Here is a 56,791-nt window from a genome sequence, read left to right as displayed (position 1 = left end):
TCGAGCTGCCGCGTGGCATCGGTCAGCCGGTTGGGTTCGAGGAGCTGCTGGCCGGTGTCGCGCTGGTAGGTGTAGCGCAGGCTCAGGGTGCGGAACGGGCCGGGCGAGTAGCGCGTGCCCACCACCCCGCGCTCCATCTGGCGCGTCTCGTGGCTGTACTGCAGCGTGCCGTCGGCACTCCAGCGGTCGGTGAGCGCGCCCGAGCCCAGCAGCAGCAGGTCCGACAGCCGCTGGGTGTTGGTCTCGCCGTCAACGGCGGTGATGCGCTGGTCCTGGAACAGCACGCGCTGCACCAGGCCGAGGCGGCCGAGCTCGCGCCCGTCCCGGGCATCGAGCAGCCGCGAGGTCGCGCCCGCGGACACCTGGTTGGCGTCGGCGACCCGGTCCACGCCCGAGAACGGGTTCTCCTGGTACATCGAGGTGATGTCCAGGTCGCGGATGGCGGTGTCGAACTTCGGCAGCATCGACTGGTCGCGGTAGGGCGTGCGCACGTACAGCAGCCGCGGCTCCAGCGTCTGGTTGACGGCACGGCCGAACAGCGTGGCCGGGCGCTCGAACACCAGCCCGGTGTCGGCGCTGAAGGTCGGGATCACGCGCGAGGCGCTGCTGCGGCCATCGGCCATCGGCCTGTCCGTGGCGTAGCTCGCGGCGTTGAGGCTGAGCTTGGGCCTGAAGAAACCCCAGCTCGTGGCCCAGGGCCGGCTGACGGCCGCCACGGCATGCAGCCGCGAGCCTTCGTTGAGGGTGGCGTCGGCCGTGGGCGCGAGGCTGAAGCGGTTGAACTCGCTTTGCAGGTCCAGCCGCAGCCCGCCGGCCAGCGGCAGGCCGCCCTGCACGCCGATCTGCGGCAGCCGCTCGTAGGGCGGCGTGATGCGCGTGAGCGTGTCGGCGGTCTGCAGCACCTGCCAGCTCAGCGTGCGGGCATAGGTCGTCCACTGCCCTTCGGGCGCGTCGAAGTGCCCGAACCGGCGCTCGGCGCGCAGGTTCAGCGGCAGCAGCCGCGGCGGCATGGTGCCGCCCAGCGCCGTGCTGGCCCGGGCGTTGAGCTGCGAGCTGAAGCGCGGGAAGTCCTTCCAGTAGGCGTCGTCCGAGACGCGCACGCCCGTGAGGCGGTAGTCGATCCCGCTGCTCGTGCCGGCGTGGTCCAGTCCCAGCGACCAGCGCGAGCGCCTGGCCACCTGGTCGTTGGGCATCAGGTTCAGGTTGAGCTGGCCCTGGTAGTCGCGCTCCAGGTAGCGGTACTCGCTGTTGAGGCCCACGCCGCGGCGCAGCGCCACCACGGGCGCGAGCGTGGCGTCGCGGTTGGGGGCGATGTTCCAGTAGTAGGGCGCCGTGACTTCCAGGCCGCTGCGGCTGTCGATGCTGATGGTCGGCGGCAGCCAGCCCGACTTGCGCGCGTCCGACAGCGGGAAGGTGATGCGCGGCGCGGCCAGGATCGGCACGCCCATGAAGCGCAGCACGCCGCCGCGGGCCACGCCCTCGTTGGCGGCCTGGTCCAGGTCCACCTGATCGGCCGTCAGCAGCCAGGCCGGGGCGCCGGTGCCGTCCAGGCCGCAGCTGGTGTAGCTGCCGTTGACGATGCGCGCGCGGTCGCGGCCGAGGAAATCGACGCGCTCGGCCCGGCCGCCGGCCTCGGTCAGCGCGATGAAGTACTCGGGCTCGCGGATGAAGCCCTCGCGCGTGTCGAGCCTGATCTCCAGCTCGGTGCCCTTGGCACGGTTGCCGCGCTGCTCCAGGCGCACGTTGCCGCGGGCCTGCAGCAGCTGCGTGTCCTGGCGGAAGCTGGCGCGGTCGGCCTGCACGCGCACGTCGCCCTGGCGCACGTCCACGTCGCCCTGCGCTTCCAGGTCCACCTCGGTGCGGCCGGTGATGCGGTCGGCCTCCACGTCCACCGGTTCGTCGGAGCGCTCCGCGCGGGGGCCTGGCGCGGCCCGGCGCGGCTCGGAGGCCGCCGTGGCGGCTGCAGGCGCGGCTGCGGCTGCGGGTGCGGACGCCGCAGGCGGCGGCGCGGTGTCGGACGTGGCGGGCAGGGCCTGCGCCAGCGCCGCCGGCGGCAGGCCGGCCAGCAGTGCCAGCGCCAGCAGCCGCTCGGCGCGCGGGCGCGGCGGCGGGACGGCGGCGGGACGGACGAGGACGGGCAGGGGCAAGGCTGGAGGGACGGCGAGGGCGGCAGGCGGGGCCGGGGTCGGCGCGCACGAGAGCGCCGGGCGCGGTTCGTAAAATCGGGGCGATTATCCATGAGGGTCCGACCGGCCCCTTTCGTGCCCGCTGCCCGCCGCCCATGGCCGGCCCGGCCCTGACCCGCCCCGCTCCGCCCCGACACTCCATGACCGCCTCGACCATTTCCTGGACCGACCCTGCGCGCGCGCAGGCCTTCAACGCCTGGCTCGCGCCGCTGGCCGCGCAGCACGCGCTGCTGCCGCACACGCTGCGCCCGGCCTCCAGCGACGCCAGCTTCCGGCGCTACTTCCGCATCGACGGCGCCGACGGCGGCCCCTCGCGCATCGTCATGGACGCCCCGCCGCCGCAGGAGGACGTGCGTCCCTTCGTGCACGTGGCCGGCCTCATCGAGCGCGCCGGGCTGCACGGCCCGCAGCTGCTGGCCGCGGACGAGGCCCACGGCTTCCTGCTGCTGTCCGACCTGGGGCAGGAGCTCTACCTCGACGCGCTGCGCCAGGCCGACGCGGCGCGCGCCGACGCGCTCATGCGCCAGGCCATCGCCACGCTGGTGCAGTGGCAGGTGCGCGTGGACGCCTCCACGCTGCCCGCCTACGACGGCGCGCTGCTGCAGCGCGAGCTGGCGCTGTTTCCCGAGTGGTGCGTGCAGCGCGAGTTCGGCATCGCCTGGACCGACGCGCAGCAGGCGCAGTGGGAGCGCATCGCCGCGCTGCTGACGGCCAGCGCGCTGGCCCAGCCGCGCGTGGCCGTGCACCGCGACTGGATGCCGCGCAACCTCATGGTCAGCCCCGGCGGCCCGGGCATCCTGGACTTCCAGGACGCGGTGCGCGGCCCCGTCACCTACGACATCGCCTCGCTGCTGCGCGACGCCTTCATCTCCTGGGACGAGGAGCAGGAGATCGACTGGGCCGTGCGCTACTGGCAGGCCGCGCGCGAGGCCGGCGTGCCGCTGGACGGCGGGCTCAAGGAGGACTTCGGCGAGTTCTGGCGCGCGCTGGAATACATGGGCCTGCAGCGCCACCTCAAGGTGCTGGGCATCTTCTGCCGGCTCAAGCACCGTGACGGCAAGGCCGGCTACGCCGCCGACCTGCCGCGCTTCTTCCAGTACGCCACCAAGGTCGCGCTGCGCTACCGCCAGCTGCAGCCGCTGCTGCCGCTGCTGGAGCCGCTGTCGGGCGCCAGCGTGGACGCGGGCTACACCTTCTGACCAGGAAGGCTGGCGGCATCAAGTCGCCGCCGGCCCCTGGAAGAGCAAGGTAAAGCAGCTGCCCTCGCCGGCGCGGCTGCTGACCTCGATGCGCGCGCCCAGCAGCTCGGCCAGCCGCGCGCTCAGGTGCAGCCCCATGCCGGTGCCCTCGGGGCGGCGGCGCGGGTCGCCCACCTGCGTGAAGGCGCCGAAGAGCTTTTGCTGGTCGGCCTCGCTGATGCCCACGCCCGTGTCGCACACCTCCACGCGCGTGGCGCCGCCGGCCTGCTTGAGCACCAGCCGCACCGCGCCGCGCTCGGTGAACTTGATGGCGTTGTTGCTGAGGTTGATGAGGATCTGGCGCATCGCGCGGCGGTCCACCTGCAGCACCAGCGGCTGCGGCGGCAGCGCCAGCTCGAAGGCCAGCGCCTTGGCCTGCGCCAGCGGCATCAGGCTGGCGTGCACCTCGCGCAGCAGCGCGCCCACGTCCACGGCCTCCGGGTTGAGCTGCACCATGCCGGCCTGGATGCGCGCCACGTCGAGCAGGTCGTTGATGAGCGAGAGCAGGTGCTCGGCGCTGCTCTTGACGATGCCCAGCTGCCGCTCCTGCTCGCCGGTGAGCTCGCCGCCCAGGCGCATGAGCAGGATGCCGGTGAAGCCGATGATGGCGTTGAGCGGCGTGCGCAGCTCGTGGCTCATCGTGGCCAGGAAGCGGTCCTTGGCCTGGTTGGCCACCAGCAGCGCGGCGTTCTTCTCCTGCAGCTCGCGCTCGAAGCGCTTGCGCTCGGTGATGTCGCGGATGGCGCTCATCACGAAGCGCCCCTCCTCGGTGTCGAGCGGGCTCAGGCTGATCTCGACCGGGAACTCCTCGCCCCCATCCCCGTCCCCGTCCGCGCCGTCGCCACCGCGCAGCCCGTAGAGCTCCAGCCCCGCGCCCATGTTGCGCATCTGCGGCGCGCCGTGGTAGCGGGTGCGGTGGCCGATGTGCGCATGCCGGTAGCGCGCGGGCAGCAGCGCCTCGATGGAGGCGCCGATGACCTGCTCGCGCCGGCGCCCGAACAGCCGCTCGGCCTGGCTGTTGAAGAGCACGATGCGGCCGCTGTCGTTGACGACGACGATGGCATCGGGCACCGACTCCAGCAGGTTGCGGTAGCGCTGGCCGATCCACTGCGCGTCGCGCGCCACGCGCTGCGCCGTGACGTCGCGGAAGCTGCTGACGAAGCAGCGCACGCCCTCGCCGTCGGGGTCCTGCCGCGGGCCGCCGTGCTCGCGCACCACGCGCTTGAACACGTCCACGTACAGCAGCCGCCCGTCCTGGTGGCGGCGCATGGCCGCGCGCGCCTGCGCCTCGCCCTCGGCGAGCGCGCGCTGGCGCAGCGCGGCCTGCGCGTCGGCGTGGTCCGCGAGCCCGATCAGCTCGTCCAGCGGCCGCCCCAGCGCCTCCTCGGCCGAGTAGCCGAAGGTTTCCTGCGCCATGCGGTTCCACAGCCAGACCTCGCCTTCGGGCGAGGTCACCACCAGCGCCTGCGGCGACTCGTCGATGAGCAGCTGCTCCAGCCCTCTGCGCGGCAACGATTGGTCCACGTGTCTCCTTGATCTTTGTCAGGTTGGCAATCTAGCGCAGTCGAATGACCCGCCCGCCCGAATGCGGGGCTCTCCTACACTGCCGCGCCTTTTCCGAATTGTCTGCCTGCGAGCAGGAGTACCGATGAGTTTGATTCCCCATTGGCGTCGCGTGGACGCCCCCGCCGGCGCCGTGGTCGCCCCCGAAGAGCGCCTGTCCTGGCCGCAGACCGCCGCGCTGGGCGTGCAGCACGTGATCGCCATGTTCGGCGCCACGGTGCTGGCGCCGCTGCTCATGGGCTTCGACCCGAACGTGGCCATCCTCATGAGCGGCGTGGGCACGCTCATCTTCTTCGTGCTCACGGGCGGGCGCGTGCCCAGCTACCTGGGGTCGAGCTTCGCCTTCATCGGCGTGGTCATCGCCGCCACCGGCTACGCCGCGCCGGGCGCCAACGCCAACCTGCCGCTGGCGCTGGGCGGCATCGTGGCCTGCGGCGCGCTGTACGTGCTGCTGGGGCTGCTGGTGCAGGCCGCGGGCACGCGCTGGATCGAGGCGCTCATGCCGCCGGTGGTCACCGGCGCGGTGGTGGCCGTGATCGGCCTGAACCTGGCCTCGGTGCCGGTGAAGAACATGGCGCCCACCGGCTTCGACGCGTGGATGCAGGCGCTGACCTTCACCTGCGTCGCGGTGGTGGCGGTGTTCAGCCGCGGCCTGGCGCAGCGGCTGCTGATCCTGGTGGGCCTGATCCTGGCCTCGCTGCTGTACGCGCTGCTGACCAATGGCCTGGGCCTGGGCACGCCCATCGACCTCTCGAAAGTGGCCGCGGCGCCCTGGTTCGGGCTGCCGAACTTCGCGGCGCCGGTGTTCGACGCCCGCGCCATGCTGCTGATCGCGCCGGTGGCGGTGATCCTGGTGGCGGAGAACCTGGGCCACCTCAAGGCCGTGGCCGCCATGACCGGGCGCGACATGGACCCCTACCTGGGCCGCGCCTTCATCGGCGACGGCCTGGCCACCATGGCCAGCGGCGCCATCGGCGGCACCGGCGTGACCACCTACGCCGAGAACATCGGCGTGATGGCGGCCACGCGCATCTACTCCACGGCCATGTTCGTGGTGGCGGCGCTGGTGGCGCTGGTGCTGGGCTTCAGCCCCAAGTTCGGCGCGCTGATCCAGGCCATCCCGCTGGCGGTGATGGGCGGCGTCTCGATCGTGGTGTTCGGCCTGATCGCGGTGTCGGGCGCGCGCATCTGGGTGCAGAACCGCGTGGACTTCTCCGACAACGCCAACCTCATGGTCGCCGCCGTCACGCTGGTGCTGGGCACCGGCGACTTCACGCTGCGCTTCGGCGACTTCGCGCTGGGCGGCATCGGCACCGCGACCTTCGGGGCGATCCTGCTGAACCTGCTGCTGCGGCGCGGCCGCCGCTGAAAGCGGCGACGTCAGACCCTGATCACCCGCTGCAGCGTCGCCAGCAGCTTGTTGGCGTCAATGGGCTTGGTCAGGAAGTCGTTCATGCCCGCGGCCAGCGCCTCGTCACGCTCCGTGGGCAGCGCCGCGGCGGTCAGCGCCACGATGGGCAGCGTCTCGGCGTCGAAGCGCCGGCGCAGCTCGCGCGTGGCCTCGCGCCCGCCCATGCGCGGCATCTGCATGTCCATCAGCACGGCCTGGAACGGCCGGTTCTCCTGCTGCGCGCGCTCCACCGCCGCCAGCGCCTCCAGCCCGTCGGCCGCGCCCGTGACCTGCGCGCCCCACTGCTGCAGCATGGCCGTGGAGATGGTCATGTTGATGAGGTTGTCCTCGACCATCAGCACGCGCACGCCGGCCAGGGCCTGCGCCGCAGGGGCGGGCGCCGGCGCAGCCTGCGCCACCGGCGCGGCGGCCTCGGCCAGCGGCAGCTCGAACCAGAAGCGGCTGCCTTGGCCCGGCAGGCTGCTCACGCCCACGGCGCCGTCCATGAGCTGCGCCAGCTCGCGGCAGATCGACAGCCCCAGCCCCGTGCCGCCATGGCGCCGCGTCACGGAGTCGTCGGCCTGGATGAAGGGCTGGAACAGCCGCGCCTGCGTGGCCGCGTCCAGCCCTGGGCCGGTGTCCTCGACCTCGAAGCGGATGCGCCCGCCCGACACCGGCCACGCGCTCAGCCGCACCGTGCCCTGCTCGGTGAACTTCAGCGCGTTGCTCAGGTAGTTGCCCAGCACCTGGCGCAGCCGCACCGGGTCGCCGTGAACGCACGCGGGCAGCCCCGGGTGCGGCGTCAGCACCAGCTCCAGCCCGTGCGTGGCGGCGATGGCGGCATAGCCGCGCTGCAGCCGCTGCAGCAGCGCGTGCAGGTCGAAGTCCTGCGGGTGGATGTCGAGCTTGCCGGCTTCGACCTTGGACAGGTCCAGGATGTCTGAGATCACGCCCATGAGTGTGTCCGCGCTGTCGATCATTTGGGCCAGGTACTGCTCGCGCTTGTCCTCGGCCAGGCCGGGGGCGCGCGCCAGCTGCGCCAGGCCCACCAGGGCGTTGAGGGGGGTGCGCAGCTCGTGGCTGGTGTTGGCCAGGAAGGCGCTCTTGGCGCGGCTGGCGGCCTGCGCCTGGTCCAGCGCGAGCTTGAGCTGGCGCTGCGCCTGCTCGCGCGCGGCCTCGGCGCCCGCGGCGGCGCGGCGCGCCACCGTGACGTCGCGCCCCACGCCCCAGTAGCCCAGGAAGCGTCCCTGCGCGTCGAACCTCGGCTGGCCGCTGACGCGCAGCCGGCGCAGCGCGCGCGGCCCGGCCTGCCAGGCCAGGTCGAGTTCGCGCAGCGGCCGGCGCGCCTGCATCTCGGCGCGGTGCGCGCGCAGCGTCACCGGGTCGCCGCGCAGCGCCTCCAGCGCCCAGGGCTGCTGGCCCCAGGAGCCGGGCAGGGGCCCGAAACGCCCGCCGCGCCCGCGCCGCAGCACGCGCGTGAGGCGCCACTGCGCGTCGGTCTCCCAGTAGAAATCGGCCGCCACTGATAGCAGCGCCGAGAAGCGCTGGCCGCGATCCTCGCCCTCGCCCAGGTATTGCGTGAGCACGCCGCGCAACAGCAATCCGCCCGTGGCCGCGGTGAGCAGCACCAGGGCCTGCAGGCCGAACTGCAATGCCAGCGGCTGCTGCGGATGCGGCGGCAGCAGGCCGGCCCACTGGCCCCAGGCCAGCGAGCCCAGCAACGCCGCACCCAGGCCGCCCACCAGCAGCGCGGTGCCGCGCGAAGCCAGCGCCCCGACCAGGCAGACCAGCACGGCCAGGAAGCCGCTGCCCGCACCCTGCATCCCGCCGTCCACCAGCCAGGACGTCAGCCCGATGGGCAGCAAGGCCGCCAGCGCCACGCGGCGCACGGCGGCTTCCAGCGCGCCGCGGCGCCGCCGCAGGGCGTGCAGGCTGACCGCGCACAGCAGCAGCTCGGCCAGCAGCAGCGCCGCGCGCTCGCCGCCGTGCAGCCGCACGCCGGGCAGCGCCAGCAGCACCGCGACGCCGACCGCGGCCGCCGCGGCGGTGGCAAAGAAAAAGCGCGCCACGCGCGGGCGCACGTCCTGCTGCAGCTCCGGCAGCGGACCCGGGTCGGTCAGGGCGCGCATCGGTCCCGGCATGGCGGCTGGCTCCCGGAAGGCGTCAGCCCCCGCGCGCGGCGTTGAGCCCGTCGCGCGTGCGCTGCGCCTCGGCCCGCGCCGCGGCGGCGAAGTCGGCGCCCGCACTGGCATAGAGCACGGCGCGCGAGGAATTCACCATCACGGTGCCGCCCGGGCGCCAGCCCGCGCGGATGGTGGAGGCCGCGTCGCCGCCCTGCGCGCCCACGCCGGGAATCAGCAGCGGCAGCGTCGGCGCCAGCTCGCGCACGCGCTCGATCTCGGCCGGGAAGGTGGCGCCCACCACCAGGCCGAGCTGCCCGCTGCGGTTCCAAGGCCCCGCGGCCAGCCGCGCCACGCGCTCGTACAGCAGCTCGCCGCCCTCCAGGCGCTGCGCCTGCAAATCGCTGCCGCCCGGGTTCGAGGTGCGGCACAGCAGGATCAGCCCCTTGTCGGGGTACGCGTCCATGTAGGGCTCGATCGAGTCCAGGCCCATGAAGGGCGACAGCGTCAGCGCGTCGGCCTGGTAGCGCTCGAAGGCTTCCTTCGCGTACTGCTGCGCCGTGGCGCCGATGTCGCCGCGCTTGGCGTCCAGGATCACCGGCACGCCCGGCGCCACGCGGCGGATGTGGGCGATGAGCCGCTCCAGCTGCTCCTCGGCACGGTGCGCGGCGAAATAGGCGATCTGCGGCTTGAAGCAGCTCACCAGGTCGGCCGTGGCCTCGGCGATGGCGGCGCAGAAGTCGAAGATGCGCGCCGCGTCGCCCTTCCACTCGCCCGGGAACTTCGCGGGCTCCGGGTCCAGGCCCACGCACAGCAGCGAGCCGCTGCGCGCCTCGGCGGCCTGGAGCATGTCGGTGAAGCGCATGGCTCGCTCCCGCCTCAGATGCGCCGGGCCAGCGCCTCGGCGCAGCCGGTGTAGCCGCCGGGCGTGAGCTCCTTCAGCCGCGCGCGCTCGCCTTCGGGCAGCTCGACCAGCGTGTCGATGAAGCCGGCGATGGCCTCGCGCGTGATGGCCTTGCCGCGGGTGAGCTCCTTCAGGCGCTCGTACGGGTTGGGCAGGCCGTAGCGGCGCATGACGGTCTGGATCGGCTCGGCCAGCACTTCCCACGACGCGTCCAGGTCGGCGGCCAGCGCCTCCCGGTTCAGCTCCAGTTTGTCCAGGCCGCGCGACAGCGATTCCAGGCCCAGCACCGCGTAGCCCAGAGCGACACCCATGTTGCGCAGCACCGTGGAGTCCGTGAGATCACGTTGCCAACGGCTGATGGGCAGCTTCTGGGCGAGATGGGTGAGCACCGCGCTGGCCAGGCCGAAGTTGCCTTCGGCGTTCTCGAAGTCGATCGGGTTGACCTTGTGCGGCATGGTGCTGGAGCCGATCTCGCCCGCCTTGGTCTTCTGCTTGAAGTAGCCCAGGCTGATGTAGCCCCAGACGTCGCGCGACCAGTCCACCAGGATGGTGTCGGCGCGGGTGACGGCGTCGAACAGCTCGGCCATGTAGTCGTGCGGCTCGATCTGGATCGTGTAGGGGTTGAAGGTCAGACCCAGCTGCTCCTCGACCACGCGGCGGCTGAAGGCCTCCCAGTCCAGGCCCGGATAGGCCGACAGGTGCGCGTTGTAGTTGCCCACCGCGCCGTTCATCTTGGCCAGCAGCTTGACCTCGGCGATGCGGCCGCGCGCATGGCGCAGGCGGGCCACGACGTTGGCGATCTCCTTGCCCACGGTGGTGGGGCTGGCGGTCTGGCCGTGGGTGCGGCTGAGCATCGGCTCGGCGGCGAACTCGCGCGCCATGCCGGCGAGGCGGTCGATGACGCGGTCCAGCGCCGGCAGCAGCACCTGCTCGCGCGCGGCCTTGAGCATCAGCGCGTGGCTGGTGTTGTTGATGTCCTCGCTGGTGCAGGCGAAGTGCACGAACTCGCCGGCGGCCTGCAGCTCAGGCGCGCCCTCGAAGCGCGACTTGATCCAGTACTCCACGGCCTTGACGTCGTGGTTGGTGGTCTTCTCGATGTCCTTGATGGCCTGCGCGTCGGCCTCGGAGAAGTTCTCCACCAGCCCGCGCAGCAGCGCGCGGGCTTCCTGCGACAGCGGCAGGAACTCGGCCAAGCCGGCGTCGGACAGGGCGATGAACCACTCGACCTCGACCTGCACGCGCCGGTGCATCAGGCCGAACTCGGACAGCAGGGGACGCAGCGCGGCCACCTTGGCGGCGTAGCGGCCGTCCAGGGGCGACAGGGCGGTGAGGGCGGAAAGGTTCATGGCGAGATGGAGCAGGCGGCGCGGCGGCACCAGTGCGCGAAGGCTTCGGAAACGGCCCCGGCAGGCGGCCCGGCGCGCACGGGTGGCGGGATCGGGGGCTGCATTTTAAAAGCCGCCCCGCCATCGCCCTTCCGGGGGAGGCCTCCGCGGCGCAAACTGCCGTGCACGGTCAGCGTATACGCAGGCGGCTCCCGGAGTGGAACAGCTCTTGCGTCAGGCCGTGTACAAGGTTTCACAAACACCCTCAGGAGGGATTGCCCGATGTCCTCGACGCTGTTGACCCGCCGTCCCGTCCTCGGCCTGCTGGCCGCCGCCGCGCTGCTGGCCGGCACTGCCGGACCCGCCCTGGCCCAATCGAAGCTCAAGGTCGCCGCCATCTACACCGTGCCGGTGGAGCAGCAGTGGGTCAGCCGCATCGACAAGGCGCTCAAGGCGGCCGCCGCGCGCGGCGAGATCGAGTACGTGTTCAGCGAGAACGTGGCCAATGCCGACTACGAGCGCGTCATGCGCCAGTACGCGGAAGGGGGCAACGCGCTGGTGGTCGGCGAGTCCTTCGCGGTGGAGGCCGCGGCGCGCAAGGTCGCGAAGGACTATCCGAAGGTCGCCTTCCTGATGGGCAGCTCCGGCAAGCCGCAGGCGCCCAACTTCTCGGTCTTCGACAACTACATCCAGGAGCCGGCCTACCTCACCGGCATGGTCGCCGCCGGCATGAGCAGGAGCGGCAAGATCGGCATGGTCGGCGGCTACCCGATTCCGGAAGTGAACCGGCTCATGAACGCCTTCATCGCCGGCGCGCGCGAGGTCAATCCGAAAGCCGAGTTCAGCATCAGCTTCATCAACAGCTGGTTCGACCCGCCCAAGGCCAAGGAAGCGGCCTTCGCCATGATCGACAAGGGCGCCGACGTGATGTACGCCGAGCGCTTCGGCGTATCCGACGCGGCCAAGGAGCGCAAGGTGCTGGCCATCGGCAACGTCATCGACACGCAGGCCTCCTATCCCGACACCGTCGTGGCCTCGGCGCTGTGGCACATGGAGCCCACCATCGAGCAGGCGCTCAAGAACGTGAAGGCCGGCCGCATCACCGCCGACGACTACGGCGTGTTCTCGACCATGAAGCACAAGGGCGCGTCGCTGGCGCCGCTGGGCACCTTCGAGTCCAAGGTGCCGGCCGAGCTCAAGGCCCGGGTCAGGGCCAAGGAAAAGGCCATCCTCGACGGCAGTTTCGTCGTCAAGGTGGACGACAACGCGCCCAAGGCGAAGTAAGTCCGACAAGGCAGGCCCATGAGCGCTCTGCGATGGCGGCATCACGGCAAGGGCCGTTCATCCTTCGATACCTCAGGACGAACGGGTTTCGTGCGAAGCGCTCGCTTCGTTGGCTTCGTTGGGAATGCCGCATGACCCCCCTGCCGCCCGCTGCTGGAGCGCCCCCGCTGCTGCGCCTGTCGCACGTGAGTAAACGGTTTGGCGCGCTGGTGGCCAACGACGACGTGTCGCTGGAGCTGCACCGCGGCGAGGTGCTGGCGCTGCTGGGCGAGAACGGGGCGGGCAAGAGCACGCTCATGGCCATCCTGTTCGGCCACTACGTGCCGGACAGCGGCCGCGTCGAGGTCGATGGAAAGGCGCTGCCGCCGGGCGACACGCGCGCGGCGCTGGAAGCCGGCATCGGCATGGTCCACCAGCACTTCACGCTGGCCGACAACCTGAGCGTGCTCGACAACGTGATGCTGGGCACCGAGCCGCTGTGGCAGCCCTTCTCGCGCCGGGCCGCGGCGCGCGCGCGGCTGCTGGAGACGGCCGGCCGCTTCGGTCTGAACGTCAATCCGGAAGCCCGCATCGCCGATCTCTCCATGGGCGAGCGCCAGCAGGTGGAGATCCTGAAGGCGCTGGTGCGCGGGGCGCGGGTGCTGATCCTGGACGAGCCCACCGCGGTGCTGACGCCGCAGCAGTCCGAGGCACTGTTCGCGACGCTGCGCGACCTGGTGCGCGAGGGGCTCTCCATCCTGTTCATCAGCCACAAGCTCGACGAGGTGCGGCGCGTGTCGGACCGCGTCGCCGTGCTGCGCGCAGGCAGGCTGGTGGCGCGCTTCGACTCGCTCGACGGCGTGGACAAGGCGGCGCTGGCCGAGGCCATGGTGGGTCACGCGCTCGCACCGGCCGGGCGCGGCGTGCGCCAGCCCGGTGCACTGGTGGCACGGCTGCGCGACGCGCACGTGGCCGGCAAGCCGCGCCCGAAGCTCGACCGCGTCACGCTGGAGCTCTTCGCCAACGACATCCTGGGCATCGCCGGCATCTCGGGCAACGGCCAGCAGGTGCTGGCCGACCTGCTGTGCGGCGTGCAGGCGCTCGATGGCGGCACGCTGGTGTTCGAGGGCCAGCGCCTGCCGCCGGTGCCGCGCGCGTGGCTGCGGGCTGGCGTGGCGCGCATCCCCGAGGACCGGCATGCCGTGGGCGCCGTGGGAGACCTGTCGCTGTGGGAGAACGCGGTGCTGGAGCGCTACGCGGGGCCGAGCTTTTCGCTTTTCGGCTGGCTGAAGCGCCGCCGCGCGCAGGCGCATGCGCAGGCGCTCGTGAAACGCTTCGACGTGCGCGGCACCGAGGCCGGCGGCCTCGCCACGCCGGCGCGGCGGCTGTCCGGGGGCAACCTGCAGAAACTGATCCTCGGCCGCGCGCTGGCCGGCGACCCGGGGGCGCCGGCGCCGAAGCTGATCGTGGCCAACCAGCCGACCTGGGGCCTGGACGTGGGCGCCGTGGCCTACGTGCACGGCCAGCTGCAGCAGGCCTGCGAGCAGGGCGCGGCGCTGCTGCTGATCAGCGACGACCTGGATGAGCTGTTCGCGCTGTGCGACCGCATCGCCGTGATGCACCAGGGCCGGCTCGGCCCCGCGCGCCGGGCGGCCGAGTGGAGCCGTGCCGAGATCGGCCTGGCGATGGCGGGGGCGGCCTCGGCCGTTACCCCCCTGACGAATGCAGCGGAGGTGGCCCATGCGGCTTGAGCGGCGCGCCTCCCCGTCGCGGGCCATGGCGCTGGCCGCGCCGCTGCTGGCCGTGCTGGCGACGCTGGCCCTGAGCGCCGCGCTGGTGGCCTGGGCCGGCGCGCCGGTGGGCCGCGCCTACTGGCTGCTGCTCGAAGGCGGCTTCGGCTCGCGCCTGGCGCTGACCGAGACGCTGACGCGCGCCACGCCGCTGATCCTCACCGGGCTGGCCGCCGCGCTGGCCTTCCGCGCGCGGCTGTGGAACATCGGCGCCGAGGGGCAGCTCTACGCCGGCGCGCTGGCGGCGGTGGCGGTGGCCGGCGCGGGCGGCGGCTTCGCGCTGATGATCGGCGCCGCCCTGGGCGCGGGCGCGCTGCTGCTGCTGGGGCCGGCGCTTCTGAAACGGCTGGGCGTGGACGAGGTCGTGACCACGCTGCTGCTGAACTTCATCGTGCTGCTGTTCGTCTCGGCCCTGCTCGACGGCCCGATGAAGGACCCGATGGCCATGGGCTGGCCGCAGAGCATCGCGCTGCCCGAAGAGCTGCAGATCGCCAACCTGGTGCCGCGCAGCCGGCTGCACCGCGGGCTGCTGGCGGCGCTCGCGCTGGCCCTGCTGTTGTGGGTGCTGCTGCGCCACACCACGCTGGGCTTCGAGATCCGCGCCGTGGGCGCCAACGCGCGTGCCGCCGCCTTTGCCGGCATGCCGGTGCAGCGCGTGACGCTGCTGGTGGCGCTGCTGTCCGGGGCCCTGGCGGGCCTGGCCGGCGCGGTGGAGGTGGCCGGGCGCGCGGGCTACCTGACGCTGGACATGGCGCCGGGCGTGGGCTACGGCGGCATCGTGGTGGCGATGCTGGCCGGGCTGAACCCGCTGGGCGTGGTGGCGGCGGCCACCTTCGTCGCCGGCATCCTGGTCGGCGCCGACGGCATGAGCCGCCAGGTGGGCGTGCCCACCTACATCGCCGACGTGATCGTGGCGCTGGCGCTGATCTCGATGCTGGTGGCGACGCTGCTGGTGAACTGGCGCGTGGCCTGGCGCCGGCCGGCGGCGGGGAGGGCAACGGCATGAGCGACGTGCTGGAGCTACTGGCTGCCGCCCCCTTCTGGGTCGCCGTGCTGCGCATCGCCACGCCGCTGGTGTTCGGCACGCTGGGCGTGCTGCTGTGCGAGCGCGCCGGGGTGCTCAACCTCGGCGTGGAAGGGATCATGGTGGCCGGCGCCTTCGCCGGCTGGCTCACGGTGTACGGCGGGCACGGCCTGTGGAGCGGCGTGCTGGTCGCCGCGCTGGTGGGCGCGCTGCTGGGCCTGGTGCACGCGGGGCTGACGGTGGCGCTGGGCCTGAGCCAGCACGTGGCCGGGCTGGGCCTCACGCTGCTGGCCACGAGCCTGGCCAGCTACGCCTACCGCGTCAGCTTTCCGAAGGTGGAGCGCCCGCCCACCATCACGCCCTTCGAGCCCATGAGCGGCCTGCCGCTGCCTGTCCTCTCCGGGCAGACGCCGCTGACCTTGCTGGCGCTGCTGCTGGTGCCGCTGCTGGCGTACACGCTGCAGCGCACGCCGCTGGGGCTGGCGCTCCGCACGGTGGGCGAGAACCCGGCGGCGGTGGAGGGGCAGGGCCTGTCGGTGCTGAAGCTGCGCACCGGCGCGGTGGTGGCGGGGTCGGCGCTGATGGGCGTAGCCGGGGCCTTCCTGACCCTGTCGGCCTTCAACGCCTTCTACTTCAACATGGTCAATGGCCGCGGCTGGGTGTGCGTGGCGCTGGTCGTGTTCGCCTCGTGGCGGCCGGGCAAGGCGCTGCTGGGCGCGCTGCTGTTCGCCTTCTTCGACGCGCTGCAGTTGCGGCTGCAACAAGCCGGCGATGCCGCCGCGATTCCCTACCAGTTCTATCTCATGCTGCCCTACGCCATGGCCATCGTCGCGCTGGTCGTGATGGCGCGCCGGGCGGCATATCCTCAAGCCTTGATGAAGCCCTATCGCAAGGGCGAGCGCTAGCTGTAGCAGCAGGAAGGAGACCGCGATGAGCACCGAATCGGCCACCTCCAACAAGGGCGGCAGCCATATCCGGCTGACCTCCCATCCCGGCCAGGGCGCCGGGGGCGCGCCCGTCATCCGCTGGGGCGCGGCCGACCCGAAGGAACGCGGCCCGGTGATCGGCACCACCACCAACCGCAGCCAGCGCAACGTCATCGGCACCCACAGCGGCAGCTACGGCGTGTACCGCGCGCTGGCGGTGGCCGCGGGCAACCTGACCAAGGGGCACCGCGCCGACCTCACCAACACCTCGCCCACCGAGCGCATCGGCCCGCATCCGCAGTGGGGTGATGCCGACAAGATCGTCTCCATCGACCCCTGGGGCGCCTCGGTGGCCGAGGTGTTCGCCGAGGAGCTGGCCGCGGGCGTGGACATCCGCCCGACGCTGGCGGTGACGCAGGCGCACATCCATTTGCCCGAGATCCGGCAGGCGCTGGCGTTCCAGCGGCTGCAGGTGGACGGCCAGATCCTGCTGGAGGACTCCTCGGCGGCCGTGACCAAGATCGCCGTCGAGCCGGTGTGGTGGCTGCCGGGCGTGGCCAAGCGCTTCGGCGTGAGCGAGGCGGTGCTGCGCAAGACGCTGTTCGAGGAGACCGGCGGCATGTACCCGGAGCTGGTCACGCGCGGCGACCTGGAGGTGTTCCTGCCGCCCATCGGCGGGCAGACGCTCTACGTCTTCGGCAAGGTGCAGGACCTGGCGAATCCGGAGGTCACGCTCACGGCGCGGGTGCACGACGAGTGCAACGGCTCGGACGTGTTCGGCTCGGACATCTGCACCTGCCGGCCGTACCTGACGCATGCGATCGAGGAATGCATCCGCGGCGCGCAGGCCGGCGGCGTGGGGCTGATCGCCTACAGCCGCAAGGAAGGGCGGGCGCTGGGCGAGGTCACCAAGTTCCTGGTCTACAACGCGCGCAAGCGCCAGGTCGGCGGCGACAGCGCGGACAAGTACTTCCTGCGCACCGAGTGCGTGGCGGGGGTGCAGGACATGCGCTTCCAGGAGCTGATGCCCGACGTGCTGCACTGGCTGGGCATCCGCAAGATCCACCGCCTGGTGAGCATGAGCAACGACAAGTACGACGCGATCACCGGCAGCGGCATCGAGGTCGGCGAGCGCATCAAGATTCCCGACGAGCTGGTGCCGGCGGACGCGCGGGTGGAGATCGAGGCCAAGATCGCCGCGGGCTACTTCACCGACGGCAGCGTGCCGGACGCGGCCCGGCTCGCCGCCACCAAGGGGCGCGACCTTGTCGAATGACCACAACCCCACGCTGACGCCCGGCGACGTGGCCGAGGCGGTGCGGCGGCTGCGCCAGGTCGCCACGGTGCGCGAGCGCTGCTCGAACCTCTTGCAGGCGGTGCGCGAGGGGCGTTCGGAGCATTTCACGCTGGACGAGTCGGGGCTCGACGAGGTGGCGCAGCGCATCGCGGCGCTGACGCGCTCGCGCTTTCCCGACGGTCATGTGCCGCTGCACAGCCGCTGGCGCCATTTCGAGGCCGGCGGCGTGAACCGGCTGGCCGAGGTCGATGCCAGGCTCGCCGGCCACGGCCAGGTGGCCCGGGCGCGGGCGCACGTCGAGCTGGTGTTCATCAGCGTGCTGCTGGACGCCGGCGCCGGGCCGGAGTGGCGCTACGCCGAGGCCGAATCCGGGCAGACCTTCGCGCGCTCCGAAGGGCTGGGAGTCGCCAGCCTGCGCGCCTTCCTGTCCGGGGCCTTTTCCAGCGACCCGGGCGACCCGTGCCGGGTGGACGCCAAGGCGCTGGCGCGCATCGACGTGCCCACGCTCGCCGCGCTGCTGCAGGTGCGCGAGGTGAACCCGCTGCTGGGGCTGGAGGGGCGCGTGGATCTGCTGCACCGCCTGGCGCGGGCGCTGCAGTCGCAGCCCGACACTTTCACCGCCGATGGCCGGCCCGGGCACCTGCTGGACGCGCTCACGCACCACCACCACGCGCCGCGGCTGCACAACCACCACGTGGTACCGGGCAGCACGGCGCTGCGCCACCAGGTGTCGGCGCCGCGGCTGCTGCAGGCGCTGCTGGACGCCTTCAGCGCCATCTGGCCCAGCGGGCAGCAGTTCCTGGGCGTGCCGGTGGGCGACTGCTGGGCGCATCCCCTGGCCGGCGGCACGGGGCCGAGTGCCGGCTGGGTGCCGTTCCACAAGCTCAGCCAGTGGCTGTCGTACTCGCTGGTCGAGCCGTTCCAGCTGGCGGGCGTGCAGGTCACGGAGCTGGACGCGCTCACGGGGCTGCCCGAGTACCGCAACGGCGGGCTGCTGCTCGATGCCGGGGTGATCGTGCCGCGCGACGCCGAGTTCGGCACGCGCGTGCGGGTGCCGGGCGAGCCCTGGGTGATCGAGTGGCGCGCGCTGACCGTGGCGCTGCTCGACGCGCTGCTGCCGCGCGTGCGCACGCTGCTGGGCGACGAGAGCCTGCCGCTGGCCTGCGTGCTGGAGGGCGGCAGCTGGGCGGCGGGGCGGCAGATCGCCGCCGAGAGGCGCCCGGGCGGCGCGCCGCCGGTCGCCATCGACAGCGACGGCACCGTGTTCTGAACCGAGCCATCACACACACACATCGAGATTCATCCACGAGGGAGAAGTGACATGCCCGTCGTCCACGTCATCGACCATCCGCTGGTGCAGCACAAGCTCACGCTCATGCGCGAGAAGGACCGCAGCACCAACAGCTTCCGGCGGCTGATGCACGAGATCAGCATGCTCATGGCCTACGAGGTCACGCGCGACATGCCGACGCAGATGATCGACATCGAGACGCCGATGGAGGCCATGCGCGCGCCGGTGATCGACGGCAAGAAGACCGTCTTCGTCTCGATCATGCGTGCCGGCGCCGGCTTCCTCGACGGCATGCTGGAGATCGTGCCGGGCGCGCGCGTGGGCCACGTCGGCCTGTACCGCGACCCGCGCACGCTGGTGGCCGTCGAGTACTACTTCAAGATGCCCGACCACATGGAGGAGCGCGACGCCATCGTGCTGGACCCGATGCTGGCCACCGGCAACTCGGCCGCGGCGGCGGTGGAGCGGCTCAAGGAGGTGAAGCCGCGCTCGATCCGCTTCGTCAGCCTGCTGGCGGCGCCCGAAGGGCTCCAGAACTTCCACGCCCAGCACCCGGACGTGCCGGTGTACACGGCGGCCATCGACCGCCAGCTCGACGAGCACGGCTACATCCTGCCGGGCCTGGGCGACGCCGGCGACCGGCTGTTCGGCACCAAGTGACGGCGGGCACGACGGGCATGAGCGAGCTGCTGCTGCGCGACGTCACGCTGCCCGACGGCCGCGCCGGCGTGGACGTGCTGGTGCGCGAGGGGCGCATCGCCGCCGTGGGGCCGGCGCTGCCGGCGCCCGAAGGCATCCCGGCCATCGACGGCAGGGGCTGGCTGCTGAGCCCGCCCTTCGTCGATGCGCACTTCCACATGGACTCCACGCTCAGCCACGGCCAGCCGCGGGTGAACGCCAGCGGCACGCTGCTCGAAGGCATCTCCCTGTGGGGCGAGCTGAAGCCGCTGCTGACGCAGGAGGCGCTGGTGGAGCGCGCGCTGCGCTACTGCGACTGGGCCGTGGCGCGCGGGCTGCTGGCGATCCGCTCCCACGTGGACGTGTGCGACCCGCGGCTGCTGGCGGCGGAGGCGCTGCTGCACGTCAAGGAGCGGGTGGCGCCGTACCTGGAGCTGCAGCTGGTGGCCTTTCCGCAGGACGGCGTGCTGCGCAGCCCGGGCGCGCTCGACAACCTCAAGCGCGCACTCGACATGGGCGTGGAGGTGGTGGGCGGCATACCGCACTTCGAGCGCACCATGGCCGACGGCGCCGAGAGCGTGCGGCTGCTGTGCGAGCTGGCGGCGGAGCGGGGCTTGCGCGTGGACATGCACTGCGACGAGAGCGACGACCCGCTGTCACGCCACGTCGAGACGCTGGCGTTCCACGCGCACCGGCTGGGGCTGCACGGGCGGGTGACGGGCTCGCACCTGACGTCCATGCACTCGATGGACAACTACTACGTGTCCAAGCTGCTGCCGCTGATGGCCGAGGCCGGGCTGCACGCGGTGGCGAACCCGCTCATCAACATCATGCTGCAGGGCCGGCACGACACCTACCCGAAGCGCCGCGGCATGACGCGCGTGCCGGAGCTGCTGGCCGCGGGCGTGAACGTGGGCTTCGGGCACGACTGCGTCATGGACCCGTGGTATCCGCTGGGGTCGGGCGACATGCTCGAAGTCGCGGCCATGGGGCTGCACGTGGCGCAGATGGGCTCCGTGGCCGGGCAGCGCGCCTGCTTCGACGCGGTGACGGAGAACAACGCGCGCATCCTGGGGCTGGAGGGCTACGGCCTCGCGCCCGGCTGCCGCGGCGACTTCGTGCTGCTGCAGGCGCGCTCGTGCGAGGAGGCGGTGCGGCTGCGACCGGCGCGGCTGCTGGTGGTACGCGGCGGGCGGGTGCTGGCGCGCGCGCCGGAGCAGGGCGTCGAGCTGGACCTGCCCGGACGGCCGAGCCGGGTGGACTTCACGCTGGCGCCGGGCGCGGGCGCCACGGCGCCGGGCGGGTCGGCGGCGCCCGCCTAAAATCGCCATTCCATGGAACTGTGTCAGGCATGAAGCTCATCGGATCGCTCACCAGCCCCTACGTGCGCAAGGTACGCATCGTGATGGCCGAAAAGAAGCTGGACTGCCAGTTCGTGCAGGAAGACGTCTGGGGCAGCGACGCGATGCTGTCCGTGAACCCGCTGGGCAAGGTGCCGTGCCTGCTGACCGAGGCGGGCGAGCCGGTGTACGACTCGCGCGTGATCGTCGAGTACCTGGACACGCTCTCGCCGGTGGGCCGGCTCATCCCGGCCAGCGGGCGCGAGCGCGCCGAGGTGCGCACGCTCGAAGCGCTGGCCGACGGGCTGCTCGACGCGGCCATCCTGGCGCGGCTGGAGCAGACCTGGGCCGGGCGCAGCGAGTCGCAGCGCAGCCCGGCCTGGATCGACCGCCAGATGCTGCGCGTGCACTCCGCGCTGAAAGGCCTGTCGCAGGCGCTGGGCGACGGCAACTGGTGCGTCAACAACCATTTCTCGCTGGCCGACATCGCCACCGGCTGCGCCGTGGGCTACCTCTCGTTCCGCTTCCCGCACATCGACTGGCGCGGCGACCATCCGAACCTGGCCCGGCTCTCCGACAAGCTCGAAGCGCGTGCGAGCTTCATGGCGACGGCGGCGCCGAAGAGCTGACGCCTTGATCCGCCGCAGCGCCGGCTCGTGGCGCCGCGGCCCGGGAAAGCACGCCGGCTGGCCTATACTTTCCGCTTCAGCGCCGATTTGTTCCGGATTGCGGGCGCTCAACAAATGCAGCTAAAGAGGGACGCCCAGCACCCGGTGTCCGCTTTGCAGCGACGCCGGGTTTTTTGCTTTTGGGGGACGCTTCATCCATGGGTTCGATCGGGCACGTCACGCCGCAGCGCATGCACTTCGCGCAGCCGCTGCCGCTCAAGAGCGGCGCGCGGCTGGCCGACTACACGCTGACCTACGAGACCTACGGCACGCTCAACGCCGCGCGCAGCAACGCCGTGCTGGTGTGCCATGCGCTCAATGCCAGCCACCACGTGGCCGGCACCTACGCCGGGCAGGAGAAGAGCGAGGGCTGGTGGGACAACCTGGTCGGCCCCGGCAAGCCGCTGGACACCAACCGCTTCTTCGTCATCGGCGTCAACAACCCCGGCTCCTGCTTCGGCTCCACCGGCCCGAAGGACATCAACCCCGCCACCGGCCAGCCCTATGGCGCCGACTTCCCCGTGGTGACGGTGGAGGACTGGGTCGATGCGCAGGCGCGGCTGCTCGACGGCCTGGGCATCGAGCGGCTGGCGGCCGTGATCGGCGGCAGCCTGGGCGGCATGCAGGCGCTGTCCTGGACGCTGCAGTACCCGCAGCGCATGGGCCACGCGCTCGTGATCGCCAGCGCGCCGAACCTCTCCGCGCAGAACATCGCCTTCAACGAGGTGGCGCGGCGCGCCATCTGCACCGACCCCGAGTTCCACGGCGGCCATTTCTACGCGCACGGCGTGGTGCCGCAGCGGGGGCTGCGCGTGGCGCGGATGATCGGCCACATCACGTATTTGTCCGACGACTCGATGGAGGCCAAGTTCGGCCGCGCGCTGCGCGCCGCGGAGCTGGCCTACAGCACGCAGCAGATCGAGTTCCAGATCGAGAGCTACCTGCGCTACCAGGGCGACAAGTTCAGCGAGTACTTCGACGCCAACACGTACCTCTTGATCACGCGCGCGCTCGATTACTTCGACCCGGCGCGCGAGCACGGCGGCGACCTGTCCGCGGCGCTGGCCAAGGCGCGGGCGAAATTCCTGGTGGTGAGCTTCACCACCGACTGGCGCTTCTCGCCGCTGCGCTCGCGCGAGATCGTGCAGGCGCTGCTCGACAACGGCCGCGACGTGGCCTACGCCGAGATCGACGCCCCGCACGGCCATGACGCCTTCCTGCTGGAGGACCCACGCTACCACGGCGTGCTGCGCGCCTACTTCGAGCGCGTGGCGGCGGAGGTGGAAGCCACGCAGCCGGCTGTTCCGGCGCCTGCCGTGCACAAGGAGGCCGCATGAGCGACCGTCAGGCCATGAGGCAGATCGCCGAGCTGGTGCCGAAAGGCAGCCGGGTGCTGGACCTGGGCTGCGGCGACGGCGCGCTGCTGGCGCTGCTGCGCGACGAGCGCGGCTGCAGTGGCTACGGCGTGGAGATCGACGACGCCAAGGTGCTGAGCTGCGTCAAGCGCGGCGTCAACGTCATCCAGCGCAACCTGGACGACGGGCTGGGACTGTTCCGCGACGGCAGCTTCGACGTGGTGCTGCAGCTGGACACCTTGCAGCACCTGCGCAACACCGAGCAGCTGCTGCGCGAGACGGCGCGCGTGGGGCGCAGCGCGATCGTGAGCTTCCCGAACTTCGCGCACTGGCCGAACCGCTTCTCGGTGCTGCGCGGGCGCATGCCCGTGACCAAGACGCTGCCCTACCAGTGGTACGACACGCCCAACATCCGCGTCGGCACCTTCGCCGACTTCGAAGTGCTGGCCGGGCAGTGCGGGCTGCGGGTGCTGCAGTCCTTCGGGCTGCATGACGGGCGGCGCATCGACTCGTGGCCGAATTTGAGGGCGAGCACGGCGGTGTTTCGGCTGGAGCGGGGCTGACCGGCTGCGAGCCGGAGCGACCACGCCATCCCGCCATCGGCAGCAGTGGAAAAGGCGGCTCCTAGAATGGTTTGAACCCCTTCCGGAGCCCGCCATGAACGCCCCCGAACGCCTGCCTCTCCCCGACCCCCAAGCCCTGCGCGCCTTCGCCGACGAGGCCTGGAAGCAGCGCATCGAGCCCGCGCTGGTGGACTACATCCGGGTGCCGGCCAAGAGCCCGATGTTCGACAAGGACTGGGCCGCCCACGGCCACATCGACCGGGTGCTGGAGGACGCGGCGCGCTGGGTCGAATCCCGCCGCGTGCCGGGGCTCAAACTCGAAATCATCCGGCTGCCGGAGCGCACGCCGGTCATCTTTTTCGAAGTCGAAGCCACCGCGTCCGGCGGCTCCGGGCAGACGGTGCTGTTCTACGGGCACCTCGATAAACAGCCCGAGTTCACCGGCTGGCGCGCCGACCTCGGGCCCTGGACGCCGGTGGTCGAGGACGGCCTGCTCTACGGCCGCGGCGGCGCCGACGACGGCTACGCGGTCTATGCGGCGGTCAGCGCCATCGAGGCGCTGAAAGCGCAGGGCACGCCGCACCCGCGCTGCGTCGGGCTGATCGAGACCTGCGAGGAAAGCGGCTCCTTCGACCTGCCGGCCTACGTCGCGGCGCTGGGGCCGCGCCTGGGCGACGTGGGCCTGGTGGTGTGCCTGGATTCCGGCGCGGGCAACTACGACCAGCTCTGGCTCACTACCTCGCTGCGCGGCATGGTCAGCGGCGTATTGAAAGTGCAGATCCTCACCGAGGGCGTGCACTCGGGCGACGCCAGTGGCCTCGTGCCGTCGAGCTTCCGCATCCTGCGCCAGGTGCTGGACCGGCTGGAGGACGCGCGCACCGGCGCGCTGCTGCCGCCCGACTTCCACGTCGAGATCCCGGCCGAGCGCATCGCGCAGGCCCGGGCCACCGCTGCGGCGCTGGGCGACGAGGTCTGGAAGCGCTACCCCTGGGCCTGCGGCAACGACGGCACGCCGGCATTGCCGACCACCACCGACCCGGCCGAGGCGCTGCTCAACCGCACCTGGCGCCCGACGCTGTCCGTCACCGGCGTGGACGGCTTCCCGGAGCTGTCCCAGGCGGGCAACGTGCTGCGGCCCTACACGGCCTTCAAGCTGTCGCTGCGCCTGCCGCCGACGCTCGACGGCAACGCTGCCGCGCTGAAGCTGCAGCAGCTGCTGGAGGACAACGCGCCCTACAACGCCAAGGTGACGTTCCATGCCGACGGGCGCGCCGGCGCGCTGGGCGCCAACGGCTGGAATGCGCCTTCACTGACGCCGTGGCTGGCGACGGCGCTGGACGCGGCCTCGCAGGCGCACTACGGCGCACCCTGCGGCTACATCGGGCAGGGCGGCACGATCCCGTTCATGGGCATGCTGCAGGAGGGCTTCCCCAAGGCCCAGATGATGGTCTGCGGCGTGCTGGGCCCGAAGAGCAACGCCCACGGGCCCAACGAGTTCCTGCACCTGGACTACGCGCGCCGGCTCACCGCGGCGGTGGCGCAGGTGGTGGCGGCGATGCCGTGAGGCGGGCCTAGACGCTAGACGCCGGCCCACCGCACGATCTGCGCCGCCGGCATCGCGCCGCTGATGCGGGCCGTCTCGCGGCCCTGCTGCAGCTTCAGCAGCGTGGGGATGCTGCGCACCTGGAACTTCGCGGCGGTGCGCGGGTTGGCGTCGGTGTCCACCTTCACGAGCAAGGCCCGGCCTTTCAGTTCGCGCGCGGCCTGCTCGTAGGCCGGGGCCATGCCGCGGCAGGGGCCGCACCAGGGCGCCCACAGGTCCACGATCACCGGCAGCTCGGTGCGCGCCACCACGCTGTCGAAGTTGGCGTCGGTGAGCGCGAGCGGCTGGCCGTCGAGCAGCGGCTCGCCGCAGCGGCCGCACACCGGGTCCTGGCCCAGCCGGGCGCTGGGAATGCGGTTGAGCGCCGCGCAGTGCGGGCAGGCGACGTGGGTCGAGGCGGAGGTGTCCATCACCCGATGGTGGAGGCGGGAATCCCTCCTGCAAGGGTTTGCCCCTGCACCGGAACAGCGTCGGCACGGCACCGGCGGTGGGAATATTCGCCCGCCCTGGCCCGTACACCCTTCACAAGTGGACGCACCCGACAACTTCCGCCAGCTGCTGCTGGCCGCCATTCCGCGGCTGCGTCGCTACGCGCGCTCCCTGGTGTACGACACCGGGCGCGCCGACGACCTGGTGCAGAGCACGCTGGAGCGCGCGCTGGCGCACTGGCACCAGTTCGACGAGCGGCGCGACCTGCTGGTGTGGCTGCTGTCGATCGCCCACAACGCGCATCACGACACGCTGCGCCGCGACGCGCGGCTGTCACTGCTGGAGCCCGAGCGCATGGACCAGGAACTCGACCGCCACGCCGGCACGCAGGAGCCCGACATCGGGCTGCGGCTGGACCTGCTGGCCGCGCTGCGCACGCTCACGCCCGAGCTGCGCGAGCCGCTGCTGCTGGTGGTGGTCGAGCAGCTCAGCTACGCCGAGACGGCGCAGGTGCTGGGCATCCCGGCCGGCACGGTGATGTCGCGCATCAGCCGCGCACGCCTGTTGCTGCGCCGGGCCCTGGGCGACGGCAAACCGCCGGCGCGCGCGCCGCACCTGCGCCGCGTGATCTGAAGCCAGAAAAAACGACGACACGGCACGAGGGAGCATGGACGCCGACCGCATCGATGACGAACTGCTGAGCGCCTGGCTCGACGACGAGCTCGACCCCGAGCCGCGCGCGCGCGTCGAGCAGTGGCTGCGCGAGCATCCCGAGGACGCCGAGCGCGTGCGCCTCTGGGCGGCCGACCGCGACGCGCTGCGCGCGCGCTTCGACCCGGTGCTCGCCGAAGCCGTGCCGGCCGGCATGCGCCGGCTGCTGCACCCGCGCCCGCTGGCGCAGCGGCCCTGGGCGCGTGCCGCCGCCGTGCTGCTGCTCGTCGCCGGCGGCGCGGTGCTGGGCGCGGGCGCCATGTGGCGCTGGCAGGAGCCGCTGGCGCAGCGCTTCGCGCACGAGCCGCCCTGGGTGCGGCGCGCGGCGGTGGCGCACGCCGTCTATGCCCCCGAGCAGCGCCACCCGGTGGAAGTGCGCGCGGGTGAGGAGCACCTCGCGCGCTGGCTCACCCGGCGCACCACGCTGCCGGTGAAGCTGTTCGACCTGCAGGCCCAGGGCTTCAGCCTGGTGGGCGGGCGGCTGCTGCCCGACGCCGCGGGCCCCAGCGCGCAACTGATGTACGAGGACGCCGAGAAGCGCCGCGTCACCGTCTACCTGCGCAAGCCCGAGGCCGGCACCCCGGCCGCGTTCCGCTTCGAGCGCCAGGGCGAGCTCAACATGTTCTATTGGGTCGAGAGCGGCTGCGGCTACGCGCTGGTCGGCCCGCTGCCGCGCGAGCGGATGCTGGCGCTGGCCCTGGAGATCCACCGGCAGCAGACGGCGCAGGCCAGTCAAGCCACGCCGGGCAGCTGAATTCCGCACATGCCACGGCCGTGGCGCTGGCGCCGCACCAGGAGGTGATTGCTACACTGCGTCAGCCGTGTAAGTAAGTGTTTTGATGCTGACGCAGCGCGGCACAGCCTGTTCCCGCCGGGAGACGCCATGCCGACGCACGACGACGTGCAGCACACCTACCCGCTGACACCGCTGCAGGAGGGCCTGCTCATCGGGCAGGCGCGCGCGCCCGACGCGCCCGCCTGCGTCGGTCAGCTCGACCTCGTGCTCGAAGGCACGCTCGACATCGCCGCGCTGCGCGGCGCCTTCGCGGCGCTGGTGGCCCGGCACGACGCGCTGCGCACCGTCTTCAGCTTCCGCTCCTTCGGCCCGCCGTGCCAGGTGGTGCTCCGGTCCCGGGAAACGCCCGTGGAGCACCTGGACCTGGGCGCCGCGCCGGCGCCGGACGAGGCCGCGGCGCAGGCGGCGGTGGAGGCCTTCAAGGCGCGGGACCGCGCGCGCGGCTTCGACATCGGCGCCGGCCCGCTGCTGCGCCTGGCGCTGCTGCGCTTGGCGCCCGACCGGCACCGCCTGGTGCTGACGTATCACCGCCTCGTCCTGGACAACGGTTGCCTGGTGCCGCTGTTCGGGGACCTGTTCGCCGCGTACGCGCAACTGCGCGCCGACCCGCGGGCCGACCCGCGGGCCGACATCGTCGGGCGCGAGCCGGTGCCGTGCGGCCCGTACCTCGCCTGGCTGGGCCGGCAGGACCGGGCCCAGGCCCACGCCCACTGGAGCCGCGCCTTGCGCGACTGCACGCAGGAGGCGGGCGTGCCGTATTTCGACCTGCCGCACGCCGGCGCCGTCGAGGTTGCCGAGCACCGCTTCTCGCTGGGTCCGCCGCTGAGCCGCGCGCTGCAGGCGCTGGCGCGCGAGCAGGGCCTGGGCAGCGAGGCGCTGTTCCTGGCCGCCTGGGGCGTGCTGCTGCAGAAGGTCAACGCCAGCCGCGACGTGGTGTTCGGCACCGTGGTGCCGGGGCGGCCCGCGGCGCTGCCGGGCGTGGAGCGCATGGTGGGGCCGTTCGTCAACACCCAGCCGCTGCGCGTGCGCAGCGATGCGCAGGAGCCCTTCATCGAGGTCGCGCGCCGGGTGCAGCGCGACACGGCCGCGGCCGGCGCCTTCGCGTACTACCCGCTGACGGCGGTACAGGCGGCCTCGCCGCTCAAGGACCGGCTCGTCAACCACGTGGTGAGCTTCGAGGGAATGCCGCTGGCGCAGCGGCTGCGCGCGCTCACGCCCGAAGGCAGCGCGCCGCGCGTGGCCAACGCGCACCTGTGCCAGGCCGCCGGGCACGACTTCCACGTCGTCGTGCACCTGGGCGAGGAGGTGCGCGTGAGCTTCGTGCACGACGCCGCGCGCCACGCGCCGGCGATGGTGCAGGGCCTGGGGCGCAGCCTGCTGCAGCTGCTGCAGGAGATCCTGTCCATGCCGCAGGCGGCCGTGGGCACGCTGGGCATCTGCGCGCCGCCCGAAGCGCGGCGCGTGCTGCAGGACTTCAACGCCACGCAGCGCGACTACCCGGCGCAGTCGGGCCTGGTGGCGCTGTTCGAGCAAGCCGCGGCGGCACATGCGGCGTCGGTGGCGGTGCGCGAGGGCGAGCAGGCGCTGGACTACGCGGCGCTGCGCCGCGCCGCGCGCCGCTGCGCGCTGCGGCTGCGCGCGCTGGGCGTGCGCCCGGGCGACCGCGTGGCGCTGCTGGCGCCGCGCGGCGCGGCGCTGGTGGCGGCGATGCTGGGCACGCTCTACTGCGGCGCGGCGTACCTGCCGCTGGATGCGCATGCCTCGGCCGCGCGGCTGCGCGTGATGGTGCAGGACGCCGGCGCGCGCGTGCTGTGCCTGCACCCGGACAGCGCGGCGCAGGCGCCCGAAGGGCCGGCGCTGCTGCGGCTCGACGCGGCGCTGCTGCACGGCGGCGATGCCGCGCTCGACGCCGCGGCCGAGGCCCTGGAGCCCGCGCCGGCGTCGCCGCAGCAGGTGGCCTGCGTCATGGCCACTTCCGGCGCCACCGGCACGCCCAAGGGCTGCATGGTCACGCACCGCAACGTGGTGCGGCTGGTGTGCGGAGCCGACTGCGTCGAGCTCGGCCCGGACCAGCGCATCCTGCAGACCGGCGCACCGTCCTTCGGCGCCAGCGCCTTCGAGGTCTGGGGCGCGCTGCTGCACGGCGCCGAGCTGTGCGTGGTGGACGAGGCGGTGCTGCTGGACGCGCCGCTGCTGCGCGCGGCGCTGCAGCGCCACCGCATCACCGGGCTGTGGCTGAGCACGGCGCTGTTCCACCAGCTGTGCGAAGCCGACCCCGCGCTGTTCGCGGGGCTGCGGTGGCTGCTCGTGGGCGGCGACGTGCTCTCGCCGCGGCACGCCGCCCGCGTGCGCGCGGCCTGCCCGCAACTGCACCTGGTCAACGCCTACGGCCCGATGGAGAACACCACCTTCTCCACCGCGCAGCCGATCGAGCGCGCCTGCGCCGGGCGCATCCCGATCGGGCGGCCGGTCCCCAACACCACCGCCTACGTGCTCGACGACCAGGGCGCGCTGCTGCCGCCGGGAGCCTGGGGCGAGCTGGTGGTGGGCGGCGACGGCGTCACGCTGGGCTACCTGAACCGCCCCGAGCTCACGCGCGAGCGCTTCCTCTTCGACCCCTTCGGAGGCAGCGGCGGGCGGCTGGTCCGCACCGGCGACATCGCGCGCTGGCTGCCCGACGGCAGCCTGGACCTGCGCGGGCGCAGTGAGCGGCAGCTCAAGGTGCGGGGCCTGCGCATCGAGCCCGCGCGGATCGAGGCCGCGCTGGCGGCGCACCCGGCCGTGCGCGAGGTGGTGGTGGTGGCGCACGACGGCCCGGGCGGGCAGCAGCTGCATGCCTTCTGGACCGGCACGGCCGAGGTCGAGCCGCAGGCGCTGCGCGCGCAGCTCGGCGCGCTGCCCCCGCACATGGTGCCGGCCACCTTCACGCGGCTGGAGCGCATGCCGCTGACGCGCAACGGCAAGCTCGACCGCGCCGCGCTGCCCGTGGCGCAGAGCCTGGCGCAGCGCTCGCGGGCCGCGGGCGCGGCGGTGTCGGCGGCCCTGGCGGCGGGGCCGCGCGGCGTGCTGGAGCAGCGCATCGCGGCCATTTGCCGCGAGGTGCTGGGCCATGGCGCCCTCGGACCGCACGACGACTTCTTCGAGGCCGGTGCCGACTCGCTGCGCCTCATCGCCCTGGGCCAGCGGCTGCGCGAGGCCCTGGCCCGCGACATCCCGCTGGCGCTGCCGTTCGAGCACCCGGGCATCGCGCGGCTGGCCGCGGTGCTGGCTGCCGAGCCGGCCGCGGCACCCGCGCCGCGGGCCGTCGCCCTGTGACCCTTCAAAATGACGCTTTCTGAATAAATCCTGATCAGAGGGGAAAACAAATGGCGACGTTCAAGATGTACGACACGCTGGGCACCGGCGTGAACATGAGCGATGAGGAAAGCTCCCTGCTCGATATTGACCTGCTGGACGTGGACGACAATCCCAGAATAAGCAGGATTGACGGCGACACGGTCAGGATTTCATTTTCCATGGCTGACGGCGCCATAAGGGTCAAAGCGGTCGTGACCGAGCTGAATTATTTCACCATGAGGATGGATTCAATATCCATTGCCAATTCGAAATCCAAGCCAATGCTGGAAGCTTCGGATTTGAACCTCATTTTCGACGACAACGGCAATTTTCCCGACCTCACGTCGTCGCTGTCCATGCTGTCGGGCAACGACCGGATCACGGGCAACAACTACGCAGACATGCTGCTGTCGAGTACCGGCAACGACACCCTCGACGGCATGGGCGGCAACGACGTGCTGGACGGCGGCGATGGCCGGGACTCCCTCGTCGGCGGCGCCGGCGCCGACACGATGCTCGGCGGCAGCGGTGACGACACCTATGTCGTGGACAACGCCGGTGACCGGGTGGTTGAAACCCAGTCCCAATACAGCTCCACCGACGCTGGCGGCACGGACCTGGTGCAAAGCAGCGTGTCCTTCAACCTGGCGGCCCAGGCCGGCGTGTCCTTCGTCGAAAACCTGACCCTCACCGGCACCGCCGCCGTCAATGCCACCGGCAATGCCCTGGCCAACGTGCTCACGGGCAACAAGGCGGCCAATGTCCTCAATGGCGGCGCCGGCGCGGATACGCTCATCGGCGGCGAGGGCAACGACGTTTACGTGGTGGACCATGCGCGGGACGATATTCGCGAAACTTCCACCAACGGCAAGGAAATCGACACCGTGCAGTCCAGCCTGTCCTGGACCCTGGGCGCCAATCTCGAAAAGCTCGTGCTCACCGGCAGCGCGAACCTCAACGGCAGCGGCAATGCCGCGGCCAATACCCTCACCGGCAATGCCGGCGCCAACGTGCTCGACGGCGGCGCGGGCAAGGACACGCTGGCGGGCGGCGCGGGCAACGACACGCTCGTGGGCGGCGCGGGCACGGACCGCCTGGCCGGCGAGGGCGGCAAGGATGTCTTCCGCTTCGCCGCCTGGACCGACCTGGGCCTGGGCTCGTCGCGCGATGCCATCGTCGATTTCGTGCCGGGGCAGGACCTGATCGACCTGTCGCTGCTCGACGCCAAGCCAGCCCTGGCCGGCAACCAGGCCTTCACCCTGGTGAGTGGCAGCGCCTTCGGCACGGCGCCGGGCCAGCTGACCTACGCCAACGGCGTGATTTCCTTCAACACCGACACCGACAAGGCCGCCGAGTTCGAGCTCCAGCTCGTCGGCACGGTGCCCAAGACGCTGGCGGCCGGCGACTTCGTGCTGTAAGGACCCACGGCAGCGGCCGGTGCGCGCCGAAGCGCGCCGGCCGCCATGCCCGGCTGCGCCGGGGCGGCTGCCTAGAATCCCTTGATGCCTTCCTCCCCCGCCGCCGCCGTGGCGCGCACGCCGGCGCAGCGCGCGGCCGCCGTCCACCGCTTCCTCGCTGTCACGCTGCTGGGCTTCGCCTCGGGGCTGCCGCTGGCGCTCACCGGCCAGGCGATGCAGGCCTGGCTCTCGGCCGAGGGCCTGGACCTGGCCACTATCGGCTTCCTCAGCCTGGTGGGCCTGCCCTACACCTTCAAGTTCCTGTGGGCGCCGCTGATGGACCGCTTCGAGCCGCCGGGCCTGGGGCGCCGGCGCGGCTGGCTGGTGCTGACGCAGCTGCTGCTGGCCGGCGCGCTGCTGCTGATGGCAGCCACGCCGCCGGCGGGCGCCACGCGCGCCTTCGCGCTGCTGGCGGTGGCGGTGGCGTTCCTGTCGGCCTCGCAGGACGTGGTCATCGACGCCTACCGCACCGACCTGCTGCCCGCGCGCGAGCGCGGCCTGGGGTCCTCGCTCAACGTCATGGGCTACCGGCTGGCCATGATCCTCTCCGGCGGCGTGGCCCTGATCTGGACCGACCCGGCCCAGGGCGGCGCCTTCACCTGGCCCGGCGTGTACCGCCTGATGGCGATGCTGATGGTCGGCGCGGCCGTCGTCTCCGCCGTGCTGCTGCCGCGGCTGCCGCGTGCCGAGGCGCCGCGCACGGTGGCGCGGCACGACGTGACCGGCTTCCTGGCCGTCATGGCCGCCGTGGCGGTCGGGTACCTGCTCAGCGACCGTTTCGCCCTGCCGCTGGCGCAGGCGCTGCTCTCGCCGCTGTGGAGCGGCAGCACCCTGGCGCCGGCGCTGCAGGTGAAATGGACCGAGCTGCTGGCGCTGATGCTGGGCATCGCCTTCACGCTGCCGCTGGCGGCCTGGGCGGCGCGGGCGGCGAAGTTCGAGACGCTGCTGGCCGGGCTACGCAGCTACTTCAGCCAGCGCGGCGCCGGCGCCTTCCTCGCCTTCATCGTGCTCTACAAGCTGGGCGACGCCTTCGCCGGCTCGCTGCTGACGCCGTTCCTGCTGAAAGCCATGGCCTTCAGCCCGGCGGAGGTGGGCGTGGTCAACAAGCTCATCGGGCTGTGGCTGACCATCCTCGGCGCGCTCGTGGGCGGGGCGCTGATGCTCAAGCTGGGGCTGTGGCGCTCGCTGCTGCTGTTCGGCCTCTTGCAGATGGCCAGCAACCTGGGCTTCTGGTGGCTGGCGGTGTCGGGCAAGGGCGTGATCCCGGGCCTGACCGTGCCGGCCTTCGACTGGGGTTTCCTGAAGCTGGCGCAGCCCACGGCGGTGGACGGCGGGCTGCTGCTGGTCATCGCGGGGGAGAACCTCTCCGGCGGCATGGGCACGGCCGCCTTCGTGGCCTTCCTGATGAGCCTGTGCAACCAGCGCTTCACGGCCACGCAGTACGCGCTGCTGAGCGCCTTCGCCGCGGTGGGCCGAGTCTGGGTGGGGCCGCTGGCCGGGGTGCTGGCCGAGTCGATCGGCTGGCCGACCTTCTTCATCGTCTCCACGCTGGCGGCGCTGCCGGCGCTGGCGATGCTGTGGGCGCTGCGCGCGAGCGTGCGGGCGCTGGAAGTCGATCCGGACGCGCCGGCGGCCGCCGACGATTGAGCCCGGCCTGCCCGTGATTCACTTGCAACGGTTGTCAACAGCCCCCAATTCGCGTCAGCCGGGCACGGACCCTGCCCGTTGCACGCCATTCCAACGAACCATGGCCGCCCCCTGACGCGGCCCGAGGACGACGCCATGAGCACCGACGCCTTCCGCACCGATGCCGAGATCGCCACTTCCCTGCCCGGGCTGCACGCCGGCTGCGAGTGCTGCGGCGTGAACCGCTCGCGGCGCCTGTTCACCGGCCTGCTGCTGGGCAGTGCGCTGCTGCCGGCCTGTGCGCAGGGCGTGCGCGAGGAAGTGGGCTCGGAGTCCACCTTCTCGAAGCTGGTGCCGGCCGAGGAGGTGGAGGCGGCCGCGGCGCAGCAGTACAAGCAGCTGCTGTCGGAAGCCGCGCGGCAGCGCGCGCTGGCGCCGGAATCGAATCCGCAGCTGCAGCGGCTGCGCTACATCGCGCAGCGCATCGTGCCCTTCGCCGACGACTGGAACCGGCGCGCGCGGCAGTGGCGCTGGGAGGTGAACCTGATCGGCAGCAAGGAGCTCAACGCCTTCTGCATGCCCGGGGGCAAGATCGCCTTCTACTACGGCATCCTGCAGCAGCTGCAGCTCAGCGACGACGAGGTCGCGACCATCATGGGCCACGAGGTGGCGCACGCGCTGCGCGAGCACGCGCGCGAGCGCATGGGCAAGTCGGCCGCGACGCAGATCGGCGCGGGCGTGCTGTCCTCGGTGCTGGGCCTCGGAAACCTGGGCAACCAGGTGCTGGGCATGGGCAGCCAGCTGCTGACGCTGAAGTTCAGCCGCGAGGACGAGTCCGAGGCCGACATCGTGGGCATGGAGCTGGCGGCGCGCGCGGGCTACGACCCGGCCGCCGGCGTGAGCCTGTGGAAGAAGATGATGGCCGTCAGCCAGGGCGAGCCGCTGGCCTTCATGTCCACGCACCCCACGGGCAGCGCGCGCATCCGCGACATCGAGGCGCGGCTACCGCGGGTGCAGCCGCTGTACGCGCAGGCCCCGAAGCCGACGCGGCAGTTCGGGCCGCCGGCGCCGCGCTGACGGCGCCTGGCCTCAGGTGCCGCGCACGTAGGGGTTGAACCGGCGCTCCTGGCCGAAGCTGCTTTCCGGCCCGTGTCCGGGGATGAACACCGTGTCGTCGCCCATGGGCCACAGCCGCTGCGTGATGCTGGCAATCAGCTGGTCGTGGTTGCCCTGCGGGAAGTCGGTGCGGCCGATGCTGCCGGCGAACAGCACGTCGCCCACGAAGCAGCGCTTGATCTCCGCCGCGTGGAACACGACGTGGCCCGGGGTGTGTCCGGGGCAATGGCGCACCGACACCTTGCTGTTTCCGAGCTGCACCTCGTCGCCGTCCTCCAGCCAGCGCGTGGGCGTGAACTGCTCGGCCGGCGGGAAGCCGAACATGCGGCTCTGCTGCGGCAGGCCGTCGATCCAGAACTGGTCGCCGCGGTGCGGGCCGACGATGGGCAGCCCCTCTTCGCGCGCGAGCTGCCCGGCGCCGCCGGCATGGTCGATGTGCGCATGCGTCAGCCACAGCGCCACGAGCTTCAACTTCCGCTCCTGCACCGCGGCGCGCAGCAGGCCGATCTCGCCGCCGGCGTCGATGAGCACGGCCTCTTTGGTCTGGTCGCACCACAGCAGCGAGCAGTTCTGCTGGAAGGGCGTGACGGGGATGGTGTGGTAACAAAGCATGGCCGCCATTGTGGCGGGCACGAGGCGGGCACCGCGCCTGCCGCTGGAGCAGCGATGCCGTCCCATCCGGAACAAGTCCCCGACAAATGCCATGACCGCCGCGCCGCGGCGCCGTGGACCGCGCCGGCGCTGGCCGTGGCGGCGCTGCTGGCCGGCTGCGCCGGCGGCGAGACGCAGCCCACCGCCACCTGGCCGCGCCCGCAGGACAGCCGCGCGCTGCTGCTGCAGCTGCTGCCCGGCAACCTGCCCGACCGCGCCGGCTGGGCCACCGACGTCTATGCCGCCTTCTCGGCGCTGCAGATCCCGCCCACGGCCGCCAACTTCTGCGCCGCGTTGGGCGTGATCGAGCAGGAATCGGGCTTCAAGGCCGACCCGCCGGTGCCCAACCTGGGCGCGATCGCGCGCAAGGAGATCGACGAGCGCGCGGGCCGCGTGGGCGTGCCCTCGCTGCTGGTGTCGGCGGCGCTGCAGCTGCCCTCGTCGGACGGGCGCAGCTACGCCGAGCGCATCGACCAGGCGCGCACCGAGCGCCAGCTCAGCGAGACCTTCGAGGACCTGATCGAGCGCGTGCCGCTGGGCCAGCGCCTGTTCGGCAAGCTCAACCCGGTGCGCACCGGCGGGCCGATGCAGGTCAGCGTCGCCTGGGCCGAGGCGCATGCGCAGGGCTATCCGTACCCGCTCGACGGCGGCGTGCGCCAGGCGGTGTTCAGCCGCCGCGGCGGCCTGTACTTCGGCATCGCGCACCTGCTCGACTACGCCGCGCCCTACGAGCGGCCGATCTACCGCTTCGCCGACTTCAACGCCGGGCGCTGGGCCAGCCGCAACGCGGCCTTTCAGGCGGCATTGAGCGCCGCCTCGGGCATCCCGCTCACGCCCGACGGCGATCTACTTCGCGGCGACGGCCAGCGCGGCGCGACCGAATCGGCCGCGCTGGCGCTGGCGCCGCGGCTGGGGCTGTCGGAATCCGAGGCGCGGCGCGCGCTGGAGCAGGGCACCACAGCCGGCTTCGAGCGCAGCGCGCTGCACCGCAAGGTGTTCGAGCTGGCCGAGCGCAACGAGCGCCGCACCCTGCCGCGCGCGGTGGTGCCCGACATCGCGCTGAGCGGCCCCAAGATCAGCCGCCCCCTGAGCACGCGCTGGTTCGCCGAGCGCGTGCAGCAGCGCTGGCAGCGCTGCATGGCGCGCGCGCCTTCGTCCCCATCATCCACCACGACCTCATCCCCGGAGCCCTGACCCATGCCTGCCGCCAACCCGACCCCGCTGCAGACCATCGAGATCGAGACCGGCACCGACCCGGGCGCCAGCCTGATCGTGCTGCACGGCCTGGGCGCCGACGGGCACGACTTCGAGCCGCTGGCGCAGGAGATGGACCTGTCCGGCCTCGGCCCCGTGCGCTGGATCTTTCCGCACGCGCCGGTGCGGGCGGTGACCATCAACGGCGGCTACCACATGCGCGCCTGGTACGACCTGCTGGGCACCGAGCTGGTCCGGCGCGAGGACGAGCCGGGGCTGCGCGCCTCGCTGCAGCAGGTGCTGGCGCTGGTGGCGCGCGAGCGCGCGCGCGGCGTGGCGGCGCGGCGCATCCTGCTGGCGGGCTTCTCGCAGGGCTGCGCCATGGCGCTGCTGGCGGCGCTGCGCTGCGAGGAGCGGCTCGCGGGCGTGGCGGGGCTGTCGGGCTACCTGCCGCTGGCCAACCTGACCGCCGCGGAGCGGCATGGCGCCAATGCGGACCTGCCGGTGTTCCTGGCCCACGGCCGGCAGGACCCGGTGGTGCCCATGGCCGCCGGCGTGGTGTCGCGCGACCTGCTCAAGGCGCTGGGGCACGAGGTGGAGTGGCACGACTACCCGATCGGGCACACGGTCAGCGTGGAGGAGCTGGAGGCGCTGCGGGAGTGGATGCTGGGGGTGCTGGCGGGGTGAGGGGCAGGATGTCTACAAAAAACTAAGTAAAGTTATCCTGTTCAGCATAGACTACCCTATCAATTGATAGCTTCGTCTTGCGGAGAGACCGTGGACCCCGTCAGAAACCCATTCGCGCCAGGCGCAGGCAGCCAACCGCCAGAGCTTTCCGGCCGGGAGTCCATTCTTGAAGAGGCACAAATCGCCATTCAGCGTGCCCTGATCGGCAAGCCCAGTAGATCGCAAATGCTGCTCGGTTTGCGGGGTGTAGGAAAAACCGTTCTTTTGAACAAGATTGAAGAGATAGCCGAGCGCTCGGGCCACATAACTTCGTTCATTGAAGCGCCAGAAGGCAAGCCGCTGAGTGAACTGCTGGTTCCCAAAATCAACCAAGCACTCCGCAAATTTTCACTGGCTGAACAAGCAAAGGTCAAGACTCATCAGGCACTGCGCGCGCTGCGCTCATTTGCGTCTGTTTTCAAAATATCTTACGGAGATGTTTCCTTATCGGTAGATCCAGAAGTTGGTGTGGCTGATAGCGGAGATATTGAAAATGACCTGCCCGAATTGTTTGTTCGTGTCGGAGAAGCAGCCAAAGCTGCCGGCAAAGCCTGGACATTGCTCATTGATGAGGTTCAGTATTTGCGCGAGAGCGACTTGGCAGCGCTCATAGTGGCCCTGCACAAGATTAGTCAAAAGGATTTGCCGGTATTATTTTTCGGTGCGGGATTGCCTCAGGTTGCAGCTTTGTCAGGTGACGCCAAGTCTTATGCCGAGCGACTTTTTCATTACCCAGCGGTCGGTCCTCTGCTGAGCGACGACGCGAAGAGCGCCATCAGACAACCCATCGAAAGTGAGGGCGAGAAGATCAGTGATGAGGCACTGGAAGAAATTCTGCTGAAGACCCAAGGCTACCCTTATTTCCTCCAGGAATGGGGCTACCAGTGTTGGAACATTGCACAAGGCCCTCAAATCGAATTTGAGGATGCGTCACAAGCAGCCCGGGCGGCGACACGACGCTTGGACGACGGCTTCTTCAAAGTGCGGTTTGACCGGCTCACTCCAAAAGAGCGCGAGTACGTGATTGCCATGGCTCAACTGGGCCCTGGCCCTTATCGGTCATCAGACGTTGCGACCGCATTGAATGAAACACATCAGAGCCTGGGGCCTCGTCGGGCTCAAATCATCAGCAAAGGAATGATTTACAGTCCTTCGCATGGCGACATTGCCTTCACGGTCCCAATGTTCAATGAATACTTGATTCGCAACTACGTCAACAAGGCGAAAAAGGCCTAGCGCCGGGGCGAAAAGCACTTTTCCGGTACTTGGTCGCTCGGCCGTCAAAGCGCCCAGCCGTAATCGACCGTCAACGGCGCATGGTCCGAGAACCGCGACGCCTTGTGCACCGACGCCGCATGCGCGCTGTGCGCGATCTCCGGCGTCGCCACCTGGTAGTCCAGCCGCCAGCCCACGTTCTTGGCCCAGGCCTGGCCGCGGTTGCTCCACCACGTGTAGCACTCCTCGCCGGCCTCGGGATGCAGGCGGCGGTACACGTCCACCAGGCCCATTTCCTCGCTGACCATGCGCGAGAACCAGGCGCGCTCCTCGGGCAGGAAGCCGCTGTTCTTCTGGTTGCCGCGCCAGTTCTTGAGGTCGAGGGCCTGGTGCGCGATGTTGAAGTCGCCCATCAGGATGAACTCGCGCCCGGCGGCACGCAGGGCGGCCAGGTGGTGCCAGAAGCGGTCCAGGAAGCGGAACTTCGCCGCCTGCCGCTCCTCGCCGCTGGAGCCGCTGGGGAAGTAGGCGCTGATCAGGCTGAGCTTGCGCGCGCTGGTGTCGAAGCGCAGCTCGACATAGCGCCCTTCCGGGTCGAACTCCTCGCAGCCGAAGCCGGTGATCACGGCCGAGGGGTCGCGCTTCGTGTAGAGGCCCACGCCCGAGTAGCCCTTCTTCACGGCGAAGTGGAAATGGCCTTCGAGGCCGGCGACGCGCTTGAAGCGGTCCACCACGTCGGCCTCCTGGGCGCGCACTTCCTGCACCCCCATAAAATCCGCGCCGGCCGCCTCGGCCCACGCCTCGAAACCCTTGGTAGCCGCGGAGCGGATGCCGTTGAGGTTGAGCGTCACTACCCTGAAACCCATCGCAGTACCTGCCTCAATTCCGTATGAACGACACGAACCACTCCCCCAATGCGTCGCTGGCCGAGGACTTCGTGAAGTTCTCGGTCGATGCCGGCGTGCTGCGCTTCGGGGAGTTCAAGACCAAGGCCGGGCGGCTGTCGCCTTACTTCTTCAACGCCGGCCTGTTCGACGACGGCGCCAAGCTCGGCCGTCTGGCGGAATTCTATGCACGCCGCCTGGTGGACTCGGGGCTGCAGTTCGACATGCTGTTCGGCCCGGCCTACAAGGGCATCACGCTGGCCGCGGCCGTGTCGGTGGAACTGGCGCGGCTGGGCCACAACAAGCCCTATGCCTACAACCGAAAGGAAGCCAAGGACCACGGCGAGGGCGGCACCCTGGTGGGCGCGCCGGTGCGCGGGCGCGTGCTGATCATCGACGACGTGATCTCCGCCGGCACCTCGGTGCGCGAGTCCATCGCCATGATCCGCGCCGCCGGCGCCGAGCCCTGCGGCGTGACGATCGCGCTGGACCGCCAGGAAAAGGCCACCGAGAACGGCGCCGACGTGGACTGGTCCGCCGTGCAGTACGTGCGCGACAGGCTGGGGCTGGAGGTCGTCGCCATCGCCTCGCTGTCCGACCTGATGTCCTTCCTCGACCACGCCGCCGACCCGGCGCTGGCGCAGTTCCGGGAGCCGGTGGCGGCGTACCGGGCGCGCTACGGGGTTTGACGAGGATCGAGTGAAGTTGCCGGACTCTTGTCCCGTTCGGACTGAGGTATCGAAGGCCGAATCCGAAGGCTCAAACGGCGGCATCACGGCGGGGGCCGTTCATCCTTCGATACCTCAGGACGAACGGAATACCTCACTGGCACCCACCATGAAAAACAGCCCGCTGCGCGGGCTGTTTTCGTTGAAGGGCAGGGCGCTCAGCCCTGCAGCTTCTTCTTCAGCAGCTCGCCCGCGAGCCCCGGATTGGCCTTGCCCTTGCTGGCCTTCATGACCTGTCCCACCAGGGCATTGAAAGCCTTGTCCTTGCCGGCGCGGAACTCGGCCACGGACTTCTCGTTGGCCGCCAGCACCTGCTCGACGATGGCCTCCAGCGCGCCGGTGTCGCTCATCTGCTTCAGGCCCTTGGCCTCGATCAGCGCATCGACGTCGGCCGACTCGCCGGCCCACAGCGCGTCGAACACCTGCCGCGCGCCGTTGTTGGAGATGGTGCCGTCACTGATGCGCGTGATGAGCGCGCCCAGCGTCTGCGGCTTCACCGGCACGGCCTCGATGGACGAGCCGTCGGCATTGAGCCGCTTGCTGATCTCGCCCATCAGCCAGTTCGCCACCAGCTTCGGCTGCCTGCACGCGTCGCGCGCGGCCTCGTAGTAGGCGGCAAAGGCCAGGCTCTGCGTGACCATGCCGGCGTCATAAGGCGGCAGGCCGTCCTGCTGCTGAAAACGGTCGGCCATGGCCTGCGGCAGCTCGGGCATCTCGGCCTTGACGCGCTCGACCCACGCCGGCTCGATCACCAGCGGCGGCAGGTCAGGGTCGGGGAAGTAGCGGTAGTCGTGCGCGTCTTCCTTGCTGCGCATGGCGCGCGTCTCGCCGCTGTCGGGGTCGAACAGCACGGTGGCCTGCTCGATGGCCAGGCCGTCCTCGATCTGCTCGATCTGCCACTGCACCTCGTAGTCGATGGCCTGCTGCAGGAAGCGGAAGGAGTTGAGGTTCTTGATCTCGCGCCGCGTGCCAAACGGCGCGCCGGGCCGGCGCACCGAAACGTTGGCATCGCAACGGAAGGAGCCTTCCTGCATGTTGCCGTCGCAGATGCCCAGCCAGACGACGAGCGCGTGCAGCGCGCGGGCATAGCCCACGGCTTCGAGGCTGCTGCGCATCTCGGGCTCGGAGACGATCTCCAGCAGCGGCGTGCCGGCGCGGTTCAGGTCGATGCCGGTGAGGCCGTGGTAGTCCTCGTGCAGGCTCTTGCCCGCGTCCTCTTCCAGGTGCGCGCGCGTGAGGTTGACGCGCTTCTTCTGCTCGCCGACCAGGAACTCGATCACGCCGCCCTGCACGACGGGAATCTCGTACTGGCTGATCTGGTAGCCCTTGGGCAGGTCCGGATAGAAGTAGTTCTTGCGCGCGAAGATCGACTGCCGCGCCACCTTGGCGCCCACCGCCAGGCCGAAGCGGATGGCGCGCTCGACCGCGCCGCGGTTCGGGACCGGCAGCGTGCCGGGCAGCGCCAGGTCCACGGGGCTGGCCTGGGTGTTGGGCGCCGCGCCGAAGGCGGTGGAGGCGCCGCTGAAGATCTTGCTGGCGGTGGAGAGCTGGGCGTGCGTCTCCAGGCCGATGACGACTTCGTAGCCGCGAATGAGTTGGGGCGTGCTCATGAATGTCTGCTTCAGAAGCCGGCGGGCGCGCGCAGGTGGTGGTCGGTGGCCTGCTGGAAGGCATGGGCCGCGTGCAGCAGCTGGCCTTCGGCGAAGTAGTTGCCGATGAGCTGCAGGCCCACGGGCATGTTGGCCTCGCCGAAGCCGGCCGGGATGCTCATGCCGGGCAGGCCGGCCAGGCTCGCGGGCAGCGTGAAGATGTCGGCCAGGTACGCCGCCACCGGATCGTCGCCCTTGGCACCCAGCTGCCACGCCACGCTCGGCGCCACCGGCCCGGCGATCACGTCGCAGTCCTTGAAGCACTGCTGGAAATCGTCGGCGATCATGCGGCGCAGCTTCTGCGCCTGCAGGTAGTAGGCGTCGTAGTAGCCGTGCGAGAGCACGTAGGTGCCGATCATGATGCGGCGCTTGACCTCGTCGCCGAAGCCCTGCGCGCGCGTCTTCTTGTACATGTCCACCAGGTCGCCGTAGCTCTCGGCGCGGTGCCCGTAGCGCACGCCGTCGTAGCGCTGCAGGTTCGAGCTGGCCTCGGCCGGGGCGATGATGTAGTACACGGGAATGGACAGCTCGGTGCGCGGCAGGCTCACCTCGACCAGCGTCGCGCCCAGTTTTTCGAGCTCGGCCAGCGCGGCACGCACGGCGCCGTTCACGTCCGCGGCCAGCGCCGCCGGGAAGAACTCCTTGGGCAGGCCCACGCGCAAGCCCTGCAGCGGCTTGGCCGCCGTGGCGCCCTCGCGGGCCTGGAGCATCTGGGCGTGGTAGTCCTCCGTGGGGCGGTCGGCGCTGGTGGCGTCGCGCTCGTCGAAGCCGGTCATGGCCGACAGCAGCAGCGCGCAGTCCTCGGCGGAGCGGGCCATCGGGCCGGCCTGGTCCAGGCTGGAGGCGAAGGCGATCATCCCGTAGCGCGAGCAGCGGCCGTAGGTCGGCTTGATGCCGGTGATGCCGCTGAAGCTCGCGGGCTGGCGGATCGAGCCGCCGGTGTCGGTGCCGGTGGCCGCGGGCAGCAGCCGCGCCGCCACGGCGGCGGCCGAGCCGCCGGAGCTGCCGCCGGGCACGCGCGCGCGGTCCCAGGGGTTGAGCACCGGCCCGTACGCCGAGTTCTCGTTGGCCGAGCCCATGGCGAACTCGTCGCAGTTGAGCTTGCCCAGGCTCACCATGCCGGCCTGCGAGAGCTTCGCCACCACCGTGGCGTCGAAGGGGCTGCGGTAGCCCTGGAGCATCTTCGAGCCGGCGGTGGTGGGCGCCGCGGCGGTCACGAAAATGTCCTTGTGCGCGATCGGCACGCCGGTCAGGGCCGTGGCGTCGCCCGCTGCGCGGCGCGCGTCGGCGGCCTGCGCGGCGGCCAGGGCGCCCTCGGCGTCCACGTGCACGAAGGCGCCGAGCTGTTCGTGCGCGGCAACCCGTGCAAGGAGGTGTTGCGTGATTTCGGCGCTGGAGACTTCGCCGGCGGCCAGGGCGCGCGACAGCGCGGCCACGCCCAGCGCGTGCAATTCAGGAGTGCTGCTGCTCATTCGATCACCTGCGGCACGAGGAACAGACCGTCCTCGACGGCGGGGGCGCTGCGCTGGTTGAGCGCGCGCTGGTCGGTCTCGCTGACGCGGTCCTCGCGCAGGCGCAGCTGCACCTCGGCAAGGGCCGACAGCGGCGTGTACAGGGGCTCGACGCCGCTGGTGTCGACCGCGCGCATCTGTTCGACGATGGAGAAGAAGCCGTTGAGCTGCTGAAGCATCGCGGCCTGCTCGTCGGCCTGCAGTTCGAGGCGGGCGAGGTGGGCGATGCGGCTCACGTCCGTGGGGCTGAGGGCCATGGCAATAGTGCTCGGGGTTCGGGCTTTTGCAGGCCTGCCGCGCGGCGGCGGCCCGGGGGGATCGGGTATTATCGCCCGTTACCCAGGACCCTCCGGGGTGGCCGGCAAGGCAGCCGGCAAGGCGCGCGGCCGAGGCTGTTCCCGCTGCGCGCAGGCTGCCCGACGCTGGTTGCGCCGGCGGGTTTTTCCATGCAGGACGGACTTTTTATGGTTGCGCAGGAGAGTCGGCCTCTCGCGAAGGCCCCCTTGCGCCGCGGCTCCGAGCCGCTCGACCCGCAGCCCCTGATGTGAAGAATTCCGGCCTTCGCCCGCCGCGCCCGCAGCGCACTGCAACCCTGACGCCCCGAGCCCGCGTGCGAAGCCCCGCCAGACCCTGACCCACCATGTTCGAAACCTTCCGGCGCTACTTCTCGACCGACCTGGCCATCGACCTCGGGACCGCCAACACCCTCATCTACGTCCGCGACAAGGGCATCGTGCTCGACGAGCCCTCGGTGGTGGCGATCCGCCACGAGGGCGGCCCCAACGGCAAGAAGACGATCCAGGCCGTGGGCGCCGAGGCCAAGGCGATGCTGGGCAAGGTGCCGGGCAACATCGACGCCATCCGCCCCATGAAGGACGGCGTCATCGCCGACTTCACCGTCACCGAGCAGATGCTCAAGCAGTTCATCAAGATGGTGCATCCGCGCTCGGTGCTCAAGCCCAGCCCGCGCATCATCATCTGCGTGCCCTGCGGCTCGACCCAGGTCGAGCGCCGCGCCATCCGCGAATCCGCCCTGGGCGCCGGCGCCTCCGAGGTCTACCTGATCGAGGAGCCCATGGCCGCGGCGATCGGCGCCGGGCTGCCGGTGTCCGAGGCTTCCGGCTCGATGGTGGTGGACATCGGCGGCGGCACGACCGAGGTCGGCGTCATCTCCCTGGGCGGCATGGTCTACAAGGGCAGCGTGCGCGTGGGCGGCGACAAGTTCGACGAGGCCATCATCAACTACATCCGCCGCAACTACGGCATGTTGATCGGCGAGCCCACGGCCGAGAGCATCAAGAAGAACATCGGCAGCGCCTTTCCCGGCTCCGAGGTCAAGGAGATCGAGGTCAAGGGCCGCAACCTCAGCGAGGGCGTGCCGCGCAGCTTCACGATCAGCTCCAACGAGATCCTCGAAGCCCTCACCGACCCGCTCAACAACATCGTCTCCAGCGTCAAGAACGCGCTGGAGCAGACCCCGCCGGAGCTGGGCGCCGACATCGCCGAGCGCGGCATGATGCTCACCGGCGGCGGCGCGCTGCTGCGCGACCTCGACCGGCTCCTGGCCGAGGAGACCGGGCTGCCCGTGCTCGTGGCCGAGGACCCGCTGACCTGCGTCGTGCGCGGCTGCGGCATGGCCCTGGAGCGCATGGAGCGCCTGGGCAGCATCTTCACTTCCGAATAAGCGGCGCCTCGCCGCGCGCCGGTCCGCTTCGCACGCACGCACGCACGCATCGCCGCAGTACGCGCCATGGCCCTGGGCACGCTGGACCGCACCCCGCCCCCGTTCTTCAGGCAGGGCCCTTCGGCGCTTTCAAAACTGCTGTTCTTCGCGGCGCTGGCGCTGTTCCTGATGGTGGCCGACAGCCGCTTCGCGCTGGTGAGCCAGGCGCGCGCGGTGCTCGCCACGGTGCTGCTGCCGGTGCAGCGCACGCTGCTGGTGCCCGTGACGCTGGCCGAGGACGGCTACCAGTACCTCGAAGGGCTCAAGAGCGCGCGCGCCGCCGAGCAGGAGGCGCTGCAGCGGCTGGCGCAGCAGTCGCTGCAGGCCGCGCGCACGCGCGAGCTCGAGGAAGAGAACGCGCGGCTGCGCGCGCTGCTGGAGCTGCGCCCGGCCATCACCGCGCGCACCCAGGCCGCCGAGGTGCTGTGGGAGGCGGGGGACCTGTACACGCGCAAGGTCATCATCGACCGCGGCGCCCGCCAGGGCGTGGCGCTGGGCGCGCCGGTGGTCAACGAGCAGGGCGTGGTCGGGCAGGTGACGCGGCTGTACCCGCTGTCCTCCGAGGTCACGCTGCTGTCGGACAAGGACGCCGCCATTCCCGTGCTCAACGGCCGCACCCAGCAGCGCGGCGCGGCCTTCGGCGGCGTCAACGACGCGCTGGAGCTGCGCTTCCAGGCCGCCAACGCCGACATCCAGCCCGGCGACCCGATCCTCACCTCCGGCCTGGACGGCGTGTACCCGCCGGGCCTGGCCGTGGCCAGCGTCGAGCGCGTGGACCGCCGCGCCGAGGGCGGCTTCGCGCGCGTGAGCCTCAAGCCCGCGGCGCGCATGGACGGGCTGCACCACGTGCTGGTGCTGGAGCCCATGGGCAAGCAGCTGCCGCCGCGCCCCGACCCCAAGCAGGACGCCCTGGCCGCCAGCGGAGGCCCGCGATGATCATGCCGCGCGGCTCGGACCAGCTGCTGCTGCCGGCCAACCCGCTCTTCGTCTGGTTCGCGCTGCTGGCCGCGGCGGCCATCAACCTGCTGCCGCTGGGGCGCCAGCCGGCGATGCCCGACCTGCTGGCGCTGGTGCTGGTGTTCTGGAACGTGCACCAGCCGCGGCGCATCGGCGTGGGCACGGCCTTCATGGCCGGGCTGGTGATGGACGTGCACCACGGCGCGCTGCTGGGCCAGCACGCGCTGGCGTACTCGCTGCTGTCGTACTTCGCCATCACCGTGCACCGGCGGCTGCGCTGGTTCAGCGTGCTGGAGCAGGCGCTGCAGATCGCCCCGCTGTTCCTGGGCGCGCACGCGGTGTCGCTGCTGGTGCGGCTCATCGCCGGGGACATGTTCCCGGGCTGGGGCCTGCTGCTGGCGCCGCTGTTCGAGACGCTGCTGTGGCCGCTGGCGGCGTGGCTGCTGCTCGCGCCCCAGCGCCGCGCGCCCGACCCCGACGAGAACCGGCCGCTGTAGCGGCGCGACCTCGCAGCACGCAGTCCCAGCCCCGCGTCCCGCCGCACCACCGACGCCCGCCGCAATGTCCCCGCACCTGCACGACCCCGGCGCCTCGCGCACAGTGCGCCCCCTCACTTTTGGGCACTGCCCCTTCCGAGCGTGACCGAACTCCGCAACCTCGAGCGCGAACTGCATCGCTTCCGCAGCCGGGTGCTGGCGGCGGCGGCCTTCGTGCTCGTCGGCTTCGCGCTGCTGGGCGCGCGGCTGTTCCACCTGCAGGTGGTGCAGCACGAGAAGCTGTCCGCACGCGCCGAGGCCAACCGCATTGCCGTGCTGCCCTCGGTGCCCAACCGCGGCCTGATCGTGGACCGCAACGGCGTGGTGCTGGCCACCAACTACTCGGCCTACACGCTGGAGATCACGCCCTCGAAGCTGGAGCAGCCGCTGGAGCGCGTCATCGAGCAGCTCACCGAGCTGGTCGAGGTCACGCCGCGCGACCGCCGCCGCTTCAAGCGGCTGCAGGAGGAGAGCAAGAGCTTCGACTCGCTGCCCATCCGCAACCGCCTCACCGACGCCGAGGTGGCGCGCTTCACGGCGCAGCGCTTCCGCTTCCCCGGCGTGGAGGTCAAGGCGCGGCTGTTCCGCCAGTACCCGCTGGGCGAGACCGGCAGCCACCTCATCGGCTACATGGGCCGCATCAACCAGGCCGAGAAGAAGGCGATGGAGGACTGGGACGAGGAGCTGCAGGCCAACTACCGCGGCACCGACTACATCGGCAAGCTCGGCGTCGAGCAGAGCTACGAGACGGTGCTGCACGGCACCACCGGCTTCGAGGAGGTCGAGACCAGCGCCGGCGGCCGTGCCGTGCGCCGGCTGCGCACGCACCCGCCCACGCCGGGCAACACCGTGGTGCTGTCGGTGGACATCCGGCTGCAGGCGCTGGTCGAGGAGCTCTTCGGCGACCGGCGCGGCGCGCTGGTGGCGATGGACCCGCGCAACGGCGAGATCCTGGCCTTCGTCAGCAAACCCACCTTCGACCCCAACCTGTTCGTGGACGGCATCGACGTCGAGAACTGGCGCGAGCTCAACGAGTCCATCGACAAGCCGCTGCTCAACCGCGCGCTGCGCGGCACCTACCCGCCGGGCTCGACCTTCAAGCCCTTCATGGCCATGGCCGCGCTGACCAGCGGCAAGCGCAGCGCCGGCACCGTCATCCACGACGGCGGCAGCTTCCAGTTCGGCAACCACACCTTCCGCAGCCACGGCGACCACGGCCTGGGCGCGGTGGACATGCACCGCTCCATCGTCATGTCCAGCAACGTCTACTACTACTCGCTGGCCAACGAGATGGGCGTGGACCTGATGCACGACCAGCTGGAGCCCTTCGGCTTCGGGCGGCGCACGGGCATCGACATCCAGGGCGAGGCCACCGGGCTGCTGCCCAGCACCGAGTGGAAGCGCCGCGCCTACAAGCGCCCCGAGCAGAAGAAGTGGTTCGCCGGCGAGACCATCTCCCTGGGCATCGGCCAGGGCTACAACAACTTCACCATGCTGCAGCTCTCCAACGCCATGTCCACGCTGCTGTCCGGCGGCCAGCGCCCGGCGCCGCACCTGGTGCGCGAGGTGCTGGACGTGGTCTCGCACACCCGGCGCCCCGTCGAGCACGCGTCGCTGCCGCCGCTGGGCCTCAAGGCCGAGCACGTGGAGGTCATCAAGCGCGCCATGCACGGCGTGACGCAGGGCGGCACCTCGACCAAGGTCTTCGCCGGCGCGCCCTACCGCAGCGGCGGCAAGACCGGCACGGCGCAGGCCGTGACGATCCGCCAGAACGAGCGCTACAACGCCGCGCGGCTGGCCGAGCACCAGCGCGACCACTCGCTCTACATCGCCTTTGCGCCGCTGGAGGCGCCCACCATCGCGCTGACGGTGATCGTGGAGAACGCGGGCTTCGGTGCCGCCGCGGCCGCGCCGATCGCGCGCCGCGTCTTCGACTACTGGCTGCTGGGCAACTACCCCAGCGAGGCCGACATCGCCGCCACGCGCCGCGGCGAGAGCGTGGCGCCCATCGGCGCGCCGCGCCGCGCCCAGGACGTGCCGCTGCCGGGCAACGCCGAGGTCATGGCCGGCTTCGCGCCGCCGCAGAGCGTGGCGCAGGGCGCGGGCAGCGAGGAGGTGCGGCGATGAGCGCCGCCATCCTGGAACGCCCGACGCTGTGGCAGCGGCTGCGCCCGGTGTTCTCGGGCTTCGACCTGCTGCTGATGCTGGGCGTGCTGCTGCTGGCCGCCGGCGGGCTGGTGACGATGTACTCGGTGGGCTTCGACCACGGCACGCGCTTCGTGGACCACGGCCGCAACATGCTGCTGGGCCTGGGGCTGCTGTTCCTGGTGGCACAGGTGCCGCCGCAGCGGCTGCTGCAGCTGGCCGTGCCGCTGTACGCGCTGGGCGTGGCGCTGCTGGTGGCCACGCTGCTGTTCGGCATCACCAAGAAGGGCGCCACGCGCTGGCTCAACGTCGGCATCGTGATCCAGCCCAGCGAGATGCTCAAGATCGCCACGCCGCTGATGGTGGCCTGGTGGTTCCACCGCCGCGAGGGACTGGCGCGGCGCAGCGACTTCGCCGTGGCCTGGGCGCTGGTGCTGCTGCCGTTCCTGCTGGTGGCCAAGCAGCCCGACCTGGGCACGGGGCTGCTGATCCTGTCGGCGGGCCTGTACGTGATCTTCTTCGCCGGGCTGCGCTGGCGGCTGATCCTGCCGGTGCTCGTCGCCGGCGTGGTGGGCATCGGCGCGCTCATCGCCACCGAGGACCGCATCTGCGCCCCCGGCGTGGACTGGCCGCTGCTGCACGGCTACCAGCAGACCCGCGTGTGCACGCTGCTCGACCCGAGCAAGGACCCGCTGGGCAAGGGCTTCCACACCATCCAGGGCATGATCGCCATCGGCTCCGGCGGCACCACGGGCAAGGGCTTCATGAAGGGCACGCAGACGCACCTGGAGTTCATCCCCGAGCGCACCACCGACTTCGTCTTCGCCGCCTTCTCCGAGGAATTCGGCCTGGCGGGCACGCTGAGCCTGCTGCTGGGTTTCTCCTTCCTGATCCTGCGCGGGCTGCTCATTGCCGCCGAGGCGCCGACGACCTTCGCGCGGCTGCTGGCCGCCGCGATCTCGATGAGCTTCTTCACCTACGCCTTCGTCAACATCGGCATGGTCAGCGGCATCCTGCCGGTGGTGGGCGTGCCGCTGCCCTTCATCAGCTACGGCGGCACGGCCATGGTCACGCTGGGGCTGAGCCTGGGGATGCTGATGTCGATCGCGCGCAGCCGGCGGCTGATGCAGTCCTGAGCCAGGCTGCGGCTTCGGCCGCCTGGATGGAGAAAATCTCCACCACCTTTGACACTTCACCGCGACTTGTACGGCGATGTGTCAAACACCATGGAGAAAAATTCAGCCCGGCCCGCCGGGCTGCCGGGGCAGCCCCGCTATTCCCCCGCCCGCGGCTGCGGCGGCGAGGGCAGCAGCGGCGTGGCCGGTCCCTGCGGCAGGTCGGGCAGGCCCTCGGTGCCCTCCTGCGGCGGCAGCCGGAAGCGCACGCTCACGCGCGTGCCGGGCATGGCGTGGGTGGCGCGGTCGTAGGTGTCGTCGAGCGTGATGTCGGCGTTGTGGCGCTGCGCGATCTCGCGCACGATCGCCAGCCCCAGGCCGCTGCCGTCCACGTTGGTGCCCAGCGCCCGGTAGAAGGGCTGGAACACCAGCTCGCGCTCGGCCGGGGCGATGCCCGGGCCCGAGTCCTCGACCTGCAGCAGCAGCAGCGGGGCGGCGGGCTCCGAGGCCGGGTCCATGCGCACCCGCACCGTCACCGTGCCGCCCGCGGGCGTGTACTGCAGCGCGTTGTCCACCAGGTTGCGCACCAGCTCGCCCACGAGCACCGGCTGGCCGGAGAGCGGGGGCAGCGCCTCGCCCTCGTCCGGGCCCTCGTAGCCCAGGTCGATGCGCTTGTCCATGGCCTTGGGCACGAGGTCGTGCACGGCCTCGGTGGCCAGCCGCGCCAGGTCGAAGGACTGCACGCGCCGGCCCTGCTCCTCGTCCTCGGCGCGCGCCATCGACAGCAGCTGGTTGACCATGTGCGCCGCGCGCTGGCTGGACAGCGCGATCTGCTGCAGCGAGCGCTTGACGGACTGCGGGTCGCTGCCGGCGTCGATCTCGCGCTGCGCCAGCTCGGCCTGCATGCGCAGCCCCGCCAGCGGCGTCTTGAGCTGGTGCGCGGCGTCGGCCAGGAAGTGCTTCTGCGACTTCATGGACGTGTCCAGGCGCTGCAGCAGGTCGTTGATGGCGCGCACCAGTGGCGTCACCTCTTCGGGCGCATCGCGCTCGTCGATGGGGCTCAAATCCTGGCTCTCGCGCTGGCGGATGCGGCGCTGCAGGTCGTTGAGCGGCGCCAGCCCGCGCGCCAGCGCCAGCCACACCAGCAGCACCGCCACGGGCAGGATCACGAACTGCGGCAGGATCACGCCCTTGATGATCTCGGTGGCCAGGCGCGAGCGCCTGTCCAGCGTCTCGGCCACCTGCACCAGCGGCGGCTCCTCGTCGATCGCCAGCGGCAGCGCCAGCCGCACCGAGGCCACGCGCACGGGCTCGTCGAGCAGCTGGTCGTCGCGAAAGCGCAGCTCGCCCGCGGGTGCCATCTCGCCGCTGGGCGGGGGCAGCTCGCGATCGCCCGCCACCAGCTCGCCATGCGTGCCCAGCACCTGGAAATAGAACTGCCCGGTGTCGTCGGCGCGCAGCGTGTCGCCCAGCGCCTCGACGATGCGCTCGGGCGCCAGCACGGCGCGCCCGGCCTCGCTCTCCACCACCACGCGCCGCGCCAGGGTGCGCGCCATCTCGCCCAGGTCGCGGTCGTAGGGGCGGTGCGCGATGCCCTGGGCGACGAGGTAGGTGATGCTCACGCTCATCGGCCACAGCAGCAGCAGCGGCGCGAGCATCCAGTCCAGGATCTCGCCGAAGAGGGAGCGTTGTTCGCGGGAGGAGGAGAACATGGGGTCGGGCGCCGCGGCGGCGCTCAGGCCGGCGCCGCGGCCTGCGGGAAGGAGGGGGCGGGCGGCGCGCGGCGCGTGGCGTGGGCCCGAAGGGCGTCAGCCGGGGATCTTCTCCAGGCAGTAGCCCAGGCCGCGCACGGTGGCGATGCGGATCGGGCCCTGCTCGATCTTCTTGCGCAGGCGGTGGATGTAGACCTCGATGGCGTTGTTGCTGACCTCCTCGCCCCACTCGCACAGCCGCTCGACGAGCTGGTCCTTGCTCACCAGGCGCCCGGCGCGCTGCAGCAGCACCTCCAGCAGCGAGAGCTCGCGCGCGGAGAGGTCGATCATCTGGTCGTTGATGTAGGCCACCCGGCCCGTGGCGTCGAAGGACAGCGGCCCGTGCTTGATGACGTTGGAGGCCGTGCCCAGGCCGCGGCGGGTGAGGGCGCGCACGCGCGCTTCGAGCTCGGCCAGCGCGAAGGGCTTGGCCATGTAGTCGTCGGCGCCCAGATCGAGCCCCTTGACGCGCTGCTCGATGCCGTCGGCCGCGGTGAGGATGAGCACCGGCACGGCCGAGCCGCGCGCGCGCAGCTTGCGCAGCACCTCGAAGCCGTGCAGCTTGGGCAGGCCCAGGTCGAGGATGAGCAGGTCGAACTCGTGCGAGGCCAGCGCCGCGTCGGCTTCCGTCCCGCTGCTGACCTGGTCCACCGCGTAGCCGCTGTTGCGCAGCGAGCGCAGCAGGCCGTCGGCCAGCACCTGGTCGTCTTCGGCAATCAGAATGCGCATCGCCGTGTCTCCTTGTCGTTCATGACTCTTTAGTGGCCGCCAGCCCTTGTCCGGGCGGGCAATGGCGTCATTTTAGGGAGTCGCCCTCGGGGTCCGGACACGAAAAAGACCCTCAACCACTGTACAAACATCCAGTTCTGAGACAATCATGGCCACGAAACCGGAGAGAACCATGGACGCACCTGTGAAGGCACTCAACACCGAAAAAGCCAAGGCCCTGCAGGCGGCGCTGGCCCAGATCGAGAAGCAGTTCGGCAAGGGCTCGATCATGCGCCTGGGCGAAGGCGAGGCGATCGAGGACATCCAGGTCGTCTCGACCGGCTCGCTCGGCCTGGACATCGCGCTGGGCGTGGGCGGGCTGCCGCGCGGCCGCGTGGTCGAGATCTACGGTCCCGAGTCCTCGGGCAAGACGACGCTGACGCTGCAGGTCATCGCCGAGATGCAGAAGCAGTCCGGCGTGTGCGCCTTCATCGACGCGGAGCACGCGCTGGACGTGCAGTACGCGCAGAAGCTGGGCGTGAACCTGCAGGAGCTGCTCATCAGCCAGCCCGACACCGGCGAGCAGGCCCTGGAGATTGTGGACGCGCTGGTGCGCTCGGGCTCGGTGGACCTGATCGTCATCGACTCCGTCGCCGCGCTCACGCCCAAGGCCGAGATTGAGGGCGAGATGGGCGACTCGCTGCCGGGCCTGCAGGCCCGGCTGATGAGCCAGGCGCTGCGCAAGCTCACCGCCACGATCAAGAAGACCAACTGCATGGTCATCTTCATCAACCAGATCCGCATGAAGATCGGCGTGATGTTCGGCAATCCCGAGACCACGACCGGCGGCAACGCGCTCAAGTTCTACGCCTCGGTGCGGCTGGACATCCGCCGCATCGGCAGCATCAAGAAGGGCGACGAGGTCATCGGCAACGAGACCAAGGTCAAGGTGGTGAAGAACAAGGTCAGCCCGCCGTTCAAGACGGCCGAGTTCGACATCCTCTACGGCGAGGGCATCAGCCGCGAAGGCGAGATCATCGACATGGCCGTGGCGGCCAAGATCGTTGACAAGTCCGGCGCCTGGTACGCCTACCAGGGCGAGAAGATCGGCCAGGGCAAGGACAACGCGCGCGAGTTCCTGCGCGAGAACCCCAACGTCGCCCACGAGATCGAGAACAAGGTGCGCGAGGCCATGGGCATCCCGGCGCTGCCGGCCCTGGCCGGCGACGCGGCCGCGGCGGCCGGCGACGGCGCGGCCGAGTAAGGCCCTCGCCACTGCGCGGGAGCAGGCTGCGGTGCCCCGGCCGGCGCTGTCGCTCAAGGCGCGCGCGCTGGCGATGCTGGCGCGGCGCGAGCACAGCCGCGCCGAACTGCGGCGCAAGCTGCTGCCGCATGCGCGCGCCGCGGCGCTGGCGGCGGCCCAGGCCGCCGTGGCGCCCGCGCCTTCGGCACCGGCCATGGACGTGGCCGACGCCGGCGACGGCACCGACCCTGTTTCCCACGCCCGATCCCGCTCCCCATCCCGATTGCACCGCTCACCCGGCCCGGCCTCCGCCCGGCCGGGTGTTTTTTCTTCCGCAGGCGACGCCGCCGCGCCGGGGCCCGCCGTGGACACCGCCGCGGCCTGGGCCGAGGCCGAAGCTGCGGTCGAGGCGCTGCTGGAGTGGCTGCAGGCGCAGCGCTACCTGTCCGAGGAGCGCTTCGTCGAGTCGCGCGTGCATGCGCGCGCCGCGCGCTTCGGCAACCTGCGCATCCGCCAGGAGCTGGCGCAGCACGGCGTGGCGCTCGACGAGGACGCGGCGCAGCGGCTGCGCGACACCGAGCTGGAGCGCTGCCGCGAGGTGTGGGCGCGCAAGTTCGGCGACGCGCCGCCCGCCGACGCCGCACAGCGCGCGCGGCAGATGCGCTTCCTGGCCGGGCGCGGCTTCGGCGCCGACGTGATCCGCCGCGTGCTGCAGTCCTGCGAGGACTGATCCGCCGTCACGGGCCGCTCCCGGTGGCAGCCTCGTGAAGGGACGAGGAGAGGGTGGTGACCGCGCCGCGCGCGGAACCCCTGGTTTCCGCCGATTCCTTGACGCGGCGCAAGCCGCCGCGCTCCAAATGCCGCGGCCGGGCGCCGGAGGCGGCGTAAGTTTGGCCGCAGGAAGCGCGTGCTACATTGCGCGCCGTTTGCCACGCCCCAGGCCCGGAATCCCGCACCCGTGGGATTCAAAATTCAAAACCGCAGTTTCATGGCTTTCCTGCCTGCCGCTTTCCAGCGAAACGCGTCCTCCCGTCGCCCCTGCGGCGGCCCGGCGGGCGTGCTGCGTGGCGATGGCGGCGCGCTGCGGCGGACTGGCCCGGCACGGCAGGCGTTTCGTACGTGTTCTCCACGCGGGATCGGCGCCGACGCTGTCCACAATGCCGGCCTTTCGGCCGCTCCCGCCTGAGCCGACCTTCACTCCCCCAGAGCCACACCCCATGAAGATCCACGAATACCAAGGCAAGGAATTGCTGCGCCAGTTCGGCGTGCCGGTGCCGCGCGGCTACCCGGCCTTCAACGTCCAGGAGGCGGTGGAGGCTGCCCAGAAGCTCGGCGGCAGCGTCTGGGTGGTGAAGGCGCAGATCCACGCCGGCGGCCGCGGCAAGGGCGGCGGCGTCAAGCTCGCGCGCTCCATCGACGAGGTCAAGTCGCTGTCGGACCAGATCCTGGGCATGCAGCTCAAGACCCACCAGACCGGACCGGAAGGCCAGAAGGTGCGCCGCCTCCTCATCGAGGAAGGCGCTGACATCAGGAAGGAATACTACGTCGCCGCGCTGACCGACCGCGCCACGCAGAAGGTCGCCATGATGGCCTCCAGCGAAGGCGGCATGGACATCGAGGAAGTGGCCCACGCCACCCCCGAGAAGATCCTCAAGGTCTTCGTTGAGCCCGCGACCGGCCTGACCGACGAGCAGGCGCTGTACCTGGCCCAGGGCATCGGCGTTCCCGAGGCCAGCCAGGCCCAGGCCGTGCAGGTGCTCAAGGGCCTGTACCAGTGCTACATGGACACCGACGCCTCGCTGGCCGAGATCAACCCGCTGATCCTCGAAGGCAACGGCAACATCAAGGCCCTGGACGCGAAGTTCAACTTCGACTCCAACGCGCTGTTCCGCCATCCCGAGATCGTCGCCTTCCGCGACCTCGACGAAGAGGACCCGGCCGAGGTCGAGGCCTCCAAGTTCGACCTGGCCTACATCAGCCTGGACGGCAACATCGGTTGCCTGGTCAACGGCGCCGGCCTGGCCATGGCCACCATGGACACCATCAAGCTCTTCGGCGGCGAGCCGGCGAACTTCCTGGACGTGGGCGGCGGCGCCACCGCCGAGAAGGTCACCGAGGCCTTCAAGATCATGCTCAAGAACCCGGAGGTCAAGGGCATCCTGGTCAACATCTTCGGCGGGATCATGCGCTGCGACACCATCGCCGAAGGCGTGATCGCCGCGTGCAAGGCGGTGAACCTGCAGGTGCCGCTGGTGGTGCGCATGAAGGGCACCAACGAGGACCTGGGCAAGAAGATGCTGGCCGACTCGGGCCTGCCCATCATCGCCGCCGACACCATGGCCGAAGCCGCCACGAAGATCGTGGCCGCCGTGGCGTGAGCCAAGACGCCCAGCACTGAAATCGCGGAAGAACACCATGAGCATCCTCATCAACAAGGACACCCGGGTCATCACCCAGGGCATCACGGGCAAGACCGGCCAGTTCCACACCCTGGGCTGCCAGGCCTACGCCAACGGCAAGGAGTGCTTCGTTGCCGGCGTGAACCCGAAGAAGGCCGGCGAGAAGTTCGCCGACATCCCCATCTTCGCCAGCGTCAAGGAAGCCAAGAGCGAGACCGGCGCCACCGTCTCGGTGATCTACGTGCCGCCCGCGGGGGCTGCTGCCGCCATCTGGGAAGCCGTCGAGGCCGACCTGGACCTGGCCATCTGCATCACCGAGGGCATCCCGGTGCGGGACATGCTCGAAGTGCGCAACAAGATGAAGGCCAAGGTGGCTGCCGGCGGCAAGGAAACGCTGCTGCTGGGCCCCAACTGCCCCGGCCTGATCACGCCCGACGAGATCAAGATCGGCATCATGCCCGGCCACATCCACCGCAAGGGCCGCATCGGCGTCGTGTCGCGTTCGGGCACGCTGACCTATGAAGCCGTGGCGCAGCTGACCGAGATCGGCCTGGGCCAGAGCTCGGCCGTGGGCATCGGTGGCGACCCGATCAACGGCCTCAAGCACATCGACGTGATGCGCATGTTCAACGACGATCCGGACACGGACGCCGTGATCATGATCGGCGAGATCGGCGGCCCCGACGAGGCCGAGGCCGCCCAGTGGTGCAAGGAAAACATGAAGAAGCCGATCGTCGGCTTCATCGCCGGCGTCACCGCCCCGGCGGGCAAGCGCATGGGCCACGCCGGCGCGCTGATCTCCGGCGGCGCCGACACGGCCGACGCCAAGCTGCAGATCATGGAAGCCTGCGGCTTCACCGTGACGCGCAACCCGTCGGAGATGGGCAAGCTGCTCAAGGGCCTGCTGTAATCCCGCGGCTCTCACCGCGTGAAAGAAAAGGCCGCGCAAGCGGCCTTTTTTCATGGCGCGGCCCCAACGCGCAGCAGCCGCATCTGTAATTCCACGCACGGCGGGGCTTCGCTGCGCGCCTACACTCGCGCCCCGGTCGAAGCCATCCTCACAGCAATTCCATGGAACAGTTCCTGACGCCAGCGTTCTGGCTTGCCGTCGGTCAGATCATCATGATCGACATCCTCCTGGGCGGCGACAACGCCGTCGTCATCGCGCTGGCGTGCCGCAAGCTGCCAACCAAGCAGCGCACGCAGGGCATCATCTGGGGCACGGTGGGCGCCATCGTGCTGCGCGTGATCCTGATCTTCTTCGCGCTGACGCTGCTGGCCATCCCGTTCCTCAAGCTCGTGGGCGCGGCGCTGCTGGTGTGGATCGGCATCAAGCTGCTGGCCCCGCAGGACGATGACGACCACGGCAACATCCAGGCCAGCGACAAGCTCTGGGCGGCGGTCAAGACGGTGATCGTGGCCGACTTCGTGATGAGCCTGGACAACGTCATCGCCATCGCCGGCGCCGCGCAGGGCGCGGGCGAGCAGCACCAGATGCCGCTGGTGATCTTCGGCCTGCTGGTGAGCATTCCCATCATCGTCTGGGGCAGCCAGCTGGTGATCAAGCTGATGGACCGCTTCCCCGTCGTCATCACGCTGGGCGGCATGCTGCTGGGCTGGATCGCCGGCACCATGGCCGTGAGCGACCCGGCCGTGATCGA

The 56,791-nt window shown here is 71.1% G+C and carries 47 protein-coding genes and 1 pseudogene (2 of these 48 only partly in view); 35 read left to right on the top strand and 13 right to left on the bottom strand.

The features are described from left to right. Positions 1-2,147: the 5' portion of an LPS-assembly protein LptD gene (locus FJ694_RS07160; protein WP_232539931.1), read on the bottom strand. It extends 382 nt beyond the left edge of the window; the window shows 2,147 of its 2,529 coding nt (coding positions 1-2,147); it begins with the start codon at positions 2,145-2,147; the stop codon falls past the left edge of the window. Positions 2,148-2,326: 179 nt separating this feature from the next. On the opposite strand from FJ694_RS07160, the gene FJ694_RS07155 reads away from it, so the two are divergent. After that, positions 2,327-3,385, top strand: coding sequence for an aminoglycoside phosphotransferase family protein (locus tag FJ694_RS07155; protein ID WP_157265430.1), 1,059 nt, complete (start codon positions 2,327-2,329; stop codon positions 3,383-3,385). A gap of 18 nt (positions 3,386-3,403) precedes the next feature. On the opposite strand, the gene FJ694_RS07150 is transcribed toward FJ694_RS07155, so the two are convergent. Beyond that, positions 3,404-4,948 carry a PAS domain-containing sensor histidine kinase gene (locus FJ694_RS07150; protein WP_157265429.1) on the bottom strand — a complete coding sequence of 515 codons (1,545 nt, stop codon included), beginning with the start codon at positions 4,946-4,948 and terminating at the stop codon, positions 3,404-3,406. Positions 4,949-5,072: 124 nt separating this feature from the next. On the opposite strand from FJ694_RS07150, the gene FJ694_RS07145 reads away from it, so the two are divergent. Then, complete coding sequence (locus FJ694_RS07145) at positions 5,073-6,356, top strand: solute carrier family 23 protein (RefSeq protein WP_157265428.1); 1,284 nt, start codon at positions 5,073-5,075, stop codon at positions 6,354-6,356. Positions 6,357-6,367: 11 nt separating this feature from the next. On the opposite strand, the gene FJ694_RS07140 is transcribed toward FJ694_RS07145, so the two are convergent. The 3 genes from FJ694_RS07140 to purB are packed head-to-tail and all read right to left on the bottom strand — an operon-like array spanning position 6,368 to position 10,747. Next, positions 6,368-8,518 carry a hybrid sensor histidine kinase/response regulator gene (locus FJ694_RS07140; protein ID WP_157265427.1) on the bottom strand — a complete coding sequence of 717 codons (2,151 nt, stop codon included), beginning with the start codon at positions 8,516-8,518 and terminating at the stop codon, positions 6,368-6,370. 22 nt (positions 8,519-8,540) lie between these two features. Beyond that, entirely contained in the window at positions 8,541-9,362 is an 822-nt protein-coding gene (gene pyrF / locus FJ694_RS07135; protein WP_157265426.1) for an orotidine-5'-phosphate decarboxylase, read from the bottom strand. A gap of 14 nt (positions 9,363-9,376) precedes the next feature. Beyond that, complete coding sequence (purB, locus tag FJ694_RS07130) at positions 9,377-10,747, bottom strand: adenylosuccinate lyase (RefSeq protein ID WP_157265425.1); 1,371 nt, start codon at positions 10,745-10,747, stop codon at positions 9,377-9,379. A 261-nt stretch (positions 10,748-11,008) separates the two neighbouring features. Between purB and FJ694_RS07125 the strand changes: the two genes are divergently transcribed. From FJ694_RS07125 to FJ694_RS07070, 12 genes are all read left to right on the top strand, one after another. Continuing rightward, on the top strand, positions 11,009-12,010 hold the full coding sequence (locus tag FJ694_RS07125; RefSeq protein ID WP_157265424.1) for a BMP family protein: 1,002 nt from the start codon (positions 11,009-11,011) through the stop codon (positions 12,008-12,010). Positions 12,011-12,141: 131 nt separating this feature from the next. Beyond that, positions 12,142-13,740, top strand: coding sequence for an ABC transporter ATP-binding protein (locus tag FJ694_RS07120; protein WP_157265423.1), 1,599 nt, complete (start codon positions 12,142-12,144; stop codon positions 13,738-13,740). Further along, positions 13,730-14,785, top strand: a complete 1,056-nt coding sequence (locus FJ694_RS07115; RefSeq protein WP_157265422.1) for an ABC transporter permease — start codon at positions 13,730-13,732, stop codon at positions 14,783-14,785. Before FJ694_RS07120 ends, FJ694_RS07115 begins: the two co-directional genes overlap by 11 nt. Then, on the top strand, positions 14,782-15,708 hold the full coding sequence (locus tag FJ694_RS07110) for an ABC transporter permease (protein ID WP_157265421.1): 927 nt from the start codon (positions 14,782-14,784) through the stop codon (positions 15,706-15,708). The genes FJ694_RS07115 and FJ694_RS07110 overlap by 4 nt, the downstream gene beginning before the upstream one ends. A gap of 25 nt (positions 15,709-15,733) precedes the next feature. Continuing rightward, the gene (locus FJ694_RS07105) at positions 15,734-17,005 is read left to right on the top strand and encodes a GTP cyclohydrolase II (protein ID WP_157265420.1); all 1,272 of its coding nucleotides are present in this window, start codon (positions 15,734-15,736) and stop codon (positions 17,003-17,005) included. Beyond that, the gene (locus FJ694_RS07100) at positions 16,995-18,296 is read left to right on the top strand and encodes a URC4/urg3 family protein (protein WP_232539930.1); all 1,302 of its coding nucleotides are present in this window, start codon (positions 16,995-16,997) and stop codon (positions 18,294-18,296) included. Before FJ694_RS07105 ends, FJ694_RS07100 begins: the two co-directional genes overlap by 11 nt. Positions 18,297-18,347: 51 nt before the next feature. Next, positions 18,348-18,977 carry a uracil phosphoribosyltransferase gene (upp, locus tag FJ694_RS07095; protein WP_157265419.1) on the top strand — a complete coding sequence of 210 codons (630 nt, stop codon included), beginning with the start codon at positions 18,348-18,350 and terminating at the stop codon, positions 18,975-18,977. Between the two features lie 17 nt (positions 18,978-18,994). Continuing rightward, entirely contained in the window at positions 18,995-20,317 is a 1,323-nt protein-coding gene (locus FJ694_RS07090; protein ID WP_157265418.1) for an amidohydrolase family protein, read from the top strand. A 29-nt stretch (positions 20,318-20,346) separates the two neighbouring features. After that, positions 20,347-20,964: a glutathione S-transferase N-terminal domain-containing protein gene (locus FJ694_RS07085; RefSeq protein ID WP_157265417.1), complete on the top strand. Its 618-nt coding sequence runs from the start codon at positions 20,347-20,349 to the stop codon at positions 20,962-20,964. Between the two features lie 197 nt (positions 20,965-21,161). After that, positions 21,162-22,340, top strand: a complete 1,179-nt coding sequence (gene metX, locus FJ694_RS07080) for a homoserine O-succinyltransferase MetX (protein WP_157265416.1) — start codon at positions 21,162-21,164, stop codon at positions 22,338-22,340. Further along, positions 22,337-22,921, top strand: a complete 585-nt coding sequence (gene metW / locus FJ694_RS07075; protein ID WP_157265415.1) for a methionine biosynthesis protein MetW — start codon at positions 22,337-22,339, stop codon at positions 22,919-22,921. Before metX ends, metW begins: the two co-directional genes overlap by 4 nt. A gap of 94 nt (positions 22,922-23,015) precedes the next feature. Continuing rightward, on the top strand, positions 23,016-24,485 hold the full coding sequence (locus FJ694_RS07070) for a M20/M25/M40 family metallo-hydrolase (RefSeq protein WP_157265414.1): 1,470 nt from the start codon (positions 23,016-23,018) through the stop codon (positions 24,483-24,485). Between the two features lie 14 nt (positions 24,486-24,499). On the opposite strand, the gene trxC is transcribed toward FJ694_RS07070, so the two are convergent. Beyond that, entirely contained in the window at positions 24,500-24,934 is a 435-nt protein-coding gene (gene trxC, locus FJ694_RS07065) for a thioredoxin TrxC (protein WP_157265413.1), read from the bottom strand. Between the two features lie 118 nt (positions 24,935-25,052). On the opposite strand from trxC, the gene FJ694_RS07060 reads away from it, so the two are divergent. The 6 genes from FJ694_RS07060 to FJ694_RS07035 all read left to right on the top strand — a co-directional run bounded on the left by FJ694_RS07060 (position 25,053) and on the right by FJ694_RS07035 (position 33,956). Next, a complete protein-coding gene (locus tag FJ694_RS07060; protein ID WP_232539929.1) occupies positions 25,053-25,586 on the top strand; it encodes an RNA polymerase sigma factor in 534 nt (177 codons plus the stop codon). A 34-nt stretch (positions 25,587-25,620) separates the two neighbouring features. Continuing rightward, on the top strand, positions 25,621-26,418 hold the full coding sequence (locus FJ694_RS07055) for an anti-sigma factor family protein (RefSeq protein ID WP_157265411.1): 798 nt from the start codon (positions 25,621-25,623) through the stop codon (positions 26,416-26,418). Between the two features lie 129 nt (positions 26,419-26,547). Next, complete coding sequence (locus tag FJ694_RS07050) at positions 26,548-29,775, top strand: non-ribosomal peptide synthetase (RefSeq protein WP_157265410.1); 3,228 nt, start codon at positions 26,548-26,550, stop codon at positions 29,773-29,775. Between the two features lie 50 nt (positions 29,776-29,825). Beyond that, on the top strand, positions 29,826-31,214 hold the full coding sequence (locus FJ694_RS07045; protein WP_157265409.1) for a calcium-binding protein: 1,389 nt from the start codon (positions 29,826-29,828) through the stop codon (positions 31,212-31,214). Between the two features lie 84 nt (positions 31,215-31,298). After that, positions 31,299-32,900: an AmpG family muropeptide MFS transporter gene (locus FJ694_RS07040; protein ID WP_157265408.1), complete on the top strand. Its 1,602-nt coding sequence runs from the start codon at positions 31,299-31,301 to the stop codon at positions 32,898-32,900. A gap of 135 nt (positions 32,901-33,035) precedes the next feature. Beyond that, positions 33,036-33,956: a M48 family metallopeptidase gene (locus FJ694_RS07035; RefSeq protein WP_157265407.1), complete on the top strand. Its 921-nt coding sequence runs from the start codon at positions 33,036-33,038 to the stop codon at positions 33,954-33,956. Between the two features lie 12 nt (positions 33,957-33,968). Here the strand turns inward: FJ694_RS07035 and FJ694_RS07030 are convergent, their stop codons facing one another. Then, complete coding sequence (locus FJ694_RS07030) at positions 33,969-34,607, bottom strand: MBL fold metallo-hydrolase (protein ID WP_157265406.1); 639 nt, start codon at positions 34,605-34,607, stop codon at positions 33,969-33,971. A 54-nt stretch (positions 34,608-34,661) separates the two neighbouring features. Here FJ694_RS07030 and FJ694_RS07025 point away from each other — a divergent pair, with 54 nt between their 5' ends. The 3 genes from FJ694_RS07025 (at position 34,662) to FJ694_RS07015 (ending at position 37,802) form a co-directional block, all read left to right on the top strand. Next, entirely contained in the window at positions 34,662-35,840 is a 1,179-nt protein-coding gene (locus FJ694_RS07025) for a DUF1615 domain-containing protein (protein ID WP_157265405.1), read from the top strand. 3 nt (positions 35,841-35,843) lie between these two features. Further along, positions 35,844-36,527 (top strand): alpha/beta hydrolase, encoded by a 684-nt coding sequence (locus FJ694_RS07020; protein WP_157265404.1) that lies wholly within the window; start codon positions 35,844-35,846, stop codon positions 36,525-36,527. A gap of 90 nt (positions 36,528-36,617) precedes the next feature. Then, positions 36,618-37,802: an ATP-binding protein gene (locus FJ694_RS07015; RefSeq protein WP_157265403.1), complete on the top strand. Its 1,185-nt coding sequence runs from the start codon at positions 36,618-36,620 to the stop codon at positions 37,800-37,802. A gap of 44 nt (positions 37,803-37,846) precedes the next feature. Here the strand turns inward: FJ694_RS07015 and FJ694_RS07010 are convergent, their stop codons facing one another. Then, positions 37,847-38,647: an exodeoxyribonuclease III gene (locus FJ694_RS07010; RefSeq protein ID WP_157265402.1), complete on the bottom strand. Its 801-nt coding sequence runs from the start codon at positions 38,645-38,647 to the stop codon at positions 37,847-37,849. A gap of 23 nt (positions 38,648-38,670) precedes the next feature. On the opposite strand from FJ694_RS07010, the gene pyrE reads away from it, so the two are divergent. Then, positions 38,671-39,354, top strand: coding sequence for an orotate phosphoribosyltransferase (pyrE, locus tag FJ694_RS07005; RefSeq protein WP_157265401.1), 684 nt, complete (start codon positions 38,671-38,673; stop codon positions 39,352-39,354). A gap of 197 nt (positions 39,355-39,551) precedes the next feature. On the opposite strand, the gene gatB is transcribed toward pyrE, so the two are convergent. From gatB to gatC, 3 genes are read right to left on the bottom strand one after another with little or no spacing between them, the layout of a single operon-like run. Next, positions 39,552-41,003 carry an Asp-tRNA(Asn)/Glu-tRNA(Gln) amidotransferase subunit GatB gene (gene gatB, locus FJ694_RS07000; protein WP_157265400.1) on the bottom strand — a complete coding sequence of 484 codons (1,452 nt, stop codon included), beginning with the start codon at positions 41,001-41,003 and terminating at the stop codon, positions 39,552-39,554. An 11-nt stretch (positions 41,004-41,014) separates the two neighbouring features. Next, complete coding sequence (gene gatA, locus FJ694_RS06995) at positions 41,015-42,514, bottom strand: Asp-tRNA(Asn)/Glu-tRNA(Gln) amidotransferase subunit GatA (protein WP_157265399.1); 1,500 nt, start codon at positions 42,512-42,514, stop codon at positions 41,015-41,017. Further along, positions 42,511-42,810: an Asp-tRNA(Asn)/Glu-tRNA(Gln) amidotransferase subunit GatC gene (gatC, locus tag FJ694_RS06990; protein ID WP_157265398.1), complete on the bottom strand. Its 300-nt coding sequence runs from the start codon at positions 42,808-42,810 to the stop codon at positions 42,511-42,513. The genes gatA and gatC overlap by 4 nt, the downstream gene beginning before the upstream one ends. Before the next feature lie 383 nt (positions 42,811-43,193). Here gatC and FJ694_RS06985 point away from each other — a divergent pair, with 383 nt between their 5' ends. From FJ694_RS06985 to rodA, 5 genes are all read left to right on the top strand, one after another. Then, the gene (locus tag FJ694_RS06985; protein WP_066330582.1) at positions 43,194-44,237 is read left to right on the top strand and encodes a rod shape-determining protein; all 1,044 of its coding nucleotides are present in this window, start codon (positions 43,194-43,196) and stop codon (positions 44,235-44,237) included. Between the two features lie 66 nt (positions 44,238-44,303). Further along, positions 44,304-45,212 carry a rod shape-determining protein MreC gene (mreC, locus tag FJ694_RS06980; protein WP_157265397.1) on the top strand — a complete coding sequence of 303 codons (909 nt, stop codon included), beginning with the start codon at positions 44,304-44,306 and terminating at the stop codon, positions 45,210-45,212. After that, the gene (gene mreD / locus FJ694_RS06975; RefSeq protein ID WP_157265396.1) at positions 45,209-45,730 is read left to right on the top strand and encodes a rod shape-determining protein MreD; all 522 of its coding nucleotides are present in this window, start codon (positions 45,209-45,211) and stop codon (positions 45,728-45,730) included. The genes mreC and mreD overlap by 4 nt, the downstream gene beginning before the upstream one ends. A gap of 141 nt (positions 45,731-45,871) precedes the next feature. Further along, complete coding sequence (gene mrdA / locus FJ694_RS06970) at positions 45,872-47,896, top strand: penicillin-binding protein 2 (protein WP_157265395.1); 2,025 nt, start codon at positions 45,872-45,874, stop codon at positions 47,894-47,896. Continuing rightward, positions 47,893-49,050 (top strand): rod shape-determining protein RodA, encoded by a 1,158-nt coding sequence (gene rodA, locus FJ694_RS06965; protein WP_157265394.1) that lies wholly within the window; start codon positions 47,893-47,895, stop codon positions 49,048-49,050. The genes mrdA and rodA overlap by 4 nt, the downstream gene beginning before the upstream one ends. A gap of 137 nt (positions 49,051-49,187) precedes the next feature. On the opposite strand, the gene FJ694_RS06960 is transcribed toward rodA, so the two are convergent. Continuing rightward, positions 49,188-50,741: a sensor histidine kinase gene (locus tag FJ694_RS06960; protein ID WP_157265393.1), complete on the bottom strand. Its 1,554-nt coding sequence runs from the start codon at positions 50,739-50,741 to the stop codon at positions 49,188-49,190. A gap of 96 nt (positions 50,742-50,837) precedes the next feature. Next, on the bottom strand, positions 50,838-51,509 hold the full coding sequence (locus tag FJ694_RS06955) for a response regulator (RefSeq protein WP_157265392.1): 672 nt from the start codon (positions 51,507-51,509) through the stop codon (positions 50,838-50,840). Positions 51,510-51,681: 172 nt separating this feature from the next. On the opposite strand from FJ694_RS06955, the gene recA reads away from it, so the two are divergent. From recA to FJ694_RS06925, 6 genes and pseudogenes are all read left to right on the top strand, one after another. After that, on the top strand, positions 51,682-52,752 hold the full coding sequence (gene recA, locus FJ694_RS06950) for a recombinase RecA (protein ID WP_157265391.1): 1,071 nt from the start codon (positions 51,682-51,684) through the stop codon (positions 52,750-52,752). Between the two features lie 31 nt (positions 52,753-52,783). After that, positions 52,784-52,891, top strand: a pseudogene (locus FJ694_RS37905) (recombination regulator RecX); the annotation flags it as partial. A gap of 54 nt (positions 52,892-52,945) precedes the next feature. Then, positions 52,946-53,461, top strand: a complete 516-nt coding sequence (locus FJ694_RS06940) for a regulatory protein RecX (RefSeq protein ID WP_157265474.1) — start codon at positions 52,946-52,948, stop codon at positions 53,459-53,461. A gap of 487 nt (positions 53,462-53,948) precedes the next feature. Further along, on the top strand, positions 53,949-55,109 hold the full coding sequence (gene sucC, locus FJ694_RS06935; RefSeq protein ID WP_157265390.1) for an ADP-forming succinate--CoA ligase subunit beta: 1,161 nt from the start codon (positions 53,949-53,951) through the stop codon (positions 55,107-55,109). A gap of 37 nt (positions 55,110-55,146) precedes the next feature. Continuing rightward, a complete protein-coding gene (gene sucD / locus FJ694_RS06930; protein WP_157265389.1) occupies positions 55,147-56,040 on the top strand; it encodes a succinate--CoA ligase subunit alpha in 894 nt (297 codons plus the stop codon). Positions 56,041-56,201: 161 nt separating this feature from the next. Further along, on the top strand, positions 56,202-56,791 hold the 5' portion of the coding sequence (locus FJ694_RS06925; protein WP_157265388.1) for a TerC family protein. It continues 145 nt past the right edge of the window; the window shows 590 of its 735 coding nt (coding positions 1-590); its start codon is at positions 56,202-56,204; its stop codon lies beyond the right edge, outside the window.

The sequence above is a fragment of the Azohydromonas aeria genome, assembly GCF_009760915.1.
GTDB classification, from domain to species: Bacteria; Pseudomonadota; Gammaproteobacteria; order Burkholderiales; family Burkholderiaceae_C; genus Azohydromonas; species Azohydromonas aeria.
The sequence above is the reverse complement of the archived record's forward strand: the minus strand, read 5'-3'. Positions and strand labels throughout refer to the sequence as shown.

What these genes read in the sequence shown, in the direction of transcription:
- FJ694_RS06985 (WP_066330582.1), top strand. Translation starts at nt 43,194, where the DNA reads ATGTTCGAAACCTTCCGGCGCTACTTCTCGACCGACCTGGCCATCGAC.
- FJ694_RS07050 (WP_157265410.1), top strand. Translation starts at nt 26,548, where the DNA reads ATGCCGACGCACGACGACGTGCAGCACACCTACCCGCTGACACCGCTG.
- FJ694_RS06955 (WP_157265392.1), bottom strand. Translation starts at nt 51,509, where the DNA reads ATGCGCATTCTGATTGCCGAAGACGACCAGGTGCTGGCCGACGGCCTG.
- trxC (WP_157265413.1), bottom strand. Translation starts at nt 24,934, where the DNA reads ATGGACACCTCCGCCTCGACCCACGTCGCCTGCCCGCACTGCGCGGCG.
- gatC (WP_157265398.1), bottom strand. Translation starts at nt 42,810, where the DNA reads ATGGCCCTCAGCCCCACGGACGTGAGCCGCATCGCCCACCTCGCCCGC.
- FJ694_RS07010 (WP_157265402.1), bottom strand. Translation starts at nt 38,647, where the DNA reads ATGGGTTTCAGGGTAGTGACGCTCAACCTCAACGGCATCCGCTCCGCG.
- FJ694_RS07020 (WP_157265404.1), top strand. Translation starts at nt 35,844, where the DNA reads ATGCCTGCCGCCAACCCGACCCCGCTGCAGACCATCGAGATCGAGACC.
- mreC (WP_157265397.1), top strand. Translation starts at nt 44,304, where the DNA reads ATGGCCCTGGGCACGCTGGACCGCACCCCGCCCCCGTTCTTCAGGCAG.
- FJ694_RS07120 (WP_157265423.1), top strand. Translation starts at nt 12,142, where the DNA reads ATGACCCCCCTGCCGCCCGCTGCTGGAGCGCCCCCGCTGCTGCGCCTG.
- FJ694_RS07070 (WP_157265414.1), top strand. Translation starts at nt 23,016, where the DNA reads ATGAACGCCCCCGAACGCCTGCCTCTCCCCGACCCCCAAGCCCTGCGC.
- pyrF (WP_157265426.1), bottom strand. Translation starts at nt 9,362, where the DNA reads ATGCGCTTCACCGACATGCTCCAGGCCGCCGAGGCGCGCAGCGGCTCG.
- pyrE (WP_157265401.1), top strand. Translation starts at nt 38,671, where the DNA reads ATGAACGACACGAACCACTCCCCCAATGCGTCGCTGGCCGAGGACTTC.
- FJ694_RS07115 (WP_157265422.1), top strand. Translation starts at nt 13,730, where the DNA reads ATGCGGCTTGAGCGGCGCGCCTCCCCGTCGCGGGCCATGGCGCTGGCC.
- recA (WP_157265391.1), top strand. Translation starts at nt 51,682, where the DNA reads ATGGACGCACCTGTGAAGGCACTCAACACCGAAAAAGCCAAGGCCCTG.
- metX (WP_157265416.1), top strand. Translation starts at nt 21,162, where the DNA reads ATGGGTTCGATCGGGCACGTCACGCCGCAGCGCATGCACTTCGCGCAG.
- FJ694_RS07155 (WP_157265430.1), top strand. Translation starts at nt 2,327, where the DNA reads ATGACCGCCTCGACCATTTCCTGGACCGACCCTGCGCGCGCGCAGGCC.
- upp (WP_157265419.1), top strand. Translation starts at nt 18,348, where the DNA reads ATGCCCGTCGTCCACGTCATCGACCATCCGCTGGTGCAGCACAAGCTC.
- sucC (WP_157265390.1), top strand. Translation starts at nt 53,949, where the DNA reads ATGAAGATCCACGAATACCAAGGCAAGGAATTGCTGCGCCAGTTCGGC.
- FJ694_RS07030 (WP_157265406.1), bottom strand. Translation starts at nt 34,607, where the DNA reads ATGCTTTGTTACCACACCATCCCCGTCACGCCCTTCCAGCAGAACTGC.
- FJ694_RS06940 (WP_157265474.1), top strand. Translation starts at nt 52,946, where the DNA reads ATGGACGTGGCCGACGCCGGCGACGGCACCGACCCTGTTTCCCACGCC.
- FJ694_RS07045 (WP_157265409.1), top strand. Translation starts at nt 29,826, where the DNA reads ATGGCGACGTTCAAGATGTACGACACGCTGGGCACCGGCGTGAACATG.
- FJ694_RS07035 (WP_157265407.1), top strand. Translation starts at nt 33,036, where the DNA reads ATGAGCACCGACGCCTTCCGCACCGATGCCGAGATCGCCACTTCCCTG.
- rodA (WP_157265394.1), top strand. Translation starts at nt 47,893, where the DNA reads ATGAGCGCCGCCATCCTGGAACGCCCGACGCTGTGGCAGCGGCTGCGC.
- FJ694_RS07125 (WP_157265424.1), top strand. Translation starts at nt 11,009, where the DNA reads ATGTCCTCGACGCTGTTGACCCGCCGTCCCGTCCTCGGCCTGCTGGCC.
- FJ694_RS07145 (WP_157265428.1), top strand. Translation starts at nt 5,073, where the DNA reads ATGAGTTTGATTCCCCATTGGCGTCGCGTGGACGCCCCCGCCGGCGCC.
- purB (WP_157265425.1), bottom strand. Translation starts at nt 10,747, where the DNA reads ATGAACCTTTCCGCCCTCACCGCCCTGTCGCCCCTGGACGGCCGCTAC.
- gatB (WP_157265400.1), bottom strand. Translation starts at nt 41,003, where the DNA reads ATGAGCACGCCCCAACTCATTCGCGGCTACGAAGTCGTCATCGGCCTG.
- FJ694_RS07105 (WP_157265420.1), top strand. Translation starts at nt 15,734, where the DNA reads ATGAGCACCGAATCGGCCACCTCCAACAAGGGCGGCAGCCATATCCGG.
- FJ694_RS07055 (WP_157265411.1), top strand. Translation starts at nt 25,621, where the DNA reads ATGGACGCCGACCGCATCGATGACGAACTGCTGAGCGCCTGGCTCGAC.
- sucD (WP_157265389.1), top strand. Translation starts at nt 55,147, where the DNA reads ATGAGCATCCTCATCAACAAGGACACCCGGGTCATCACCCAGGGCATC.
- FJ694_RS07140 (WP_157265427.1), bottom strand. Translation starts at nt 8,518, where the DNA reads ATGCCGGGACCGATGCGCGCCCTGACCGACCCGGGTCCGCTGCCGGAG.
- gatA (WP_157265399.1), bottom strand. Translation starts at nt 42,514, where the DNA reads ATGAGCAGCAGCACTCCTGAATTGCACGCGCTGGGCGTGGCCGCGCTG.
- mreD (WP_157265396.1), top strand. Translation starts at nt 45,209, where the DNA reads ATGATCATGCCGCGCGGCTCGGACCAGCTGCTGCTGCCGGCCAACCCG.
- FJ694_RS06960 (WP_157265393.1), bottom strand. Translation starts at nt 50,741, where the DNA reads ATGTTCTCCTCCTCCCGCGAACAACGCTCCCTCTTCGGCGAGATCCTG.
- FJ694_RS07090 (WP_157265418.1), top strand. Translation starts at nt 18,995, where the DNA reads ATGAGCGAGCTGCTGCTGCGCGACGTCACGCTGCCCGACGGCCGCGCC.
- FJ694_RS07025 (WP_157265405.1), top strand. Translation starts at nt 34,662, where the DNA reads ATGCCGTCCCATCCGGAACAAGTCCCCGACAAATGCCATGACCGCCGC.
- metW (WP_157265415.1), top strand. Translation starts at nt 22,337, where the DNA reads ATGAGCGACCGTCAGGCCATGAGGCAGATCGCCGAGCTGGTGCCGAAA.
- FJ694_RS07085 (WP_157265417.1), top strand. Translation starts at nt 20,347, where the DNA reads ATGAAGCTCATCGGATCGCTCACCAGCCCCTACGTGCGCAAGGTACGC.
- FJ694_RS07040 (WP_157265408.1), top strand. Translation starts at nt 31,299, where the DNA reads ATGCCTTCCTCCCCCGCCGCCGCCGTGGCGCGCACGCCGGCGCAGCGC.
- FJ694_RS07110 (WP_157265421.1), top strand. Translation starts at nt 14,782, where the DNA reads ATGAGCGACGTGCTGGAGCTACTGGCTGCCGCCCCCTTCTGGGTCGCC.